53 protein-coding genes and 1 tRNA gene (1 of these 54 running past the window's edge) are annotated in these 57,407 nt (G+C 68.4%); 24 read left to right on the top strand and 30 right to left on the bottom strand.

Annotated features, from left to right (window positions below; all coding sequences use genetic code 11):
- Both IPV09_RS04710 and IPV09_RS04715 read left to right on the top strand, forming a co-directional pair.
- The coding region (locus IPV09_RS04710; protein ID WP_207474042.1) for a helicase-associated domain-containing protein at positions 1–1,363 on the top strand (1,363 nt) is incomplete at its 5' end.
- Between the two features lie 73 nt (positions 1,364–1,436).
- On the top strand, positions 1,437–2,279 hold the full coding sequence (locus IPV09_RS04715) for a hypothetical protein (RefSeq protein ID WP_207474043.1): 843 nt from the start codon (positions 1,437–1,439) through the stop codon (positions 2,277–2,279).
- A gap of 20 nt (positions 2,280–2,299) precedes the next feature.
- On the opposite strand, the gene dhaK is transcribed toward IPV09_RS04715, so the two are convergent.
- Positions 2,300–3,295 (bottom strand): dihydroxyacetone kinase subunit DhaK, encoded by a 996-nt coding sequence (dhaK, locus tag IPV09_RS04720; protein ID WP_207474045.1) that lies wholly within the window; start codon positions 3,293–3,295, stop codon positions 2,300–2,302.
- A 41-nt stretch (positions 3,296–3,336) separates the two neighbouring features.
- Positions 3,337–3,972, bottom strand: a complete 636-nt coding sequence (dhaL, locus tag IPV09_RS04725) for a dihydroxyacetone kinase subunit DhaL (protein WP_207474046.1) — start codon at positions 3,970–3,972, stop codon at positions 3,337–3,339.
- Positions 3,973–4,183: 211 nt separating this feature from the next.
- Between dhaL and IPV09_RS04730 the strand changes: the two genes are divergently transcribed.
- A complete protein-coding gene (locus IPV09_RS04730) occupies positions 4,184–5,830 on the top strand; it encodes a DNA repair helicase XPB (RefSeq protein WP_207474047.1) in 1,647 nt (548 codons plus the stop codon).
- Positions 5,831–5,846: 16 nt separating this feature from the next.
- Here the strand turns inward: IPV09_RS04730 and IPV09_RS04735 are convergent, their stop codons facing one another.
- The 9 genes from IPV09_RS04735 to IPV09_RS04775 all read right to left on the bottom strand — a co-directional run bounded on the left by IPV09_RS04735 (position 5,847) and on the right by IPV09_RS04775 (position 15,082).
- Positions 5,847–6,350, bottom strand: coding sequence for a ferritin-like domain-containing protein (locus IPV09_RS04735; RefSeq protein ID WP_207474049.1), 504 nt, complete (start codon positions 6,348–6,350; stop codon positions 5,847–5,849).
- Between the two features lie 98 nt (positions 6,351–6,448).
- Positions 6,449–6,991, bottom strand: a complete 543-nt coding sequence (locus IPV09_RS04740) for an NUDIX hydrolase (protein ID WP_207474050.1) — start codon at positions 6,989–6,991, stop codon at positions 6,449–6,451.
- A gap of 14 nt (positions 6,992–7,005) precedes the next feature.
- Positions 7,006–8,289 (bottom strand): MFS transporter, encoded by a 1,284-nt coding sequence (locus IPV09_RS04745; protein ID WP_207474051.1) that lies wholly within the window; start codon positions 8,287–8,289, stop codon positions 7,006–7,008.
- On the bottom strand, positions 8,286–9,335 hold the full coding sequence (locus IPV09_RS04750) for an ABC transporter ATP-binding protein (protein WP_207474053.1): 1,050 nt from the start codon (positions 9,333–9,335) through the stop codon (positions 8,286–8,288). The genes IPV09_RS04745 and IPV09_RS04750 overlap by 4 nt, the downstream gene beginning before the upstream one ends.
- Positions 9,332–10,348: an ABC transporter ATP-binding protein gene (locus IPV09_RS04755; protein ID WP_207474054.1), complete on the bottom strand. Its 1,017-nt coding sequence runs from the start codon at positions 10,346–10,348 to the stop codon at positions 9,332–9,334. Before IPV09_RS04755 ends, IPV09_RS04750 begins: the two co-directional genes overlap by 4 nt.
- Position 10,349: 1 nt before the next feature.
- A complete protein-coding gene (locus IPV09_RS04760; protein WP_207474055.1) occupies positions 10,350–11,273 on the bottom strand; it encodes an ABC transporter permease in 924 nt (307 codons plus the stop codon).
- Positions 11,270–12,529: an amidohydrolase family protein gene (locus IPV09_RS04765; protein ID WP_207474056.1), complete on the bottom strand. Its 1,260-nt coding sequence runs from the start codon at positions 12,527–12,529 to the stop codon at positions 11,270–11,272. The genes IPV09_RS04760 and IPV09_RS04765 overlap by 4 nt, the downstream gene beginning before the upstream one ends.
- Positions 12,530–12,539: 10 nt before the next feature.
- On the bottom strand, positions 12,540–13,469 hold the full coding sequence (locus IPV09_RS04770; protein WP_207474057.1) for an ABC transporter permease: 930 nt from the start codon (positions 13,467–13,469) through the stop codon (positions 12,540–12,542).
- Between the two features lie 5 nt (positions 13,470–13,474).
- A complete protein-coding gene (locus IPV09_RS04775; protein WP_207474058.1) occupies positions 13,475–15,082 on the bottom strand; it encodes an ABC transporter substrate-binding protein in 1,608 nt (535 codons plus the stop codon).
- A gap of 226 nt (positions 15,083–15,308) precedes the next feature.
- Here IPV09_RS04775 and IPV09_RS04780 point away from each other — a divergent pair, with 226 nt between their 5' ends.
- Together IPV09_RS04780 and IPV09_RS04785 are read left to right on the top strand one after the other, a co-directional pair.
- Positions 15,309–16,139, top strand: a complete 831-nt coding sequence (locus IPV09_RS04780; protein ID WP_370590221.1) for a transcriptional regulator — start codon at positions 15,309–15,311, stop codon at positions 16,137–16,139.
- Positions 16,129–17,274: a MalY/PatB family protein gene (locus tag IPV09_RS04785; protein WP_207474059.1), complete on the top strand. Its 1,146-nt coding sequence runs from the start codon at positions 16,129–16,131 to the stop codon at positions 17,272–17,274. The genes IPV09_RS04780 and IPV09_RS04785 overlap by 11 nt, the downstream gene beginning before the upstream one ends.
- A 79-nt stretch (positions 17,275–17,353) precedes the next feature.
- Here IPV09_RS04785 and IPV09_RS04790 read toward each other — a convergent pair whose 3' ends face one another.
- The 5 genes from IPV09_RS04790 to groL all read right to left on the bottom strand — a co-directional run bounded on the left by IPV09_RS04790 (position 17,354) and on the right by groL (position 22,476).
- Positions 17,354–18,220, bottom strand: a complete 867-nt coding sequence (locus tag IPV09_RS04790) for an ABC transporter permease (protein WP_207474061.1) — start codon at positions 18,218–18,220, stop codon at positions 17,354–17,356.
- On the bottom strand, positions 18,217–19,077 hold the full coding sequence (locus IPV09_RS04795; protein ID WP_242681242.1) for an ABC transporter permease: 861 nt from the start codon (positions 19,075–19,077) through the stop codon (positions 18,217–18,219). Before IPV09_RS04795 ends, IPV09_RS04790 begins: the two co-directional genes overlap by 4 nt.
- The gene (locus tag IPV09_RS04800) at positions 19,070–19,999 is read right to left on the bottom strand and encodes an ATP-binding cassette domain-containing protein (RefSeq protein ID WP_207474063.1); all 930 of its coding nucleotides are present in this window, start codon (positions 19,997–19,999) and stop codon (positions 19,070–19,072) included. Before IPV09_RS04800 ends, IPV09_RS04795 begins: the two co-directional genes overlap by 8 nt.
- A gap of 50 nt (positions 20,000–20,049) precedes the next feature.
- Positions 20,050–20,751: a copper homeostasis protein CutC gene (locus tag IPV09_RS04805; protein ID WP_207474064.1), complete on the bottom strand. Its 702-nt coding sequence runs from the start codon at positions 20,749–20,751 to the stop codon at positions 20,050–20,052.
- 102 nt (positions 20,752–20,853) lie between these two features.
- Positions 20,854–22,476 carry a chaperonin GroEL gene (gene groL, locus IPV09_RS04810; protein ID WP_207474065.1) on the bottom strand — a complete coding sequence of 541 codons (1,623 nt, stop codon included), beginning with the start codon at positions 22,474–22,476 and terminating at the stop codon, positions 20,854–20,856.
- A 219-nt stretch (positions 22,477–22,695) separates the two neighbouring features.
- Here groL and IPV09_RS04815 point away from each other — a divergent pair, with 219 nt between their 5' ends.
- Entirely contained in the window at positions 22,696–23,226 is a 531-nt protein-coding gene (locus IPV09_RS04815; RefSeq protein WP_207474066.1) for a hypothetical protein, read from the top strand.
- On the opposite strand, the gene IPV09_RS04820 is transcribed toward IPV09_RS04815, so the two are convergent.
- The gene (locus IPV09_RS04820; protein WP_207474067.1) at positions 23,153–23,455 is read right to left on the bottom strand and encodes a DUF3263 domain-containing protein; all 303 of its coding nucleotides are present in this window, start codon (positions 23,453–23,455) and stop codon (positions 23,153–23,155) included. The genes IPV09_RS04815 and IPV09_RS04820 overlap by 74 nt on opposite strands.
- A gap of 136 nt (positions 23,456–23,591) precedes the next feature.
- On the opposite strand from IPV09_RS04820, the gene manA reads away from it, so the two are divergent.
- Positions 23,592–24,788, top strand: coding sequence for a mannose-6-phosphate isomerase, class I (manA, locus tag IPV09_RS04825; protein WP_207474068.1), 1,197 nt, complete (start codon positions 23,592–23,594; stop codon positions 24,786–24,788).
- Here manA and IPV09_RS04830 read toward each other — a convergent pair.
- Positions 24,788–24,860, bottom strand: a tRNA-Thr gene (locus IPV09_RS04830). The genes manA and IPV09_RS04830 overlap by 1 nt on opposite strands.
- Positions 24,861–24,940: 80 nt before the next feature.
- Here IPV09_RS04830 and IPV09_RS04835 point away from each other — a divergent pair.
- On the top strand, positions 24,941–25,564 hold the full coding sequence (locus IPV09_RS04835) for a class I SAM-dependent methyltransferase (RefSeq protein WP_370590222.1): 624 nt from the start codon (positions 24,941–24,943) through the stop codon (positions 25,562–25,564).
- Here IPV09_RS04835 and IPV09_RS04840 read toward each other — a convergent pair.
- Both IPV09_RS04840 and IPV09_RS04845 read right to left on the bottom strand, forming a co-directional pair.
- Positions 25,516–26,043 (bottom strand): MarR family winged helix-turn-helix transcriptional regulator, encoded by a 528-nt coding sequence (locus IPV09_RS04840; protein WP_207474069.1) that lies wholly within the window; start codon positions 26,041–26,043, stop codon positions 25,516–25,518. The genes IPV09_RS04835 and IPV09_RS04840 overlap by 49 nt on opposite strands.
- 75 nt (positions 26,044–26,118) lie before the next feature.
- Complete coding sequence (locus IPV09_RS04845; protein WP_207474071.1) at positions 26,119–27,516, bottom strand: serine/threonine-protein kinase; 1,398 nt, start codon at positions 27,514–27,516, stop codon at positions 26,119–26,121.
- Positions 27,517–27,694: 178 nt separating this feature from the next.
- Here IPV09_RS04845 and IPV09_RS04850 point away from each other — a divergent pair, with 178 nt between their 5' ends.
- Positions 27,695–28,528 carry a DUF4352 domain-containing protein gene (locus IPV09_RS04850; protein WP_207474072.1) on the top strand — a complete coding sequence of 278 codons (834 nt, stop codon included), beginning with the start codon at positions 27,695–27,697 and terminating at the stop codon, positions 28,526–28,528.
- Between the two features lie 43 nt (positions 28,529–28,571).
- On the opposite strand, the gene IPV09_RS04855 is transcribed toward IPV09_RS04850, so the two are convergent.
- Positions 28,572–29,384: a DedA family protein gene (locus IPV09_RS04855; protein ID WP_207474073.1), complete on the bottom strand. Its 813-nt coding sequence runs from the start codon at positions 29,382–29,384 to the stop codon at positions 28,572–28,574.
- A 421-nt stretch (positions 29,385–29,805) separates the two neighbouring features.
- Between IPV09_RS04855 and IPV09_RS04860 the strand changes: the two genes are divergently transcribed.
- The 4 genes from IPV09_RS04860 (at position 29,806) to IPV09_RS04875 (ending at position 35,860) form a co-directional block, all read left to right on the top strand.
- Positions 29,806–31,440 carry a glycoside hydrolase family 3 protein gene (locus IPV09_RS04860; protein ID WP_242681243.1) on the top strand — a complete coding sequence of 545 codons (1,635 nt, stop codon included), beginning with the start codon at positions 29,806–29,808 and terminating at the stop codon, positions 31,438–31,440.
- 25 nt (positions 31,441–31,465) lie between these two features.
- Positions 31,466–32,773 carry an exo-beta-N-acetylmuramidase NamZ domain-containing protein gene (locus IPV09_RS04865; RefSeq protein ID WP_207474075.1) on the top strand — a complete coding sequence of 436 codons (1,308 nt, stop codon included), beginning with the start codon at positions 31,466–31,468 and terminating at the stop codon, positions 32,771–32,773.
- Positions 32,774–32,781: 8 nt separating this feature from the next.
- Positions 32,782–34,491 (top strand): serine hydrolase domain-containing protein, encoded by a 1,710-nt coding sequence (locus IPV09_RS04870; protein ID WP_207474076.1) that lies wholly within the window; start codon positions 32,782–32,784, stop codon positions 34,489–34,491.
- Positions 34,492–34,762: 271 nt separating this feature from the next.
- Entirely contained in the window at positions 34,763–35,860 is a 1,098-nt protein-coding gene (locus IPV09_RS04875; RefSeq protein ID WP_207474077.1) for an ABC transporter ATP-binding protein, read from the top strand.
- Between the two features lie 80 nt (positions 35,861–35,940).
- On the opposite strand, the gene IPV09_RS04880 is transcribed toward IPV09_RS04875, so the two are convergent.
- Positions 35,941–36,531, bottom strand: coding sequence for a MarC family protein (locus IPV09_RS04880; protein WP_370590223.1), 591 nt, complete (start codon positions 36,529–36,531; stop codon positions 35,941–35,943).
- A 36-nt stretch (positions 36,532–36,567) separates the two neighbouring features.
- Between IPV09_RS04880 and IPV09_RS04885 the strand changes: the two genes are divergently transcribed.
- From IPV09_RS04885 to rlmB, 8 genes are all read left to right on the top strand, one after another.
- Positions 36,568–37,455: a rhodanese-related sulfurtransferase gene (locus IPV09_RS04885; protein ID WP_207474078.1), complete on the top strand. Its 888-nt coding sequence runs from the start codon at positions 36,568–36,570 to the stop codon at positions 37,453–37,455.
- A 10-nt stretch (positions 37,456–37,465) separates the two neighbouring features.
- The gene (locus IPV09_RS04890) at positions 37,466–38,641 is read left to right on the top strand and encodes a PLP-dependent aspartate aminotransferase family protein (RefSeq protein ID WP_207474080.1); all 1,176 of its coding nucleotides are present in this window, start codon (positions 37,466–37,468) and stop codon (positions 38,639–38,641) included.
- Positions 38,642–38,667: 26 nt separating this feature from the next.
- Complete coding sequence (locus tag IPV09_RS04895) at positions 38,668–40,056, top strand: DUF4032 domain-containing protein (RefSeq protein ID WP_207474081.1); 1,389 nt, start codon at positions 38,668–38,670, stop codon at positions 40,054–40,056.
- A gap of 171 nt (positions 40,057–40,227) precedes the next feature.
- Complete coding sequence (locus IPV09_RS04900) at positions 40,228–41,112, top strand: MetQ/NlpA family ABC transporter substrate-binding protein (RefSeq protein WP_207474083.1); 885 nt, start codon at positions 40,228–40,230, stop codon at positions 41,110–41,112.
- A 25-nt stretch (positions 41,113–41,137) separates the two neighbouring features.
- Positions 41,138–42,229 carry a methionine ABC transporter ATP-binding protein gene (locus IPV09_RS04905; RefSeq protein WP_207474085.1) on the top strand — a complete coding sequence of 364 codons (1,092 nt, stop codon included), beginning with the start codon at positions 41,138–41,140 and terminating at the stop codon, positions 42,227–42,229.
- The gene (locus IPV09_RS04910; RefSeq protein ID WP_207474086.1) at positions 42,226–42,888 is read left to right on the top strand and encodes a methionine ABC transporter permease; all 663 of its coding nucleotides are present in this window, start codon (positions 42,226–42,228) and stop codon (positions 42,886–42,888) included. Before IPV09_RS04905 ends, IPV09_RS04910 begins: the two co-directional genes overlap by 4 nt.
- A gap of 74 nt (positions 42,889–42,962) precedes the next feature.
- Complete coding sequence (cysS, locus tag IPV09_RS04915; RefSeq protein ID WP_207474087.1) at positions 42,963–44,405, top strand: cysteine--tRNA ligase; 1,443 nt, start codon at positions 42,963–42,965, stop codon at positions 44,403–44,405.
- 1 nt (position 44,406) lies between these two features.
- Complete coding sequence (gene rlmB / locus IPV09_RS04920) at positions 44,407–45,366, top strand: 23S rRNA (guanosine(2251)-2'-O)-methyltransferase RlmB (RefSeq protein ID WP_207474089.1); 960 nt, start codon at positions 44,407–44,409, stop codon at positions 45,364–45,366.
- A 70-nt stretch (positions 45,367–45,436) separates the two neighbouring features.
- Here rlmB and IPV09_RS04925 read toward each other — a convergent pair whose 3' ends face one another.
- Positions 45,437–46,273, bottom strand: coding sequence for a DUF559 domain-containing protein (locus IPV09_RS04925; protein ID WP_207474090.1), 837 nt, complete (start codon positions 46,271–46,273; stop codon positions 45,437–45,439).
- A gap of 258 nt (positions 46,274–46,531) precedes the next feature.
- Between IPV09_RS04925 and IPV09_RS04930 the strand changes: the two genes are divergently transcribed.
- Complete coding sequence (locus IPV09_RS04930; protein ID WP_370590224.1) at positions 46,532–47,971, top strand: glycine hydroxymethyltransferase; 1,440 nt, start codon at positions 46,532–46,534, stop codon at positions 47,969–47,971.
- Positions 47,972–48,057: 86 nt separating this feature from the next.
- Here the strand turns inward: IPV09_RS04930 and IPV09_RS04935 are convergent, their stop codons facing one another.
- A complete protein-coding gene (locus tag IPV09_RS04935) occupies positions 48,058–49,788 on the bottom strand; it encodes a DUF2207 domain-containing protein (protein ID WP_207474094.1) in 1,731 nt (576 codons plus the stop codon).
- A 189-nt stretch (positions 49,789–49,977) separates the two neighbouring features.
- Between IPV09_RS04935 and IPV09_RS04940 the strand changes: the two genes are divergently transcribed.
- Complete coding sequence (locus tag IPV09_RS04940; RefSeq protein WP_207474096.1) at positions 49,978–51,045, top strand: neutral zinc metallopeptidase; 1,068 nt, start codon at positions 49,978–49,980, stop codon at positions 51,043–51,045.
- A 62-nt stretch (positions 51,046–51,107) separates the two neighbouring features.
- Complete coding sequence (locus IPV09_RS14585) at positions 51,108–52,250, top strand: neutral zinc metallopeptidase (protein WP_207474097.1); 1,143 nt, start codon at positions 51,108–51,110, stop codon at positions 52,248–52,250.
- On the opposite strand, the gene ispF is transcribed toward IPV09_RS14585, so the two are convergent.
- The 6 genes from ispF to IPV09_RS04975 all read right to left on the bottom strand — a co-directional run.
- The gene (gene ispF, locus IPV09_RS04950) at positions 52,243–52,731 is read right to left on the bottom strand and encodes a 2-C-methyl-D-erythritol 2,4-cyclodiphosphate synthase (protein WP_207474164.1); all 489 of its coding nucleotides are present in this window, start codon (positions 52,729–52,731) and stop codon (positions 52,243–52,245) included. The genes IPV09_RS14585 and ispF overlap by 8 nt on opposite strands.
- Positions 52,731–53,486, bottom strand: a complete 756-nt coding sequence (gene ispD, locus IPV09_RS04955; RefSeq protein ID WP_207474165.1) for a 2-C-methyl-D-erythritol 4-phosphate cytidylyltransferase — start codon at positions 53,484–53,486, stop codon at positions 52,731–52,733. Before ispD ends, ispF begins: the two co-directional genes overlap by 1 nt.
- Before the next feature lie 99 nt (positions 53,487–53,585).
- Complete coding sequence (ptsP, locus tag IPV09_RS04960; protein WP_207474098.1) at positions 53,586–55,283, bottom strand: phosphoenolpyruvate--protein phosphotransferase; 1,698 nt, start codon at positions 55,281–55,283, stop codon at positions 53,586–53,588.
- 1 nt (position 55,284) lies between these two features.
- Positions 55,285–55,551, bottom strand: coding sequence for an HPr family phosphocarrier protein (locus IPV09_RS04965; protein WP_207474099.1), 267 nt, complete (start codon positions 55,549–55,551; stop codon positions 55,285–55,287).
- A 72-nt stretch (positions 55,552–55,623) separates the two neighbouring features.
- Positions 55,624–56,604 (bottom strand): sugar-binding domain-containing protein, encoded by a 981-nt coding sequence (locus IPV09_RS04970; RefSeq protein WP_207474100.1) that lies wholly within the window; start codon positions 56,602–56,604, stop codon positions 55,624–55,626.
- Positions 56,605–56,636: 32 nt separating this feature from the next.
- Positions 56,637–57,407: the 3' portion of an NAD(P)H-dependent oxidoreductase gene (locus IPV09_RS04975; protein WP_207474101.1), read on the bottom strand. It continues 522 nt past the right edge of the window; 771 of the gene's 1,293 nt are visible here — the last part of the coding sequence; the start codon falls outside the window, past its right edge — the gene reads right to left on this strand; the stop codon is at positions 56,637–56,639.

The raw sequence follows: 57,407 nt of genomic DNA on the forward strand, positions 1-57,407 counted from the left end.
CGCCGTCGAGGCGCTGGAGGCCTTCACCACGGTCGTCGAAGGTGTCATCTCGCTCAGCCCCAAGGTGCTCAGCACCGGCGGGATCGGCCGACGCGACCTGAAGACCTTGTCGGCCCGCGGCGACGAGTCGACCACGGCCCTGATGCTGGCCCTGGCCCGCCAGACCGGCATGATCGCCACCCACGGACCGGCCTGGCTGGCCACCAACGCCTTTGACCGGTGGGCCGGTCAGGACCCCTGGACCCAGTGGCGTGAACTGGTGGCGGGATGGTCCCGCCTTGACCGCTGGCCCGATCCCGCCGACGACCCGGTGTCCCCCACCGGCCAGCGCAGCATCATCGGCCTGCGGCGGGCGTTGCTCGCCGAGTTGCGGCGTGCGCCCGCCGGCACCCCGCTGGGCGCCGACCTGCTGGCTGCCCGGGTGGCCTGGCGCTTCCCCGCGTGGCCGTCCGAGCAGACCACCGCCGGGGCCCAGCACCTGGCGGCCGAGGCGACCGCACTCGGCATCATCGCGTTGGGCCGCACCTCGCACCTGCTGGAGGCGACCGATGACCCGGGCTTCCCGGCCCCCACCCACCAGTTCGTGGTGCAGGCAGACCTGACGGCGATGCCGGTCGGACCGCTGCAGGCCTCGGTGCGTCGTCGGCTGGACCTGCTCACCGAACGCGACCACACGGGGCGCCACTTCACCGCCGCGTCCATCCGACGCGGGCTCGACCAGGGGCTGAGCTCGGAACAGATCATTGACTGGCTGGCCAGCCACTCGTTGACCCCGCTGCCGCAACCGTTGACCTACCTGATCGGGGACGTCGCCCGCCAGCACGGCCAGATCAAGGTGATGCCGGCGGCGGCCGTGATCACCATTGAGGACCCCGCGATCCTGGAGGCGCTGCTGCGCTCCCCGCAGGCCCAGGGTCTGGGGCTCGCGAAGGTGGGACCCCAGGCAGTGGCCACCCAGGGTGATGTCATCGAGGTGGTGGAGGTACTGCGGGGGCTGGGCCATGCCCCGGTGGCGCAGTCGTCCGACGGGGAACTGTTGGCGGCCCCGCGACCACGGCGCGCGGGCCAGGGCCACCCGCCGGGCGGGGAACCTGACCCACCCACCCGGGACCAGGTGGCGCTGCTGGCCCGCCAACTGCTGCAGCCGGACCCGTCGGCGCTGGCCGACGACCTGGTCGCGACCCTGCAGTCGGCGCAGATGTCGGGTGAGTGGGTGCAGGTCACCCACGTCGATGGGCAGGGCCGACCCCGCACCGACACGGCGCGCATCCTGGGTGTCGCCGGCGGGCACGTGCGGATGGTCCGCCGGGCCTCACCGCCGCAAACCCTGCCGTTGGCCCGCGTGGTCGGCGTCGTCTCTTGAAGAGAGTCTGAAGAGTCACCGAGAGTGGGTGCGTCAGGAGGCTTCGGCGGCACGCACCTCGTAGGGTGAGGACGTGCGGAAGATCATGGTGCGTCGGATCGTCGCCCTGGCCGTCTGTGCCGTGGGCGGTGCCGCGCTGTACCTGGCACCCTTCCAGTTGGGTGATTCCCGCTCCCACCTTGACCAGTCCCGGCCCACCGTCGCCGCCTCCCAGGACACCTCCGGCACGGTGGCGACCACCCCGGCCGGGGCCACCACCCCACCAGCATCGCTGCCGAGCCCCAGCCTGCACAGCGACCGGACCCTGCCCACCCCGGTGCGCAACCTGCGGTTGAGCAGCAACACGGCCCGCACCTACACCGTCTCGTGGGGGCCCAGCAGGGACGCCGCCGGCATCCGTCACTACGTGGTGCTGGCCAACGGTTTCCTGGTCGGTCGGACCCGCATTCCGACCATCACCCTGGTCTGGCAGACCACCACCAGCAACATCTTGTTGCAGGTGGCGCCGGTCGACGGCAACGGCCTCCAGGGTGAGTGGCGGGCCTTGATGATCGTGCCCCCGCCCCTGTACGGACCGAACACGACCGCGGCGACCACCTCGGCGATGCCGAAACCGTCGTTGACCAGCCAGCCCCAGACCCCGCCCAGCCTGACCCCGTCGCCCAGCGTCGCCTCGGCCAGCGCGTCCCCGTCGATCCCCCCGACCACACTGGACCCGTGCTCGACCCAGGACGCGACCCGGACGGCCACGGCCACCGCCTCGCAGGAGCCGTCGGCGACCCCCAGCGTGTCGGCGCCGCAGACGACCCTGTCGCCCAGTGCCACCCCCAGCGCCACCACCGATCCGACCTCGTCGCTGTCGTCGGAGCCGGGGATGTCCCCGACCGGTGGGCCGACGGACATCCCCTCCTGCTAGGACCTCAGCGGACCAGGGCCTCAGAAGATGCGGTTGACGACCTCGGCCGGTGCCGCCAGCAGACGTTCGATCTCGTCGTCCAGCTTCACCAGCGTGATCGACGCGCCGGCCATCTCCAGCGACGTGCAGTACTCCCCCACGTAGCTTCGGGCGATGGTGATGCCCTGGGCCTGCAGCTTCTCGGCGGCGATGCCGAACAGCAGGTACAACTCGCTGATCGGGGTGCCACCCAGACCGTTGACCATCAACGCCACCCGGTCACCCGAGGCGAACGGCAGGTCACTGACGACCGGGTCGAGCACCATGTCGACGATCTCGTTGGCCGAGGCCAGCTTCGCCCGCCGCCGCCCCGGCTCGCCGTGGATGCCGACGCCGAGTTCGATCTCGTCGTCGCCCAGGTCGAACAGCGGCGATCCCTTGGCCGGCGGGGTGCAGGCGCTCAGCGCCACGCCCATGGTCCGGGTGACCGAGTTGACCCGCTCGCCGATGGCCTTGACCTCGGCCAGGCTGGCCCCTTCCTCGGCGAGTGCGCCCACCGCCTTGATCACGAAGAAGTTGCCGGCCACCCCGCGGCGACCCACGGTCCAAGTGGAGTCCTGCACCGCGACGTCGTCGTCGATGAACAGGGTGTCGCACTCGATGTCGTCGGCCGCGGCCATCTCCTGGGCCATCTCAAAGGCCATCTTGTCGCCGGTGTAGTTGTTGACCAGCAGCAGCACACCCTTGTCGGAGTTGACCCGCTTGGCGGTCTCGTAGACGTAGTCCGCGGGCGGGGCGGCGAACACGTCGCCGGGGCAGGCGGCGTCCAGCATGCCCTTGCCGACGACCATCACGTGTGCCGGCTCGTGGCCCGACCCCGAGCCCTGGACGATGCTGACCTTGTTGTTGTTGGGTGCGTCGGAGCGCATGATCAGGTTGTACTCGGGGACGTAGGTGATCGTGTCGGGGTTGGCCGCGGCGATGCCCTTGAGCATCTCGGGGACGAACTGCTGGGGGTCGTTGACGAACTTCTTCATGGTTGCTCTCCTGTGAATTGGGTGCGGCGGTGGTGGATGGGCTACTGGTCGGGCCAGGTCTCGGCCAGGCTTTCGGCGAGCACGGCGATGGCCATGGCGCCCGCATCGACCGAGCCGATGCTGCGCTCGCCGGTGTAGGACGCCCGGCCGCGGCGGGCCTGCAGCTGCGCGGTCGCCTCGGCGCTTTGCCGGGCGGTGGCGGCGACGGCGCGGATGGCCTCCGCCCCGGTGCTGCCCCTGGCGATCTCGGCCTCGAGGGTGTCGATGGCAGGGACCAGCGCATCCAGCAGCGTCTTGTCGCCGAGTTCGGCGTTGCCGCGCTGCTGGATTCCGCCGACCGCTGCCCGCAGTCCGGCGACCACGTCGCTGGCGCTGAACTCGGCGGCACCCTTGAGCTTCGCGCCGAACCGCAGGAAGGCGGTGCCCCAGATGGGTCCCGAGGTGCCGCCGATCCGGGCCGAGAAGGCCATGGCGATCTTGGTGATGAACACCCCCGGGTCGGTGCGGTCGAACTCGTCCCACTTCTGGGCGACGATCTCGAAGCCGCGGGCCAGGGAGTAGCCGAAGTCGCCGTCACCGACGACGGCGTCGAGGTCGCCGAAGTACTTCTCGTTGGCGAGGATGGTCTGGGTCATGGTCGAGATCACGCGCTCGACGTCGGCTTGCGTGCCGGGCATGGACGGCTCCTTGGTTCCCACGCGCGGCACCCGTGGACTCGGCCGTGAGCGGGGTGGTAGGGACATCAGGCGCACTCCCCGAACGGCTTCGTCGCTGCCCGGTGACCTGCGTTGTTCGCAGCCTAGGCCATGGCCACGACAAGGGTAAGGGGCAACTTTGGCCGACCACTGCGCGTTCGACGACTTGTCCGCTGGGGGATACTCAATGGTGATGAATCCCACCGCGCCCCTGATCGTGCAGTCCGACCGAACCCTGCTGCTGGAGGTCGACCATCCCGATGCCGAGACCGTGCGGATGGCGATCGCTCCGTTCGCCGAGTTGGAGCGGGCCCCCGAACACATCCACACCTACCGGATCACCCCGCTGGGCCTGTGGAATGCGCGGGCCGCGGGCCACGACGCCGAACAGGTGGTGGACGCCCTGCTGACCTGGTCGCGTTACCCCGTGGCCAGTTCCCTGCTGATCGACATCACCGAGACGATGGGACGCTACGGCCGGCTGCGGATCGAGAAGCACCCAGTACACGGGTTGGTGATGGTCAGCCAGGACAAGGCGGTCCTCACCGAGGTGCTGCGCGCCAAGAAGGTCAAGGGTCTGGTCGGTGAGCGGATCGATGACGAGACGGTGGTGGTGCACCCCAGCGAGCGGGGCCACCTCAAGCAGGTGCTGCTGGGGCTGGGGTGGCCCGCCGAGGACCTGGCCGGGTTCGTCAACGGCGAGGCCCATCCGATCAGCCTGGCCGAGGATGGCTGGCAGGTGCGGCCCTACCAGAGGGTCGCGGCCGAGTCGTTCTGGCACGGCGGTTCCGGTGTCGTGGTGCTGCCCTGCGGTGCCGGCAAGACCATCGTGGGGGCGGCCTCCATGGCCCTGGCCGGGGCCACCACCCTGATCCTGGTGACCAATACGGTCGCGGCCCGGCAGTGGCGCGACGAACTGGTGCGTCGCACCAGTCTGACCCCCGACGAGATCGGTGAGTACTCCGGCGCCCGCAAGGAGATTCGCCCGGTGACCATCGCGACCTACCAGGTGGTGACCACCAAGCGTGGCGGGGTGCATCCGCACCTGGAACTGTTCAGCGCCCGGGACTGGGGGCTGGTGATCTACGACGAGGTGCACCTGCTGCCGGCGCCGGTCTTCCGGATGACGGCCGACCTGCAGGCCCGGCGACGCCTGGGTCTGACCGCGACCCTGGTGCGGGAGGACGGCCGCGAGGGTGACGTGTTCAGCCTGATCGGTCCCAAGCGCTATGACGCCCCCTGGAAGGACCTCGAGTCGCAGGGCTGGATCGCGCCGGCTGACTGCGTCGAGGTGCGGGTCACCCTGGCCGATGACGAGCGGATGGCCCAGGCCATGGCCGAACCCGAGGTGCGGTACCGGTTGGCGTCGACCACTGCCTCCAAGCAGCGGGTCGTGGTCGACCTGGCCGAGCGCCACAAGGACCAGCCGACCCTGGTCATCGGGCAGTACGTCGACCAATTGGTGGAACTGGCCGAGGTGCTGGACGCCCCACTGATCACCGGCGCCACCAGCACCAAGCAGCGTGAAGTGCTCTACCAGCAGTTCCGTGACGGCGAGATCAAGCGACTGGTGGTCTCCAAGGTGGCGAACTTCTCCATCGACCTGCCGAGCGCCGAGGTCGCCATCCAGGTCTCGGGGGCCTTCGGTTCACGGCAGGAGGAGGCCCAGCGGCTGGGTCGGCTGCTGCGTCCCAAGGACGGGCTGGTGGCCCGCTTCTATGCGGTGGTCGCCCGCGACACCGTCGACGCGGACTTCGCCCAGCACCGCCAGCGCTTCCTGGCCGAGCAGGGCTACTCCTACCGGATCATCGACGCCGAGGACCTGGACGACCTGGACTGACGCAGCAGCCGTCGGTTCAGCCCTTGGCGACCTCGGCGGCCTTGGCGTTGGCCTCCGTCTCGGCGATCTTGGTGAGGAGTTCGTCGGTGCGGCTCTCCTCCTCCAGGCTCTCGGTGAGCAGATCGTAGGCGTTGCCGAGGGTGAGCATCTTCGCCCAGCGGCGCAGTGTCCCGTAGCGGGTGATCTCGTAGTGCTCGACGGCCTGCGCGGCTGAAATCAGTCCCGCGTCCAGGGCGGTGGTGTCCTTGTAGTCCTCCAGGACGCTGCTGCCCTCGGCGAGGATGCCGTCGATGGCCTCGCACCGCTTCGACGTCGGCGGCCGGTCGATTAGCGCGAAGACCTGCTCCAGCCGCTTGATCTGGCCCTCGGTCTCCAGGGTGTGCGCCTCGAAAGCCTGCTTCAATTCATCGGAGCTGGCATTGGCCTGCAGTGTCGGCAGATTCTTGTGGATGTGTCGCTCGGCGTAGTAGATGTCACGCAGCGTGTCGAAGAACAGGTCTTCCAGGCCCTTGTCCGCCATCGGTGTCTCCTTTGGTCACGGGCGCTTGAGTGCGCCGGGTAGGTGTGACACTAGGCCGATGCCCGGGGGCATTGTCGCCGAATGCGACATGTGCCACCCTAGGGGGTGGCGTCGACGTCAGGGGCCGGCACCGTGGACTCGTGCATCACGCCCCAGTCCAATGGCTCCTGACCGGCCCAGTGCACCACCTCGGCCAGGTGCACCGGCCAGACCTCCCGGTCGCCCAAGTCGTCGGCGCCGAACCATCCGTGGTCCAGCAGGGTCACCTTCTCGGCCTCGGTGAAACCCGAGGTGTCGACCTCGAAGGGATCGACGTCGACCAGGAAGAAGGCCTCCTGCTGCACGAGCACCTGGTCGGAGTAGCCGTGCACCACCACGCGGCGGGCGACCGGTCCCTGCAGCAGGTCCTCGGTGACCACCAGTCCGGTCTCCTCGAACAGTTCCCGCACGGCGGCCTGGGCGTCGGTCTCGCCGGGGTCAATGCCTCCGCCGGGGGTCACCCACCAGCCGCTGCCGGGGATCCCCGGGTCCCGGTCGGCGAACAGCAGCACCCGGGGACGTCCGCGGGCTGCGCCGCTGCGCACGATCACGCGCGCCGCGCGGCGCCGGCGCAGTGGCCGCCCGTCGGGACGCCGATCCATCCTCGTCCTCCTCCTCAGCGCTCCGGGTGTTCCTGCACGCTGCGCACCACGGCCGGTGACAGGTTGGCCCGGACGGCGCTGAGCAACAGCACCACCAGCACCAGGGTGGCCATCAGGTTGATGCCCACGAAGCCCTGCCAGGCCAGGACCGCGCCCGCGAAGGCGGTGATCCCGGCGGCACCGAAGTTCATGAACGTGTCCACGGTACCCTGCATCGGCACCCGGATCTCGGGGTCGACGGTCGAGGTCACCAGCGCCGACCCGGCGAGCATGGTGCACGACCAGGCGACACCCAGCAGGGTCAGGGCGGGGATCAGGCGGACCAGGTGGGACTGCCCGATGGCGTCCATGATGCCGACGGCAAAAGCGGCCAGGAAGATGGCCATGCCAATGTAGATCACCTTCTGCGGGCCGATCTTGTCGACCGCCCAACCGACCACCGGTGACAGTCCGTACATGCCCAGAATGTGGCTCGAAATGACGATGCCCACCAATTCGAGGCCCATTTCGTGGTGGTACATGTGCAGCGGGGTCATCACCATGACCGAGGTCATCATCATCTGCCCGGTGATCACGGCGACCATCCCGAAAAGGGTCATCGGATGGTTCCATGCCACCCGAAGGCATTCTGCGATTGACACATTGCGGCGCGGGGTGCCGGTGTCGTGCAGGGGCCGCTGCGGCTTCTTCATGCTGAGCGTGATCAGCGTCGCCAGCACGAAGGACGCCACCGAGAACAGGTAGGGGCCGACCAGGTGGTTCAGCCCCAGGGAACGACCCAGGGCGGCTCCGGGGGCCGACAACTGGGGGCCAGCCACCGACCCGACGGTGGTGGCCCAGACCACGATGGACATGGCCCGCGCCCGCATCTCGGGTGGGGCCAGGTCGGTGGCCGCGTAGCGGGACTGCAGCCCCGAGGCTGTGGCCGAGCCGAACAGCGCCAGTCCCAGGAACAGCACCGCCAGTTGGCGGCTCTGCACACCCAGCAGGATGAACACCGCACCGAGCCCGCCCAGGGCGAAGCCCAGGCCCAGCGCCGTGCGGCGTCCCCGGGAATGGGCCAGCCGTGACAGCGGGAAGGCCAGCAGGCCGGCGCCCAGCACGGTGGCCGTCTGGGCGAACCCCGCGACGCTGGTGCTGCCCGAGACCTCTTCGACCAGGACGGCGCCGACGGCCACCCCCGAGGCGATGCCCACGCCGGACAGCAGTTGGGCCACCGCCAGCCGCCACTGGTTCGGACGGTAGGCAGGGTCGACTGCTGCTGGGACCGCGGTGTCAAGGGCCATCTGGTTGGTCACGCCACTTCCTCCTGGGCGAGGTGCTGCGTGCCCAATTGTTCCTGTTCGGCCTGGTGTTGGGCCAGCGTCTTGCCGGGGTAGTGGCATTCGACGCGGTGGTCACCGTTGACGTGCATCGGCGGTGCCTCGGCGGCGCACAGGTCGGTGGCCAGCGGGCATCGGGTGCGGAACCGGCAGCCGCTGGGCGGGTTCATGGGCGAAGGGATCTCGCCCTTGAGGATGAATCGCTTGCCCTTCTGGCTGGGGTCGGGCACCGGTGAGGCCTGCATCAGCGCCTTGGTGTAGGGGTGCTCGGGATTGTTGAACACCACGTCGACCGGTCCTTGCTCCACGATGCGTCCCAGGTACATGACGCCGACCCGGTCGGCCATCTGGCGCACGATCGGCAGGCCGTGGGCGATGAACAGGTAGGAGATGCCCATCTCGCGTTGCAGTTTGACCATCAGGTTGGCGATCTGCGCCTGCACCGACACGTCCAGGGCCGAGAGTGCCTCGTCGGCCAGGATCAGCTTCGGCTTCAGGGCGATCGCCCGGGCGATGCCGACGCGCTGGCGCTGGCCACCGGACAGGGCCCTCGGCCGCGCCTTGCGCCGCTCGGGGTTGAGGCCCACCGACTCCATCAGCCGGACCACCTCGTCGTCCAGGGCCTTGCCCTTCATGCCCTTGAACACCTTCAGCGGCTCCCCAATGATGTCGCCGATGCGCATCCGGGGGTTCAGCGAGCCGTAGGGGTCCTGGAAGACCACCTGCACGTCGGGGCGCAGCTTGCGCATTTCGCCGTGGCTGGCGTGGGAGATGTCCTGGCCCTCGAAGACCACCGTGCCCTCGGTGGGATGGTCCAGCCGGACCGCCACCCGCCCGAGGGTGGACTTGCCCGACCCGGACTCCCCCACCAGCGCGTAGGTCTCCCCCGGCATGATCCGCAGGGTGGCACCGTCGACGGCACGCAACTTGTCGGGCGGGTTGAAAGGATTGGCGTGCTTGATGTCGAAGACCTTGACGACGTCGGTCAGTTCGAGGACCGGTTCAGCGGTATTGCTCGTCATGCCTGTGCACCTTCCAGCAGGGGGAGCCGATCAACGGCAACATTTCGTGGGTTCCAGCAGGCGGCCTGACCCTCGCCGATGGTCATCAGTGGCGGGTCCTGGGTGAAGCACCTGTCGGTGGCCGATCCGCAGCGCGGGTTGAAGGCGCAGCCGCCCGGCAGCTTCGACGGGTCGGGCACCGACCCCGGGATGGCGGGCAGCCACTCCTGGCGCTGCCCGCTGATCGGCGGGATGCAGGCCAGCAGCCCCTCGGTGTAGGGGTGGTGGGGCTGGATGAAGATGTCGGTCGGTGAGGCATCCTCGACCACCCGGCCGGCGTACATGACCACCACCCGGTCGGCCAGGTCAGCCGCGACCCCCATGTCATGGGTGACCAGCAGCACCGACATGTCGTTCTGCTGGCGCAGCTTGTCGATGAGTTCCAGGATCTGCGCCTGGATGGTCACGTCCAGGGCCGTGGTCGGCTCGTCGGCGATCAACAGTCGGGGGGACGAGGACAGCGCCGAGGCGATCATCACCCGCTGGCACATGCCACCCGAGAGCTGGTGTGGGAACGAGTTGAGCACCCGGGCGGTGTCACGAATGCCGACCTCGGTGAGCAGTTCGGCCATCCTGGCCTGCTCGGCCTGCTTGGAGCTCCTGCCGTGGGCCCGTCGCAGACCCTCACGCATCTGGTCCTCGATGGGGAAAACCGGGTCGAGTGAGCTCAACGGCTCCTGGAACACCATGGCCAACTCGGTGCCCCGCAATCGGGCGCTGGCCTGGGGGTGACCGACCAACTCCTGGCCGTTGTAGACGATCGAGCCGGTGGCCGAGATGTTGCGGTCCATCTGGATCAGACCCATGATCGCCCGCGAGGTGACCGACTTGCCGGAGCCGGACTCCCCCACCAGGGTGACGATCTCACCGGCGCGGACCTCGAAACCGACCTCCCGGATCAGGTCGACGTCGCGGTCGCCCCGGTCCAGGGTGACGGTCAGGTCATTGACGGACAGTACGGTTGATGCGGCCATGTCAGCCCTCCTCGAACTTGTCGCTCAGAGAGTCGCCCAGGACGCTCAAGCAGATGACGGTCAGGGTGATGGCCAGACCGGGGAAGGTGCTCATCCACCACGCCGACTCCAGGTAGGGCTGTCCCTGGGCCAGCAGCTGGCCCCAGTCCGGCAGGTCCTTGTGCGGGCCCAGGCCCAGGAAGGACAACGAGGCGGCCAGCACGATGGCGACGCCGATGGTCAGGGTGGCCAGCACCACGATCGGCGCGATGGCATTGGGCAGGATGTGGCGCAGGATGATGCGGGCCTGGCTGTAGCCGCTGGCCCGGGCAGCCTCCACGTAGAGGCGGTCGCGCACCGTCATGGTCTGCGATCGCATCACGCGGGCGAACTGCGGAATGGCGGCGATGCCGACGGCGATGACCAGGTTGGTGGTGGTGGGTCCCAGTGCCGCGGCGATCACCAGTGCCAGCAGCACACCGGGGAACGCCATCAGGATGTCGACCAGGCGACCGATCAGCATGTCCACCCACCCGCCGGCGTAGCCGGCCATCAGGCCCAGGGTGGTGCCCACCACCAGCGCCAGGACGGTGGCGCCCAGCCCGATCAGCACCGCGCTGCGGGCGCCGTGCACCAGCAGCCCCAGCACGCTGCGGCCGTACTGGTCGGCTCCCAGCAGGGTCTGCCCGGGTTCCTGCAGCACCCGCTCGACGTCGGGGGCGGCCGGGTCACCCTGCACCAGCAGGGTGGGGATCAGTGCGGCCACCACCACCACCAGGATCCACACGGCGGCCAGGGAGGTGATCACCGAGTTGACCGAGGTCTTGCGTCGGCGACGCTTCGGGGCGTCCGCCGCGGCAACGACCGGAACCGTGCCGGCGACTGCCTGCACCGGGGCCTCGGCCGTCTGCACCGCGGTCACCACGGCGGTTGTCTGGTCGCTCATGCCGTCACCGCCTCGTGGTTCAGGGTCGGGGCAGCGTGCGTCTTGTTCATGGGCACGAAGCCCTCGGGCAGCTTCGGCAACATGGGCAGCGCGTCGGGGACGAAACGCTGCCCGCGGGCCACGACCAGCTCGAGGTCCGACACCGCCGCGATGTCGGTCAGCGGGTTGCCGCGCACCGCGATCAGGTCAGCGTCCAGGCCGGGGGTGAGGCTTCCGGTCACGCCGCTGAGACCCAGCGCCTCGGCGGCGATCACCGTGGTCGAGCGCAGCACCTCGGCGGTGGTCAGCCCGTACTCGACGTAGAGCGGCAACGACAGCGGGAAGGCGTAGTGGGGCACGTTGTCGATGCCGGAGTCGGTGCTGGTGATGATCCTAGCGCCGGCGTCCCGCAACCCCTTGATGCGGGTGGCGAAACGGGCCGGGTCGAATTCCCGCGCCCGTACGTTGATGGTCGGTGAGACGTAGGAACCGCTGGCCGCGATCTTGTCGCCGAGTTCGGGTTCGTAGACGGTGTCACCGCCGGCGACCACGAACGAGCAGTGCTCCAGGGTGTCGACCCCTGCCTCCACCGCCCGACGGATGCCCTCGGTGCCGTGGCAGTGGGCCGCGACCCGCTTGCCGACGCGGTGGGCCTCCTCCACGATGATGCGCAGCGCCGCCGTCTCGAACTGCGGGAACCAGGGTGCCGAACCGGGGGTCATGAACCCGCCGGTGCTCATCACCTTGATGTGGTCGACACCGAACTTGTGGTGCAGCCGCACCAGCTTGCGGACGTCCTCGAAGGAGTCGGCCTCACCGCCCATGAACCAGCAGTGGCCGCCGGTGCTGGTGATGGGTGACCCCGCCGTCAGCAGTCGGGGGCCCTGCAGGGTGCCGTTGGCGATGGCGTCGCGCACGGCGACGTCGGTGTAGCCACGCGCACCCAGGTCGCGGGCGGTGGTGACCCCCACGCTGAGCAACTCCCGGGCGCTGCGCACCATCAGGGTCACCTGCTCGGCGTCGGTCTCCTCCTTCATCCGGGCGACCGGGGTCGGTCCCCCGTCAAAGGCAAGATGCACGTGGGCGTCGGTCATGCCGGGCATCAGCGTCACGTCGCCGAGTTCGACGATCTGGGCGTGCCGTGCGGCCTCGAGGTGTTCCAGGTCGCTCTGCCGACCCACCCACTCAATGCGGGAACCGTTGACGAGGACGGCCGCCATGTCGAGGATCTCGACCGGATCAGTGTTCAGTACGCGGTTGGCCTTGTAGACGATCATCGAAGGGTCCTCACTTGTTCAGGGATCGGCGGATGCGGGGGTCGATGTAGGCGTAGGAGACGTCCACGACGATGTTGATCAGGATGTAGATCATGGCGATGACCAGGACGACGCCCTGGACGACCGGGAAGTCGTTGGCGCCGATGCCCTGGACGAGCATCTGGCCCAGTCCTTGGCGCGAGAACACCGCCTCGACGATGACCGCACCGGCGACCAGGGCACCCAGCTGCAGGCCCACGATGGTGACCGTGGGGATGATGGCGTTGCGCAGCACGTGCTTGAGCACGATCACCTGCTGCTTGAGGCCCTTGGCGTGCAGCGCCGCCACGAAGTTCTCGCCCAGCACGTCGATGACCGAGTTGCGCACCAGGCGTGCCACCGTGCCGCCGGCGGACAGGCCGAGCGCGACGGCTGGCAGCACCAGGGTGGACAGGTCGCCCGACCCGGAGGCGGGGAACCAGTTCAGGGTGAACGAGAACAGCATGATCAGCAGCAGGCCCACCCAGAACGAGGGGGTGGAGGTGTTGATCAGGCTCAGCACCCGGATCATGATGTCGGGCCAGCGTCCGCGGTACATCGCGGCGAGCGAGCCGAAGATGATTCCCGAGACCGCGCTGACCGCTGCAGCGGCCAGGGCCAGCTGCAGGGTCGGCACGATCTGCTCGGAAATCATGTTCGTGACCGAGTCACGGGTGCTGTAGCTCTGCCCGAAGTCGAAGGTCAGGGCGTTACCGAGGTAGTCCAGGTACTGCTGCCAGATCGGCTTGTTCAGGCCGAACTGCTCGCGCAGCGCTGCCTCCACCTCCGGGGTGGCCGGGGCGCTGCCCAGGATCACCGCCACCGGGTCGCCCGGCAGCATCCGCAGGGCAATGAACAGGACGATGGTGACACCCAGGAGAGTCGGTATCGCCGCTGCGATTCGCTTCAGGATGAAGAACATTCAGCTCACGCCTTTCCCTTGACGTCGTAGAAGACGGGGTACCCTTCGGCGTCGAAGCGCAGACCCTCGATGCCACGAGTGGCCATCGTGTAGGTGGGCACGTAGACCGGCAGCGAGATCGCCTGGGCATTGATCTCCTTCTGCAGGTCGGCGTACATCTGCAGCCGCTTGGTCTCGTCCATCTCGGTCTGGGCAGCCGTCAGCTTGGCGTCCAGGTTGGTGACGTGGGCGAAGTTGAAGCCGTTCTTGTTGGGGGCCGGCTGGAAGGGCGAGCCGAGGATCGACCAGATGACGTTCGGGTCGACGTTGACCAGGCTGAGCCCCATGATGTCGTAGCTGCCGTTCTGGGTGCTGGCGGTCAGGGCGGCGACCTGCATGAGTTCGATCTTGACCTCGAAGCCGGCCTTCTCGGCGTAGGTCTTCACGAACTGGGCGATGTCCTGGCGCTTCTCGCGGTTGGGGCTCGACTCGTTGTAGACGACGGTCAGACGCTTGCCGTCCTTGACCCGGACGCCGTCAGCGCCGGCCTTCCAGCCGGCTGCCTCCAGCAGCGACTTGGACTTCTCGAGGTCGTAGGGCAGCAGGTCCTTGAGCGTCTCGTCGTAGCCGGGGGTGGTGGTCGACAGGTTGCCGGAGGCCTGCTGGTAGACCCCGAAGTAGAGCGACTTCACGATGGTGGCCACGTCGACCGACTGGGCGAAGGCCTGCCGGACGGCCTGGTCGGTGAAGACGCCCTTCTGCTGGTTGAAGTACAGCTGGAAGGGTGAGCCCGACTGGGGCTGGGCGACGAAGTCCAGGGACTTGTCGTTCTTGGTGTTCTCGGCCTCGGTCTCGGGGACGTTGCTCATCGCCTGGATGCGTCCGGTCTTCAGCGAGCCGAGCCGCACCGTGGGGTCGGGCACGATCTGGAAGGTGAGCTTCTTGAGATGGGCGGGGCCCTCGTGCTTGGCGCTGGCCGGGGCCCAGTTGTAGTCCTCGTTGCGCTCCAGCACGATCTGGGCCATCGGGGTGTACTCGACCATCTTGAAGGGGCCGGTGCCACTGGGCTTCAGGTTGTACTGCTCGGCGCCCATGGACGCGACGGCGGCCGGGGACACCATGCCGAGGAAGGGCGAGGTGAGTACCGCCAGGAAGGGAGCGTACTTGGCGCTCAGGGTGATCTCCGCGGTGGTGGCGTCGGGTGCCGCGCACGACTTGTAGGGACCGATCAACGAGATGGCGTACCGGGAACCGGTCTCGGGCTTCTTGATCCGGTCGAAGTTGAAGCAGACCGCCTTGGCGTCGAAGGCGCTGCCGTCGTGGTACTTCACGCCCTCCTTCAGGGTGAAGGTGTACTTCAACCCGTCCTCGGAGACCTTCCACTCCTTCGCCAGGCCGGCGACGATCTTGCCGTTCTCGTCCTTGGACACCAGTCCATCAAAAACTTGCCGCATGATCCGGGCGTCCTGGGCGGCGGGCGTGACGTTCGGGTCGAAGCCCACCGTGGGCGAGTCGATCGCGAAGATCATCTCCTCCAGGGTTGCCCCTGAACCCTTGCTGTCGGTGCCGCATGCCGAGGCGCCCAGGGCCACCGCCAGCGCCACGGCGACGCCCTTCCACACTTTTGCAACCATGTTTGTCTCCTTCAACGGGATGTAGGCGTCATCTTGCAGGACCGTGATAGTGATTACAAGAGTTGTTGCAGGACTGGCACACGATTGTCTTTTTTCCTAGGGAACGTGACGTAGATCACGCAGGACTTCAACGACGCGTTGTAGAGTCACGGCTCTTGCTTCGCGGAGACGCGTGGGCGTACTCTGAACCGACAGACGCCATCAACAGTTAGTGGAAGGAGCAGCCGTGGTCCTGGCCGACGATTCGCCACCGCCGCTGGCAGGCGGCAACGACCTGCGCATTCGCCGCAGCCTTGATGGTGAGCGGCTGCTCGCGGTCTTCTCGCGCCTGGTCGACCCGCTGGGCCGGTCCATGCCCGCCACCAGCGAGGTGGTGCTGCACGACCTCAGCCTGTTGCCGAACTCGATCGTGGCCATCCACGGCAACGTGACCGGTCGGGTGGTCGGCGACCCCGCCACCGACCTGCTGCTCGAACGCATCGCCAACCGGGACAACACCGATGAGCACCTCAACTACGAGACGGTGCTGCCCGACGGTCGCCGACTGCGGTCCTCCACGATGATCATCCGCGACGTGGCCGGCAACGCGGTGGCAGCGCTGTGCATCAACACCGACACCTCCGCCTGGGAGACGGTTGGGCTGGTCGCCCAGGCCATGCTGGGGCGGCTGGACGACACGGCCCGCGCGGCGCTGCTGCGTCCGGCCGGCCTGGACGCGGTGACCCCGCACCAGGTGCCGACGCTGATGGACGGGGACGGATCGACGGCTCCGCACGCCCTGGGCGAGACCTTCGTCCGAGACATCGACGAACTGGCCCAGGTGATCCTGAACCGCGCCATCGACGAGTCCGGGGTGCCGGTGGAGTTGATGCACAAGCGCCACAAGGTGGAGGTGGTGCGCCAGCTCGAGGCCCGCGGACTGTTCCTGCTGAAGGACGCGGTCGAACTGGCCGCGCATGCCTTGCAGGTCACCCGCTTCACGATCTACAACTACCTCAACGAAGTCCATGACCAGTCCGAGGAACACGATGACCGAAAGGCAACACATGAGGTTTGACGACATCACCGCCGAAGAGCTGTTCCGGGTCGGTGGCAGCAAGTGGAGCCGTTACGGTGACGCCCTGGGGGCCTTCGTGGCCGAGATGGACTTCGGTCTGGCCGACCCCATCAAGCAGGTGCTCCACCAGGCCGTGGACGCGGGCCTGTCCGGTTACGTCTCCCCCGTCTGGGACGAGCAGCTCAAGCAGGCGACGGCCGACTTCGTCGCCCGCCGCTACGGCTGGAACGTCGACGTCAAGAACGTGCTCACCGCCCCGGACGTGCTCACGGGGATGATGATCACGATGAAGCACCACCTCAAGCCCGAGGCACGGGTGATCCTTCCGACGCCCGCCTACATGCCGTTCATGTTCCTGCCGCAGATGACCGGACATGACCTGGTCCAGGTGCCGATGATCCGCACCGAGACCACCTGGGAGCTCGACTTCGACGCGATCGAGGAGGTCTTCGCCGACGGGGACATGTTCGTGCTGTGCAACCCGCACAACCCGATCGGCAAGGTCTACACCCGCGACGAGATGGTCCGCCTGTCCGAGATCGTCGAGCGGCACCACGGCCGCGTCTTCAACGACGAGATCCACGCGCCGCTGATGCTGGACGGCAACACCCACGTGCCCTACCCGAGCATCAGCGAGGTCGCCGACGGGCACACGCTGACGGCCATGTCGGCCTCCAAGGCGTGGAACCTGGCCGGCTACAAGTGCGCACAGCTGGTCCTGAACGACCAGGACCTCACAACGGCCAAGGACTTCGCATTCGAACTGCACGGCACCGCCACCCCGGGTGTGCTGGCCAACATCGCCGCCTTCACCGAGGGCGAGGAATGGCTGGACGAGGTCACCGGCTACCTCGAGGGCAATCAGCGTCGCCTGCTGGAACTGGTGGCCGAGGAACTGCCCGGTGCGGTCATGGTCCCCAACCAGGGCACCTACCTGGCCTGGATCGACCTCGAGGCGCTGGGTCTGGAGGGCAAGCCCAGCGACTTCTTCCTTGAGAAGGCCCGGGTCGCGCTCACCGACGGCGGCGCGTGCGGGGACGTCGGCAAGCACAGCGTCCGGCTGAACTTCGCCACCCCGCGGCCCGTGATGGAGCAGATGGTGCGCCGCATGGGTGAGGCCGTGCGCAACCGCTGATCGCCCCCACCACCCACAAGCAGACCCGGAACCCCAGTCACGGAGGGGTTCCGGGTCCTTTTCGTGGGTCGCCGCGTGCTCAGCGCAGGAACAGCTTGCGCAACCGCAGCGTGGTCAGCAGGGTTCCTGCGGCGGACATCACGAGGAAGTAGACGATGTGCCACGCCGTGGCCCAGGTCAGGTGTCCGACGGCCAGGTGGCGCATCATCTCGACCCCGTGCCACAACGGCAGGGCCATGACGAACCACTGGATCACCTCGGGAAAGACCTCGATGGGGTACAGGGTGGCCGAGAACAGGAACATCGGCAGCATGACGAAGATGATCACGTCCAGCTGCTGGAAGGTCTTCATGAAGCTGGTCACCCCCATGCCGATGCTGGCGAACCCAAAGGCGATCAGCAGGGCGGCGGGAATCATGGCCAGCGCCCACCACGAGGTCACCAGACCCAGCCCCGCCATCAGGGACATGAAGGCCACGGCATAGATGAGGCCGCGCAGCAGGGCCAGCACGATCTCGCCCAGGGCGACGTCCATGGGCCCCATCGCCGTCTGCAGCATTGCCTGGTAGAGCTTGGCGTAGTTCAGCTTGAAGAAGACGTTGGTGGTCGAGTCGTACAGGGCCCCGTTCATGGCGGAGGTGGCCAGCAGGGCGGGGGCGATGTAGGCGGCGTAGCTGATCGGGCGACCGCCGGGACCGGCCACCTCACCGACCAGCGCACCGACACCGATGCCCATGGCCAGCAGGTAGAGCACCGGTTCGACGAAGCCGCTGACCAGGATCACCCAGTTCTGCGTCTTGATGGCGATCCAGCCGCGCTCCAGGACGGCCAGCAGGTTGCCCGAGTACAGGCCGGGGAAGGGCCGCGGGGTGTCCAGTCGGCGCTCGATGTGCCCGATCGGGTCCGGCTTGGGAGTGATCAGTTCCTGCGCGGGAATGCTCGTCATGACCACAACCTCCGGCGGTAGGTGCCTGCTGCCAGGCGGGCGCTGACCACGGTCAGCACGACCAGGAAGAGCAGGTGGACCGCGACCAGCCACCACGGTTCGCTCAGCCCGTAGGTGGCCCATCGGGCCAGTTGCGACCCGTGCCAGATCGGTGAGATCCAGCCGATCCACTGCAGGTAGATGGGCATGGAGCCCAGCGCGAAGAAGGTGCCCGCGAACAGGAACATGGGCATGATCACGAACCGCTGGATCGTGGTGAACTGGGCACCCTCGTTCTCGAGGGTGGCCGCGAAGGCCTGCATGGGGGCCGCCAGGGACAACGCCGTCAGCGTCGAGACGGGGATGGCCACCCACGACCAGCCGCTGGGTGCGGCCCCGAAGGCCATCATGATCAGCCAGAAGGCCACCGACTGGGCGGTGAACCGCACCGCGACGCCGAGCAGGTGCCCCCAGGCGATCTGGGCGGGATCCATCGGGGTCGCCGCCGGCCCGAAGTAGGTGCGGTGCCACTTGAAGCCGCCCATGATCGGGTAGGTGGATTCCCCGAAGGCCGACTGCGAGGCGGTGGCGACCATGATGGCCGGGGCCACGAAGACCAGGTAGCTGACCCCGTCCACGGTGGTGCCGTTGCGGTCGAGCAGGCTGCCCAGGCCGACACCCATGGCCAGCATGTAGAGCAACGGGGTGCCGACGGCGTTGAGGACGATCGACAGCAGGTAGGCCCGGGCACCACGCAGGTAGGTCTCGGCGTAGTAGAGGACTCCCCAGCGGGTGGCGTTGGCGGCCATCTGCTCAGGCGCGGGGACGCGTCCGGAGCGCGCCAGGGCCCGGACGTCGAGGTCAGCGGTGTCAGTCAACGAGGGTCCTTCCGGTCAACCGCAGGAACACGTCCTCCAGCGAACTGCGCCGCACCAGGGAGGTGATCGGGTTGAGCCCCGCCTCGGTGACCTGGACCAGGGTGGCCTCGCCGTCCTGGGAGTAGAGCAGTACCCGGTCGGGCAGCACCTCGATCCGCTCGGCCAGACCTCCGAGTTGTGCGACCACGGCCGCATTGCGGTCGGAGCCGAATCGCAGTTCCAGCACCTCCCGCGTCGAGTAGTCGCGGATCAGTTGCGCCGGGGACCCCTCGGCCATGATGGAGCCCTTGTCCACCACGATCAGCCGGTCGCACAACTGCTCGGCCTCGTCCATGAAGTGGGTGGTGACGATCAGGGTGACACCGGCCTCCTTCAGCCGGAACAGCCGGTCCCACAGGGTGTGGCGGGCCTGCGGGTCCAGCCCGGTGGTCGGCTCGTCCAGCAGCAGGATCCGCGGCTCATTGACCAGTCCGCGGGCGATGGTCAGGCGACGCTTCATGCCACCCGACAGCTCCCGGACGCGGACCTCGGCCTTGTCGGTGAGCTGGGCGAAGGCCAGCAGCTCGTCCGACTTCGGCCGCAGGTAGTCACGGCGCAACCCGAAGTAGCGTCCGTACATGATCAGGTTCTCGCGGACCCGCAGGTCTTCGTCGAGGTTGTCCTGCTGCGGGACGACGCCCAGGTGGGCCCGCACCTGGGGGCCATGCGTCTCCGGGTCGAGACCATTGATGGACAAGGTGCCACCGCTGCGGCTGAGGGTGCCGCCGATCATCCGCATGGTGGTGGACTTGCCGGCCCCGTTGGGCCCGAGCAGGCCGAAGGACTCCCCGGGGGCCACGTCGAAGTCAATGCCGTCGACGGCGGTGAAGTCGCCATAGTTCTTGCGGAGGCCTCTGGCCTGGATCACGGGGGTGCTGGACACAATGGTCGAGCCTACGACCAACCGGTGACAGAACCCAACCGAATTGCTGGTCAGCTGACGTGGGCCACCTCGGTGTCGATGAGATGTCGCCACGAGGTGACCAGTCCGGCATCGACCCACGCCTTGTAGGTGCCCTGGGGCCTTGCCCTGCGGCCAATGTGGAAGCTGCGCACCCCGGCGCGGACCAGCCACGGCACGTGTTCTGGTTCGAGTTGGCCGCCGGCCATGATCAGCGACGCGGCTTGCGGCACCTCGGTGATCGTTTGCAGCAGGTCGTCCAGTCCGTGCTCGACGCCCCGAGGGGAGCCGGCGGTCAGCACCTGGTCGAGGCGCGGCAGCGTCGGCAGCACCTGCCAGGCCCGGCGGGCGTCCAACACATGGTCGATGGCGCGGTGGAAGGTCCAGGGCCAGTCCCCCTCACCGACCAGCGCCTGGATGACCTCGGTGTCGACGTCACCGTGACCGTTGAGGAAGCCCAGGACGACCCCGTCGGCTCCCGCGTCCAGGTAGGACCAGATCAGGCCCCGCAGCCGGGTTGCCTCTCCCCCGTCGGTGCCGAAACCGGGGCGCAGTCGCACCATGGGGCGCAGTGGGATGTCGATGCTGTTCCGGACCTTCTCGACCAGTGCCGGTTCGGGTGACAGGCCGTCCTCGTCCATGGTGCCGAGCAGTTCGATGCGGTCGGCGCCGCCCTCCTCGGCCCGGCGGGCGTCGTGCTCGTGGAGTGCGATCACCTCCAGCAGGCCAGTCATGCCCCCAGTCTGGGGCCGATGGGCCGGTGGGGGTGGGAGCAACGCCGAACGGGCGGCCCCCAGCTGGGGACCGCCCGTTCGGGTGGTGCGGTGGGGATGGACTCAGAAGTCCATGCCGCCCATGCCGCCGTCGGCGCCGCCGGGCATCGGGGAGGCCTTTTCGGGCTTGTCCGCGATCACTGCCTCGGTGGTGAGGAACAGCGCGGCGATCGACGCAGCGTTCTGCAGTGCCGAACGGGTGACCTTGGCCGGGTCGATGATGCCGGCCTCCAGCATGTTGACGTACTCACCGGTGGCCGCGTTCAGGCCGTGGGTGGGCTCCAGGCCGGACACCTTCTCGACGATCACGCCGCCCTCGAGGCCGGCGTTGATGGCGATCTGGCGCAGCGGGGCCGAGGCCGCGCTGAACACGATCTGGGCACCGGTGGCCTCGTCGCCCTGCAGGTCGACCTTGGCTGCCTTGGCAGCCTGCACCAGGGCCACGCCGCCGCCGGCGACCAGACCCTCTTCGACGGCAGCCTTCGCGTTGCGAACGGCGTCCTCGATGCGGTGCTTGCGCTCCTTCAGCTCGACCTCGGTGGCTGCACCGACCTTGACCACGGCCACGCCACCGGCCAGCTTGGCCAGACGTTCCTGCAGCTTCTCGCGGTCGTAGTCGGAGTCGGAGTTCTCGATCTCGTTGCGGATCTGCTGCACGCGACCGGCGATGGCCTCGGCGTCGCCGGCACCCTCGACGATGGTGGTCTCGTCCTTGGTGATGACGACCGAGCGGGCCTGGCCCAGCAGGTCCAGGGTGGCGGTCTCCAGCGAGAGGCCGACCTCCGAGGAGATGACAGTGCCGTTGGTCAGGGTGGCGATGTCCTGCAGCATGGCCTTGCGGCGGTCCCCGAAGCCGGGAGCCTTGACGGCGACCGACTTGAAGGTGCCACGGATCTTGTTGACGATCAGTCCGGCCAGGGCCTCGGAGTCGACGTCCTCGGCGATGACCAGCAGCGGCTTGGACGCCTGCATGACCTTCTCGAGCAGCGGCAGCAGGTCCTTCAGCGAGCTGACCTTGGAGTTCACGATGAGGACGTAGGGGTCCTCCAGCACGGCCTCCATGCGCTCGGTGTCGGTGACGAAGTAGGGCGAGATGTAGCCCTTGTCGAACCGCATGCCCTCGGTGAGCTCGAGCTCGATGCCGAAGGTGTTCGACTCCTCGACGGTGATGACGCCTTCCTTGCCGACCTTGTCCATCGCCTCGGCGATGATCTCGCCGACCGAGGGGTCAGCGGCCGAGATCGAGGCGGTGGCAGCGATCTGCTCACGGGTCTCGACGGGCTTGGCCTGGTTGGCCAGTTCGGCAACGATCGCCTCGACGGCGACCTCGATGCCGCGCTTCAGCTCGATCGGGTTGGCACCGGCGGTCACGTTGCGCAGGCCCTCGCGGACCATTGCCTGGGCCAGCACGGTGGCGGTGGTGGTGCCGTCGCCGGCGACATCGTCGGTCTTCTTGGCGACCTCCTTGACCAGCTCGGCGCCGATCTTCTCGAAGGGGTCGTCCAGCTCAATTTCCTTGGCGATGGACACACCGTCGTTGGTGATCGTGGGTGCGCCCCACTTCTTCTCCAGCACGACGTTGCGGCCCTTCGGGCCAAGGGTGACCTTCACCGCGTCGGCAAGGGTGTTCATGCCCCGCTCGAGGGCGCGGCGGGCCTCGACGTTGAATTCAATCAGCTTTGCCATGGTTGTTGGGGAATCCTCCCGCGTCGGGGGCAGCGTGCCCCATTGGGTGTGAACGCCAAGCCGGTGCCCGCGACGGACGGCCCGTGGGAGCCTCACCAACCTGACGGCGGTAGCACTCTGACGCTGCGAGTGCTAACTCCATTCTTAGCACTCGACCCCCGAGAGTGCAAAGATTCCGCACCCCCACTTCTGCCGGTCGAGCCCGGCAGAATGGACGTCGTGAGCAGCCCCGTGATGTCTCGTGTGCGCAACCTGGCCAACTGGTGCAATGCGTCCACCCCGTTCGGCCTGGCGGTGGCCGCCGTCGGTCGCGCGCGCGTGCGGCGTGGCCCCGACGGGGTGTGGCTGGCCGAGGGCTACCGGCTCGGCTTTCCGATGGCCGGGGCCTTCACCATCGGCTCGGTCATCCTCACCGCGTCCGGGTCGTGGGCTGACCTCGAGGCGCGCCACCCCGGTCTGCTGCAGCACGAGACGAATCACACGTGGCAGTGGGCCTACTCGATGGGGCTGCCCTACCTGCCGGCCTACGGCCTGGCCATGGGCTGGTCCTGGCTGCGGACCGGTGACCGGGCCGCGGCCAACGTGTTCGAGCTCGAGGCCGACCTGGAGCTCGGGGGCTACCGCGTGCTGGCGTTCCGTCCCCTGACCGAGGGCCTGGCGCACCTGCGCAGGGTGGTCAGCCGTGCTGGGCCAGGCGCGAGGCCGAGCGCGACCGCTGGCGCTGCTCGCGCAGCCGACGCAGACGTTTGACCAGCAGGGGCTGGGCGGCCAGGGCCGTCGGGTCGTCCAGGAGCGCGTTGAGGATCTGGTGGTAGGCCGTGGTGGACATGCCGAACCGTTCGCGAATCTCGCTGCCCTTGGAGCCGTCGGCCGACCACCACGACTTCTCGAACTCCAGGATGGCGCAGTCACGCTCGCTGAGGCCCTGCACCTGGACGCTCGCTTCGGGAACAGCGCTGATGTGGCTTCGGGCTGACATGCCGACGAGTCTAGCTGGCGAATCACAGCCATGTCATTCAAGGGCGGTGATTCAGGGGCGGTGATGGGGAGTCGTTACACTCGAGGGGTAACCGTCCCGCCCAGCCGGACGCCGTCACGACAGTAGGAACTGCGCAATGATGCACCTCGAGGGCCGGATCCAGAACTACGCCTGGGGATCGACAGACTCGATCGCCACGATCCTGGGGGTGGACCCCACCGGCGAGCCACAGGCCGAACTGTGGCTGGGCGCCCACGGGCTGGCGCCCAGCGAGGTCCCCGAGCACGGCACCGACCTGCGTACCTGGCTGCTCGACCATCCCGAAGCGCTCGGCGCGGCATCCCTGGACGCCTTCGGTCCCCGGCTGCCCTTCCTGCTGAAGATCCTGTCGGCGGCCCACCCGCTGAGCCTGCAGGCGCACCCCAACCGGGAACAGGCGCGGGCCGGCTTCGCCGCCGAGAACGAGCGCGGCCTGGCGTTGACCGACCCCCAGCGCAGCTTCAAGGACGACTGGCCCAAGCCCGAGATGGCCATCGCCCTGACCGACTTCAGCACGCTCAGCGGATTCCGCCCCGCGGCCCAGACTGCCGCCCTGTTCGCCCAGCTCGGGGTCAGCGACGAACTTGGCTCGGTGATCGGTCCGCTCACCCAGCGCAGCGGCAGCGCCGCCCTCGCCGAGGTCTTCCTCGACGCGCTGAGCCTGTCCGACCAGCGCCGCGGCATGGTGGACGTAGTGGTGGCGGCCGCCCTGCGCCACGCCGACGACGATTCCGCGCTGGGCGCCTTCGCCCGCACCGCCGTGGAACTGGACGAGCACTACCCCGGCGACCGCAGCATCCTGGCCGCACTGCTGCTGAACCGCCTGGACCTGCGGCCCGGCCAGGCCGTCCATCTGCCACCCGGGAACATGCACGCCCACCTGTCGGGCACCTGCCTTGAGATCATGGCCAGCAGCGACAACGTGTTGCGAGGCGGCCTGACCCACAAGCACATCGACGTCGACGCCCTGGTGCAGGTGGTCGACTTCGAAGGCGCCGTGCCGCACCTGGTGGAACCGGTCCTCGTGGCGCCCGGCCTGCGGCACTACCCCACCCCGTCACCGGAGTTCGACCTGTGGATGATGCACCTGGGTCGTGGCGGCCACCCCGAGCCGGTGGTGCTGCCCGCCGTCGGCAGCGCCCGCATCCTGATGGTCCTGGACGGGTACCTGGCCTGCGCCAGCACCGATGAGACGACCGAGCTGGTCAAGGGCCAGGCCGCCTTCATCCCGGCCGGTGAGGTGGTCCGGGTGCACGGCGACGGCGAGGCGGTGCTGGCCGGCGCCGGTGTCTGAGCCCCCTGTGGGAGTCGAACCCACGACCCCCTGTTTACAAGACAGGTGCTCTGGCCGCTGAGCTAAGGGGGCGCACCGCGAAGACGCGGGCCTGCCCAATTGTGCCGACATCCGGGTGCTGGGGGGAAATCGTTGCCCGATAGCATGGCGTGGTGAACCAGTCCCTTCGTGCACCGGAGCCGTCCAAGTGGGCGCGCATCATCGCCGCCGACCCCGACCACACCCAGCGCTACATCCAGCGTTTCAAGGTGATGGCCGAACAAGGTCACGATCTGTACGGCGAGGCGCGCTTCGTCGACGCGATGGTGCCGCGCAATGCGCACATTCTTGATGCGGGCTGCGGGCCGGGTCGACTGACCGGCCGCCTGCACCAACTCGGCCACCGGGTCGTCGGCGTGGACGTCGACCCCGGACTGATCGCGGCCGGCGACATCGACAACCCCGGCCCCACCTACCTCGTGGGTGACCTGGCGGTCCTCGACCTGCCGTCGGCGGGCATCGCCGAGGGCTTCGACGTGATCGTCTGCGCCGGCAACGTGATGGGATTCCTGGCCGAGTCGACCCGCGCCGAGGTGCTGCGCCGCTTCGCCACCCACCTGGTCGACGACGGCCGCGCCGTCATCGGCTTCGGGGCCGGTCGCGGCTACGCCTTCGACGAGTTCCTCGCCGACGCGGCGGAGGCCGGCCTGCGGTTGGAACTGGCCCTGTCCACCTGGGATCTGCGCCCCTATCGCGAGGGCGACGGCTTCCTGGTGGCGGTGTTCGCCAGGGGCTGAGCCCTGATCGGGTCGACCTGCCCCTGCGCGTGCGGAAGCGCGCCCAGCACCGTGGCCGAGATCTCGCTCAGCTGGCGCACCTGTTCGGGGGTGAGCACGTTGAAGATGACTTCGCGGACGTGCTCGACGTGGGCGGGGGCGGCCTCGCGGACCAGCTGCCAGCCCTGCTCGGTGAGGTGGGCATTGGTGGAGCGGCCGTCCTGCTCGCAGGGCTTGCGCTCCACCAGACCGCGCTGCTCGAGGCGCCGCACGGCATGGGAGAGCCGCGGCAGGGTGGAGTTGGCCCTGGTGGCCAGCGCGCTCATCCGCAGGGTCCGGTCCGGCGACTCGGACAGGATGGCCAGGACGTAGTACTCGAAGTAGACGAGGTTGGCGCCTGAGCGCAGCTGGGCATCGAAGGTACTGGGCAGCAACTCGATCAACGCCACCAGCCGGATCCAGGCCTCGCGCTCCTCCGTGGTCAGCCAGTCCGTGGCCATCGGCCCACCCTTCGCTTGTGTGGTCAACGGCCTCCATCGTATCAGTTGTCAGTTCAACCATTTGGCATCCGCGGGTCAGCGGATGTAGACAGCCGCGTTGTTCCCGCCGGTGCACACCGTGACGGGCCCCGCTACGCAGGTCATCGTGTAGGTCTGGTTGGTGACCGGACTGATGGCCCGCACCGTTGTCGTCCCGGTTCTGCTGGTGGACGACCAGGCGGCGGCGACGTTCGCGGCGAATTCACAGGAGGTGTTCCTGTTCACGCCGATCGACTCACTGCACTGGCTCACGCCTGCCGGGAAGGCGGGAAGACTCGTGGTCGGTGCGAGGGTTGATGTCCTGGTCGTCGTCGCAACCGTGGTGCTGGGGGCATCAGTGACCTGGGCCGTGGTGGGTCGGGAAGCACTGGGCGTGACGGTCGGGGCGTCCCGGCTGCCAAGCAGCAGCCAACCCACCACCGCCACCACCACGACCAGCGCCGCGAGGGCCAGCCAGACGCCCCGCCGCGAGTCTTTGGGCCGTGGTGGACGGTGCTGGGCGGTCGGCACGGGGGCCGGGGGCACGACGCGCGACACCTGGGCTGCGGCCGGTCGGAGTGGGGGCGGGGGCGCGGCCAGTCGGCGGGCTGCTGGCAGGCCGGCGACGCGTTCGCGGATGAAGGCCAACCGAGCGGCCACCTGGTTGGCGTCATCGGGTCGCCGCAGGGGATCCTTCGCGAGCAGGACGGAGATCTGGTCCCAGAGCAGGTCGGGCACCCCGGCAGGACGCCCGGGGGCCAGGTTCGCGTGCGCGTGGACCAGGTCGGCGGGCGCCACCCCGTCAAAGGGCCGGACACCAGTGCTCAATTCGTAGAGCATGATGCCCAGGGCGTACAGGTCCGAGCGCGGCGTCGGCACCGCCCCGGCGGCCAGTTCCGGGGCTTGGTAGGGCAGGTTCTGCGGGAGTGACTCGGCGGGCGGTCGGATCAGTCCATAGGCACCGAGCAGGGCGACGGCGAAGTCGCTGACCCGTGCGCTCAGCAGACCGTCGACCTCGTGCAACATCACGGTGCTGGGGCGCACCCCCTGGTGGGTGAGGCCCCTGGCGTGCAAGGCGCCCAGTCCGTAGGCGACCTGGCCGCCGACGGCAGCGACGTCGACCGGCGGCAAGGTCTCCGGGTCCAGCATCGCGGCCAGGTCGCCGCCGCCCGCCAGGTCCGTGACGATCGCGAGGCGGGTTCCGTTCAGCACCAGCAGGTCGCGCACCCGCACGACGTTGGGATGGTTGATGCCGGTCAGTAAGCCGCGTGCGTGGAGGAAGCGTTGCTCGGCGTCGGCCCCCAGCCCGGGCGTCAGGTCGAGCACCCTGACGGCCACGGGCGCGTCCCACTGGTCAACGGCACGCCAGACCTCGCCGACACCAGGGCGGCCGGTCGGGCCGATCCGGTCGATCACCAGGTAACGGCCGTCGAGACGCGATCCGGAAAGGGTCATGGGCCACGATACGTCCAGCGCGCACCCAGATGCGGTGCAGCGTGGTCAGTCGAGTGGCGCCCAACACGTTTTGTCAGAGCCCATTCGTAATGTCATTTCTGTCCTGGCCCAGTGGGTCGAAGCCATTCCTGGCAACGACTGGGCACAGGAATCCTGGCCATGACAGAAGGAAGTCACCATGCCGAACAATGCGTCGTTCGGGGCGTCCCAGCAGGGCGGTCAACAGTTCAACCCGGGCACCGGCCCGCGGGTCCAGCCACCCCAGCAGTTCCCCGGACAGCAGTTCCCGGGACAGCAGTTCCCTGGCCAGCAGATGCCCGGCCAGCAGTGGCCGCAGGCACCGATGCCCCCGAAGAAGAAGGGCAAGGGCCGCGTGGTGCTGGCCGTGGTCGGCGGGGTCGCGGGCCTGATGGTGATTTCCGCTCTGGCGGGGGGCGGCAACGCGCCCCAGGCCACCGCGCCCAGTAGCCAGGCGAGCACGATGCCTGCCGCGGCCGAGGTCAAGCCGACCGCCGCCGCCACGACGGCACCCGCCACGACCGCGGCCCCCACGACCGCCGCGCCTACGACCGCGGCCCCCACGACAGCGCCAGCAACGACCGCCGCCCCCGAGCAGAAACCTGTGGGCGCCCGTCTCGGCGCCCCCGTCGTCAGCGGTGACGTGGAGTTCACGCTGACGAACTTCAAGTGCGGTGTCCAGCCCACCGGGTTGGGGCAGAAGATCGAGCCGCAGGGCAAGTTCTGCGTCCTCGACGTGAGCGTCAAGAACGTGGGCAAACGGGAAGCAATGATCTCCGACTCGGACATCACCCTGGTGGATGGCAATGGCCTGGAGTTCTCCGCGTCGTCTGACACCTTCTTCGTCGAGGGTGTGCTGATGTTCGAGACCGTCAACCCGGGCAACAAGGTCTCGGGCAAGGTCTACTTCGACGTCCCCAAGGACGTGACCCCGACCAGCGCCCAGGTCAAGAGTGGGTGGTTCACCAAGACCCAGACCGTCACGCTGGCCTGAGTTGTCGTCGGCCCGGTCGGTGCTGTACTGGCCGGGCCCCCGCTCAGGCCCGCTTCTTGCGCGGGGCAAACATGGTCGTGGCGATGACGAAGACGACCAGGCCGATGGCGACGTAGTTGGCGTACTTGGCGTACTCCTTGAGCACCTTCACCGCCGGTTCACCGACCACCCACCCCAGCGAGAGGTACAGCAGCAGCCAGGTGGTGCTGGCCAGGAAGTCGAGCAGGATGAAGCGCTTGACGCTCATCCCCGAGGCGCCGAAGAGCACGAAGATCACCTGCATCAGCGGCAGCGGAATCGGGACATAGGCGACGAACATGCCCAACCAGCCCAGCTTCTGCGCCCAGCGTTCGGCCCTGGCGTAGTTCTTGGCGGCGCGCTCGGAGCGTCCGGCCCACACCTCGATCATGCCGCGCCCCCAGAGCTTGCCCGCCCACCAGAACACCCAGTCGAACTTGATCGACATGACGGTGCCGGCCAGCAGGTACCAGACCCAGTTGTCGGCCAGGCCCTGCGAGGCCAGTGCCCCCATGGCGGCCGCACCTGACCGTGAGCCGGTGATGGCCACCAGCAGCGGCGGGTTCAGGCCCAACAACCAGCCGCGAAGCGGCAGCATCGCCAGCCCGAAGACACCCATGAAGGCGATCCAGGCCAGGCACGCGTAGTCCGACCGGGTGGGCTTCTCCCTCCACGGCATGCCGGGTTCCTCCCACCACTCCTTCTCAGGAGCAGGCTCGGTCGGCGACCCCCCGGGGGATGCCCCGGCCGCCCTGGCGGTGGCCTTGGCCAGGGCACGGTCAGCGGCGGCGACCACCGGGTCGGGGCCGGGCTGCTGTCCGGCGGGCTGGGATTCCATACCATCGAGGCTAGCCGGGGCGGTGGCATCCACCGAACTGCTCAGGACTCCCCTTCATTCGCTCACCGGCCCTGATCCCTTGCGTATTTCCCCTCAGGTCCTTTGCATCTCCGTTTTCGTCGTGGCGACTAGGGGATTCAGCATCCTGCGTCTGATGACGGCCCGGGCAATCGGTGACGACTGGCCCACGGTGGGGGGATTCCTGACTAGCCTCGCGCCCAACCACCGGGAACCAACGACGGTTCCCGGGCGTACTCGAAGTGAGGCACTTGTGAACCCCCTCAACTCTTCCCTGTCGCGTCGTGCTGTTCTCGCCACTGGCGCGGGAATCGCGGGCGCTGCTGCCTGCGCTGGACGGGCCAGCGCGTCGACCAGCCCGGACCAGCGCATCACCGGCTGGGTGCGTTCGACACTGGCCAGGATGACCGCCGACGAGAAGCTCGGCCAGTTGTTCATCGCCGAGGTCTACGGCGCGACCGCCGACACCGCCGACGCACGCAACCTGTCCCAGTTCGGACATGCCACCCCCGCCGACGTCGTCGCCAAGCTGCACCTGGGCGGCGTCATCTACTTTGCCTGGACCGACTCCTACAAGAATCCCCGGCAGGTCGCCGAGCTGAGCAATGGCCTGCAGCGAGCGGCCCTCGGATCGGCAGCCAAGGCCGCGGTGCCCCTGCAGATCGCCACCGACCAGGAGATGGGCGTGGTCACCCGACTCGGTCCCCCGGCCACCCAGTTCCCCGGCTCGATGGCGCTGGGCGCCGGACGCAGCACCGATGATGCCCGCACCGCCGCGGACATCACCGGCAAGGAACTGCGCGCGGTCGGCATCAACGTCAACTTCGCCCCCACCTCCGACGTCAACGTGAACCCGCTCAACCCCGTTATCGGGGTGCGGGCGTTCTCCTCGGACCCCACCCTCACCGCCGACATGGTTCGCGCCCAGGTGCGGGGCTACCAGGACGACGGCAACGTCTCGTCCTCGACCAAGCACTTCCCGGGCCATGGAGACACCGCCACCGACAGCCACTACGGCCTGCCGCTCATCGACCACACCCGCGAGGAATGGGAGACCATCGACGCCCCGCCGTTCAAGGCAGCCATCGCGGCGGGAGTGGACATGGTGATGACCGCCCACCTGCTGATGCCCGCCTTTGACGACTCCGGCGACCCGGCGACCCTCTCGAAGCCGATCATGACCGGGCTGTTGCGCGGCCAACTCGGTTACAAGGGCGTCGTGGTGACCGACAGCCTCGCCATGCAGGGGGTCCGGGACAAGTACGGGGACGACGAGGTCGCCGTCCGCGCGCTGGAGGCGGGGGTCGACCAGTTGCTGATGGCACCGAAACCCGTCGAGGCGATCGCCGCCATCAAGGCGGCCCTGGCCAGTGGACGGCTGCTGTGGGCCGACATCGACCGCAAGATTGAGCGCATCCTGACCCTGAAGTACCGCCGCGGCTACGTCCAACAGCCCTACGTCGACGCGGACAGGGTCGACGGCTACCTCGGCAACGACGCCCACATGGCTACCGCCGACCGGATCAGTGACCGCACCGTCACACTGGTCGAGAATGACGGGGTGCTGCCCCTGGCGGCGGGACGCAAGGTGCTGGTCACCGGCTGGGGGGTCTCCACCACCGCGTCGGTCGCCGCGCTGCTCACCGACGCCGGCCATGCCGCCACCGCCCTCGAGACCGGTCTGACGCCCACTTCTGCGCGCATCGGTGCGGCCGCGACGGCCGCAGCCAGCCATGACGTGGTCGTCGTGCTCACCAACAAGGCGTGGACGAACACCGCCCAGCGCACCCTGGTCGCCCGGCTGGGCGCCACCGGCACTCCCGTCGTCGTGGTCGCCGTCCGCGACCCCTACGACCTGAGCTGGGTGCAGGGCAACGCCAAGGTGGCGACCTACTCCTACTCACCGGTCACCCCCGGCTCGCTGGTGCGGGTGCTGACCGGCACGGTCAACCCCCGCGGCAAGCTGCCGGTCGACCTGGTCTCGCCCACCGATGTCACCTCCGTCGTCCACCCCTTTGGCCACGGCCTCAGCTACTGACCACCCCTCACGAAAGAAGACAGACATGGGAATCAACCGACGCATGATGATGGGCGGCGCCGGAATCGCCGCCGGCGCGAGCGCGCTGAGTTTCGGCGGCGTCACCGCCGCCAACGCCACCCCCGGCAAGGGGTCGGGCACCCGGGTGAAGACCGGGGCCGACGTGCAGGCAGCCAAGGGCTGGGCAGACCTGAAGGGACGCAAACTCGGGGTCATCACCAACCCGACCGGCGTGCTGGCTGACGGCACCTCGATCGTCGACTCGATGGCCGCCGCCGGCCTGGACATCAAGGGCATCTTCGGGCCCGAGCACGGCTTCCGCGGCACCGCCCAGGCCGGGGACGCCGAGGGCACCACCATTGACCCGCGCACCGGACTGACCATCTACGACCTCTACGGGGCGACGGTGGCGTCCATGGCCACCATGTTCACCAAGGCCGGCCTCGACACGATCGTCTTCGACATCCAGGACGCCGGCGCCCGGTTCTACACCTACATCTGGACGATGTACAACGCGATGCGCGCTGCGGTGCGTGCCGACGTGGCCTTCCTGGTGCTGGACCGTCCCAACCCCACCGGCGGCGTCGCCAGGGGGCCGCTGATGACGGAGTTCTTCACCACCTTCGTCGGGTCCGAGGCGATCGTCCAGCAGCACGGCATGACCGTCGGTGAACTGGCCGGCCTGTTCAACGGTGAGTTCCTGCCCCAGGACGAGGCGGGCGCGCGCCTGAGGGAACTGGTCGTCATCCAGAACAAGGGCTGGAAGCCGCGCGAGCTCTACCAGGACACGGGTCTGCAGTGGGTTCCGCCGAGCCCCAACATGCCGACCCCGGACACCGCCCTGCTGTACCCCGGCACCTGCATGTTCGAGGGGACGAACCTGTCCGAGGGACGCGGCACCACCCGACCGTTCGAGTGGATCGGCGCTCCCTACATGGACCACCGCTGGTCGGTGGCCCTGAACGATCGCAAACTGTCGGGCGTCCAGTTCCGCGAGGCGTACTTCACGCCCACCTTCAGCAAGCACGCCACCAAGGTGTGCGCCGGGGTCCAGGTGCACATCCTCGACCCGTACGCCCTGGACGCGGTGCGCGTGGGCGTCGAGATGCTGGTCGCCGCCAAGGCGCTCTACCCGGAGTTCGCCTGGCGCAACGACGCCTGGGACACCACCCGCCCCTACTGGATCGACAAGCTGACCGGGTCGTCGCGGTTGCGTGAGCAGATCGACTCCGGCGCCTCGGCCGACGCCGTGGTGGCGGCCTGGCGCAGCGAGCTGGCCGCCTTCGACAGGTTGCGGCAGCAGTACCTGCTCTACCCCGGCAACCGCGGATGAAGCGCCCGATGAGGCGGGTCTGCCTCGCCCTGGCCACGTCGGTGGCGTTGACGGTGGGACTGGTGGGTCCCGCCGTGGCGGCGGACTACACCACGGTGCACCAGGGCTATGCCGCCCCCAACACCGTGCTCACCACCGCCACCCCGCAGCGCCAGGGCCTGAACCCGGAGCCGATCGAGGCGGCCAAGGCCGCCCTGGACGGCTACACCCGTCCCCAACCCAACGGCTACCCCCTCTACCCGGGGTATGCGGCGGTGATGGGGCATGACGGTGCCATCGTGGCCCGGGCGGTGGGTGGGCACGCCCTGCTCTATGCCGACGCCACCACCACACTGCCCGAGTCCGAGCGGATCGCGGTGGTCGAGGACACCATCTTCGACCTGGCCTCGGTCTCGAAGCTGTTCACCTCCCTGGTGGCCGTGCAGCTGATCGAGGAGGGTGCCCTGGAGCTGGACGAACCGGTGGCCACCTACCTGCCCGCATTCGCGGCCAACGGCAAGCAGGACATCACCGTCCGGCACCTGTTGACCCACACCTCGGGTCTGGTGGCGTGGTTGCCGCTGTGGTCGGCACCCGACTACGACAGTCGCATCCGGGCCGTGCTGAACGCCACCCCCACCCACGCCCCCGGCGAGGTCTACCGCTACTCCGACCTCAACCTGATCACCCTGGGACTGATCGTGGAGAAGCTGCGGGGCACGTCCCTGGATGTTGTCGTCCGGGAACGCGTCACCGCTCCGCTGGGCATGGTCGACACCGGCTACAACCCGTCCGACAAGCGGCGGACCGCCGCCACCGAATACCAGGCGACCCCCAACCGGGGCATCGTCTGGGGTGAGGTCCACGACGAGAACGCCTGGTCGCTGAACGGTGTTGCCGGTCACGCCGGGGTGTTCTCCACCGTGAAGGACCTGTCGATCCTGTCGCAGGCGCTGTTGAACGGCGGCATCTACGAAGGTCGACGGATCCTCTCGGAGTCGTCGGTCGACCTGCTCATCACCGACTTCAACGAGAAGTTCCCCGATGACAGTCACGGCCTCGGCTTCGAGCTCGACCAGCGCTGGTACATGGCTGGCCTGGCGAGCCCGAAGACTGCCGGGCACACCGGCTACACCGGCACCAGCCTGGTCATCGACTTCACCTCACGGTCGTTCGCGATCCTGTTGACCAACAGGGTGCACCCGTCGCGGGCCTCAGGGTCGGTCAACCCGCCGCGACGTGACTGGGCCCAGGGGCTCGCCCTGGCGATGCCGGTGCGACCCACCACTGGCGCGACGGCGTGGATGACTGGCACCACCAATGCCACCACCTCCACCCTGGACCTGCCCGTCGAGCGCCTGACGCGGGACGCCAAGCTCAGCTTCGACCTGTTCATCGACGCCGAGGACCAGTGGGACCCGTTCTCACTGGAGCTCTCCACCGATGGCGGGACGACGTGGGCGCCGCTGCCCTACCGGCTCAAGGACCGCGACTTTCGCGCCCAGACCGTCGATGGACCGTTGGCCGTCAGCGGGCTGCGGCGGTGGATGAAGGCCGAGGCGCAGGTGCCGGCCGGGGACAACCTGGTCATCCGGTGGAAGCACACCACCGACAACCTGTACCTGGGCCGGGGTGTGTATGTCGACAACATCAAGCTGCGCGGTGGCGGGGTGCAGGTGAGCCCCGAGAGAAACCCGGAGCTGTTGCTGGCGAAGAACTGGACCCCCTCATCGGTCTAGCCTCATCGGTCCAGTGTGCAGAGCAGCGGCCGGCCCCCTCCTGCAGGGGGCCGGCCGTTGCCATTCGTCCACCTTTTCGGGGGGAAGTTGAGGCGGGAACGGTCTCAACTCCATTACGACGGCCTTCCGCCGTCACCGAGTTGCCGCTAGATTCGTTAATGTTCCCAATCAGTCACGGCTGACGCTGGGGCGTCGAAGCCCGCGAAGCTGCGGGAATCGTTTCCACTACGGATCGTCGGGCACGTACCTGCCCGTGGAAAGGACAATTGGCATGGCCAAGGTCACATTTCGGGACGCCACGCGCGTCTACCCCGGGTCTGAGCGCCCGGCTGTCAACAAACTGAACCTGGACATCGGCGACGGTGAGTTCATGGTTCTGGTCGGCCCCTCCGGTTGCGGCAAGTCAACCAGCCTGCGCATGCTGGCCGGCCTGGAGGAAGTGAACGCCGGCAGCATCCACATCGGTGAGCGTGACGTCACCGACCTGCCGCCGAAGGATCGCGACATCGCGATGGTCTTCCAGAACTACGCCCTGTACCCGCACATGACGGTCGCGGACAACATGGGCTTCGCCCTGAAGATGCAGAACGTGCCCAAGGCGGAGCGCCAGAAGCGCGTCCAGGAGGCCGCGAAGCTGCTGGGCCTGGAGGAATTCCTCACCCGCAAGCCGAAGAACCTGTCCGGTGGCCAGCGCCAGCGCGTGGCCATGGGCCGCGCCATCGTGCGTGACCCCCAGGTCTTCCTGATGGACGAGCCGCTGTCGAACCTGGACGCCAAGCTGCGCGTGCAGACCCGCACCCAGATCGCGGCCCTGCAGTCGCGGCTGGGCGTCACCACCGTCTACGTCACCCACGACCAGGTCGAGGCCATGACCATGGGTGACCGGGTGGCCGTGATGAGCAACGGTGAACTGCAGCAGGTTGACAGCCCGCTGGCCCTCTACGACACCCCCCGCAACCTGTTCGTCGCCGGCTTCATCGGTTCGCCGGCCATGAACCTGATGGTCGGCAAGGTCGTCGAGGGCGGCGTCATGATCGGCGACTACCTGGTGCCGATCTCGCGTGAGGTCCTGGACCGTGCACCGGGTGAGGAGACCCTGACCCTGGGCATCCGTCCCGAGACCTTCGTGCTCTCCGACTCCGGCGAGGGCATCGGCCTGGACGTGGCCGTGGTCGAGGAACTGGGTGCCGACGCCTACCTGTACGGCAGCCTGTCGGGCCTGTCCGACGACGAGAAGATCACCGCGCAGCAGCTGGTGGCCCGCATCTCGTCGCGTCGTCCCCCCTCGCGTGGCGCGCAGGTGCGTCTGGGTGTCGACAAGGACCACGTGCACGTGTTCAGCAATGTCAGCCAGGACCGGATCAGCTGAGGCTGGCCTGCGACAACGATCGATATCCCCGGAAGGGCTCGGCTTCGGCCGGGCCCTTCCTGCGTTCCCGCACGACCAGGTCAGGCCATGAAGAAGTCCCTCAACCCGTCCAGCATCATCTGCACCGCGATCATCACCAGCACCATGCCCATCAGCCGTTCGATCGCCACCAACGTCCTGTCCCCGACGAAGCGCTGCAACCAGCCGGCGCTCAACAACACCCCCGCCGAGATGGCCCAGGCCAGCACCAATGCCAACAGCCACCACGGCCACATGCCGGGCGCGCCGGAACTCACCACCAGGATTTCGGTGGCCAGCAGCGACGGCCCGGCCAGGTAGGGCACGGCCAGCGGCACGATGAACGGCTCCCCGCTGACGGGCTCGTGCAGGTTGCGCATCTCGGTCGGGAACACCATCCGGACCGCGATCAACAGCAGGATGACTCCGCCTGCGACGGTCAGCGCCTCCTGCGAGACGTGCAACAGGTCCAGCAGGAACCGGCCGAGTCCCAGGAACACCAGCATGATGACCAACGCGATCAGCACTTCCCGCAGGATCACCCGTGCCCGGCGCTCCGGGGCGGTGTGGCGCAGCGCCGCCAGGAACAACGGCACGTTGCCCAAGGGGTCCATCACCAGCAGAAAGGTCAGCGCGGCAGAGGTCCAGGTCACGGGGCGAATCTAGCCACATCCGGGCATACTCGCACTGTGCGCGTTCCCAAGATCCTGCTCTTCTACCACTTCACCCCCCTGGCCGACCCGGAGGCGATCCGGCTGTGGCAGTGGGAACTGTGCCATTCGTTGAAGTTGCGGGGCCGCATCATCGTCAGCCGGCACGGCATCAATGCCACCGTCGGCGGCTCGGTCGAGAACTGCAAGGCCTACCTCCGGAGGACACGTGCCCACCCCGGACTGCGCGCGCTGGAGGTGAAATGGTCGGCCGGCACCGCGTTGGACGCCGAGGGCTTCAGCACCGACTTCCCGAAGCTGCGGGTGCGCGTCCGCGAGGAGTTGGTCAGCTTCGGTGTCCCCCACGAACTGGTCGTGGACCAGACCGGCGTCGTCGGCGGTGGCACCCGGCTGAGTCCCCAGCAGGTCAACGACCTGGTCGCCGAGCGTCCCGAGGCCGTCTTCTTCGACGGTAGGAATGCCGTCGAAGCCGCCGTGGGCCGGTTCCGTGACGCGGTCGTGCCCGACACCTCGACCACGCACGACTTCGTGGCCGAACTCGACTCCGGCAAGTACGACCACCTGAAGGATCGGCCCGTGATCACCTACTGCACCGGCGGCATCCGGTGTGAGGTGCTGACGGTGCTGATGCGCAACCGCGGCTTCGCCGACGTCTACCAGGTCGACGGCGGTGTGGTCAGCTACGGCGAGCAGTTCGGCAACCAGGGACTGTGGCAGGGCAGCCTGACCGTCTTCGACGGTCGCTCGGTCATCGACCTCGGCCCCGACCCCGAGGTGATCGGCCGCTGCCACCGCTGCGCCGCACCGACCTCGCGCCTGCAGAACTGCTCCGACCTGGCCTGCCAGGAGCGTCTGGTCACCTGCGGGGGCTGCGCCGACGACCAGAATTGGTGCGCGGCGCACTAACCTTCGTGTCATGGACCAGCCCGAGACCTCCCGCCTCACCCGAGCCCTGCGCCACGGCATCGGCCAGGACACCCAGTACCGTGCGGTGGTGCCGGCCTGGTACGCGTCGACGAACTACACCTTCCCGACCATCGCCGAGGAACCCGACTACGCCTACAGCCGGTCGGGCAACCCGACCCGGGACCTGTTCGGCGAGGCCCTGGCGATCCTCGAGGGTGGCGCCGGGACGGTCATCACCTCCTCGGGCATGTCGGCGGCGACCCTGGCGCTGCTGGCGTGCGTGCCCGTCGGTGGACGCGTCGTCGCCGCCCACGACCTGTACGGCGGCACCTGGCGGCTGCTGAGTCGTTTCGCCAACGACGCCAGGCTGCAGGTCGACTGGGTCGACCTGACCGACCTCGACTCCGCCCGGGCAGCATTGGACTCCCCCGCCGACCTGGTCTGGATCGAGACCCCGTCCAACCCCTTGCTGCGGATCACCGACATCGCGGCGGTCGCCGACCTGGGCCATGCGGCCGGGGCCGTGGTGCTGGCCGACAACACGTTCTGCTCCCCGGCGCTGCAGCAGCCCCTGTCCCTGGGGGTCGACGTCGTGCTGCACTCCACCACCAAGTTCATCAACGGCCATTCCGACGTGGTCGGGGGTGCGCTGGTCAGCGCCACCCGGGCGCAGCACGACGACCTGGACTGGTGGGCCAACACCACCGGGGTGTCCGGGTCGAGCTTCGACGCCTGGCTGCAGTTGCGCGGCCTGCGCACCCTGGACGCGCGGGTCCGCGTCCACGACCAGAACGCCCGGGCGGTCGTCGACCTGCTGGTCGGTCATCCGGCCGTCGCCAAGGTCCACTACCCCGGCCTGAGCGACCACCCAGGCCACGCCCTGGCAGCGTCCCAGCAGTCGGGCTTCGGATCGCTGATCAGCTTCGAACTGGCGGGTGGGCGTCCGGCGGCCGACGCGCTGGTGGCGAGCCTGCGCACCTTCTGCCTGGCCGAGTCCCTCGGTGGGGTCGAGTCGCTGGTGGTCCATCCGGGAGCGATGACCCACGCGGCCATGAGCGACGAGGCTCAGGGCATGGCCGGTATCACGGAGGGACTCCTTCGGCTCTCGGTCGGCATTGAGCAGGCCCCGGACCTGGTCGCCGACCTCACCGTCGCCCTGGATCGGGCCCAACGCGCCACCCGCTGACGGTCCCGGGCTGGCAGACTGGGCCCGTGCCCCGTTTTCTGTCCGCCCAACCCGACTCGCGACTGCTCGCGCTGCCGTGGAGCACCCCGCTCGAGGAGTGGCCGACCGACCTGCTCGTCGCGCTGCCCCGCGGCATCTCGCGTCACGTCGTCCGGTTCATTCGGGTCGGCGACGACGTCTACGCCGCCAAGGAGGTCATCGAGCACCTCGCCATCCACGAGTACCGACTGCTGCACGACCTGCGCAGGATCGGTGCCCACGGCGTGGAGGCGCTGGCGGTGGTCAGCGGACGCACCACCCGCACCGGTGAGCAACTGGACCCGATCCTGGTCACCAAGCATCTGTCGTTCTCACTGCCGTACCGCTCACTGTTCCACTCCGGCGTGCGCCAGGACACCGTGATGCGCCTGCTCGACGCCCTGGTCGTGCTGCTGGCGCAGTTGCACCTGCTCGGCTTCCTGTGGGGCGACGTGTCACTGTCCAATGTCCTGTTCCGTCGCGACGCCGAGTCCTTCGCCGCTCACCTGGTCGACGCCGAGACTGGGGAACTGCACGAGAAACTGACCAACGGGCAGCGTCTGCACGACCTGACCATTGCCCGCACCAACCTGTTCGGGGAGTTCCTCGACCTGGAGGCAGGCGGCCTGCTCGACGCGTCCCTTGACCCGCTGGTGCTGGTCGACATCATCGAGAACCGCTACCAGGAGCTGTGGACCGAGCTCACCGGCGTGGAGGAGTTCGCGGGGTCGGAGTTGCACCGCATCGAACGACGCGTCCGCCGCCTGAACGCGCTCGGATTCGACGTGGCCGAACTGGACATCTCGACCTCGGCGTCGGGTGACCGGGTGCGCCTGCAGCCCAAGGTGGTCGACCCCGGCCACCACTCCCGACGCCTGCTGCGCCTGACCGGCCTGGACGCCGAGGAGAACCAGGCCCGACGGATGCTGAACGACCTGGACACCTTCCGCGCCCGCTCAGGTCTGGGCCACGTGGACGAGGCGGTGGTGGCCCACCGCTGGATGACCCAGTGCTACGAGCCCATCATCGCGGCCATCCCCGCCGACCTGCGCGGCAAGCGCGAGAACGCCCAGTTCTTCCACGAGGTGCTCGACCACCGGTGGTACCAGTCCCAGGAGTTCAACCGCGAGGTGCCGCTGGCCGAGGCCGCCCACAGCTACGTCCACGAGTACCTGGCAGAACTGCCTGACGAGGCCATCTCGTCGGAGTCGATGCTCCAGATCACCCAGAGCGGCAACACCCCGAACAACCCGTACGACCCGTCCAAGGGCTTCGCCGAACCAACCGACGAGATCCCCATCTTCGATCCGTGGGAGCAGGCGGCCGACGAGATCGACCCGTCGAACGCCAACGTGCTGGACATCGCCGCGTTGCGGGCCAAGGCTCGCGGCGGGTAGCCATATGACGGGACGCGCTGTGGGGAATTGTTTGGCCAGCGGCACACTTGACACCATGGGGTGATGGATCGCTTGTCGTGATCCCTGCCGCACCCGCGGCCACCCTGCCACCACGGCACGCCGCTCTTCGCGGCGTCGGGGCTTGTTGCCCCACAGTTGAAAGGAACACTCATGTTCAAGCGTTGGGCCACCCCGCTGGCTGCCCTCACCACCGCTGTTGCCCTGCTGCTGACCGGCTGCGGCTCCGGCGCCGACCAGGGCGTCGGCGACGGCCAGGACGCGCCGATCTCGATCGGCGTGGTCGGAGCCTCCGAGGAGCAGTGGACGATCTACAAGCAGAAGGCTGAAGCAGCCGGCATCAAGGTCGACATCAAGGACTTCACCGACTACACCACCCCGAACCCGGCCGTGACCGACGGTTCGCTCGACTCCAACCAGTTCCAGCACATCCTGTACCTGGCCGGTTACAACAAGGACAACAACGCCGACCTGGTGCCGATCGCCTCGACAGCGATCTACCCGCTGGCGTTGTACTCGAAGAAGCACACCTCGTTGGATGCCATCCCCCAGGGCGGGCAGATCGCCGTCCCGAACGACGAGACCAACAAGTCCCGCGCCCTGCACGTGCTGGCCGAGGCCGGCCTGCTGAAGCTCAAGGACGGCACCGGTGTCGTGGCCGGCGAGGAGGACATCGACCAGGCCGGCTCCAAGGTGACCGTCTCGCCCATGGACGCCCAGCAGACGGTGACCGCACTGTCCTCCATCGACGGGGCCGTGGTCAACAATGACTTCGTCAACGACGCGGGCCTCGACCCGAACAGCGCCCTGTTCAGCGACGACGCCTCGTCCAAGGCTGCCGAGCCCTACATCAATGTCTTCGTCGTCCGCAAGGCCGACGCTGACAACGAGCAGTTGAAGAAGCTCGCGGCCATCTTCCAGGACAAGGACTTCCAGGCTGCACTGCAGAAGAGCTCCAAGGACTCTGCCGTGCTGGTCAACAAGTCCCCCGAGGAACTGCAGAAGATCCTGACCGACGTCACCGAATCGCTGAAGTGACCACGGTGCCCACCGGACGACACCGATGAGTGAACCCATCATCACGCTGGACGGCGTGCACAAGCGCTTCGACGCCTCGTCGGGCACCGTGCACGCCGTCAACGGCGTCTCCCTGGACATCTACCCGGGCGAGATCTATGGCGTCATCGGATTCTCCGGTGCCGGCAAGTCGACCCTGGTGCGGCTGATCAACGGGCTCGAACCCACCACCTCGGGACGGCTGCTGGTGGCCGGGCACGAAGTCTCGGCCATGACCGAGAAGCAGTTGCTGCCGGTGCGTCACCACATCGGCATGATCTTCCAGCAGTTCAACCTGTTCGCCTCGAAGACGGTCAGCGAGAACATTGCCTACCCGCTCCAGATCGTGAACTCCGAGACCAAGCAGTGGGGCAAGGCCGAGCGGGACGCGCGGGTGGCCGAACTGCTCGACTTCGTGGGGCTGTCCGACAAGGCCCGCGCCTACCCCCACCAGTTGTCCGGCGGCCAGAAGCAGCGCGTCGGGATCGCCCGCGCCCTGGCCTCCAACCCCAAGATCCTGCTCGCCGACGAATGCACGTCGGCGCTTGACCCGCAGACCACCGACGAGGTGCTGGCGTTGCTACGCAAGGCCAACCAGGAACTGGGCATCACCATCGTCATCATCACCCACGAGATGGACGTGGTCCGCAACCTGTGCCACCGGGTCGCGGTGATGGAACAGGGGCAGGTGATCGAGTCCGGTGAGGTCTACGACATCTTCAGCAACCCGGCCCACCCGACCACCCGGCGTTTCGTGAACACCTCCCTGAAGGACCGTCCGAGCGAGGCGACGCTGGCCCGTTTGGCCCAGCACTACCCGGGACGGATGATCACCGTCACCATTCGGGACAAGGACACCGGCGGTCGCACCGTGGTCAAGACCCTGGACGAGGTCAACGTGCGCGCCGACCTGGTCTACGGCTCCATCGTCGAGATCAGCGACCGTCCCTACGGCTCGCTCACCTTCGCCCTCAGCGGCGACGAGGAGCACATCGACCATGCCCTGGGCCTGCTGCGCGACTTCACTGACGTCGACGAGTACGACGTGGCGCACCTGCGCGCCGACGCCGTCGAACCCGCAGCAGGGGGGCCGCGATGAAGTTCGACTTCTCCGTGAACGGCGACGTCTTCGTCGAGGCCATCTTCACCACGCTCTACCTGGTCTCGGCGGCGCTGCTCGTCGGCGGCCTGGTGGGGTTGACCCTGGGCCTGCTGCTGACCCTGACCCGCCGCGGCGGGCTGCTGGCCAACGGCCCGGTCTTCAACGTGCTGAACGTGATCATCAACTTCTTCCGACCCATCCCGTTCATCATCTTCGTGGCCGCCATGGGTCCGCTGACCCTGGCCGTCGTCGGCACCAGCATCGGCACCAATGCCTTCCTGTTCCCGATGATCATCATGGTCTCGATGGGCACCTCACGCATCGTGGAACAGTCGCTGGTGGCCATCGACCCCGGCGTCATCGAGGCGGCCCGGTCGATGGGTGCCTCGACCTGGCGGATCATCCGCACCGTGCTGATCCCCGAGGCGCAGGCACCGCTGATCCTGGGCTACACCTACCTGTTCGTCGCCGTCGTCGACATGTCGGCGCTGGCGGGCATCGTCGCCGGTGGCGGACTGGGTGCCTTCGCCCTGTCCTACGGCTACCAACGCTTCGACTGGGCCATCACCTGGATCACCGTGCTGGTGATCGTCGCCTTCGTCCAGGTCATCCAGTTCCTGGGCAACTGGTTGGCCCGCAAGTCGCAGCACCGCTGACCTGTTCCCGGGGACCACCCCTGCGCCCCACCCGCGGGGACGACCCCGGTCGTCCCACCCCCTAGACTGTGCGGGTGAGCTTCCGCCTGTACGACTCGGCCACCAGCCAGGTCCACGACTTCCGACCCCTCGTCGAGGGACGGGTCTCGATCTACCACTGTGGTCTGACCGTGCAGTCCTCACCCCACCTGGGCCACATCCGCAAGGAGGTGGTCTTCGACGTGCTGCGTCGCTGGCTCACCCACTCGGGCTACCAGGTCAGCGTCGTCGCCAACGTCACCGACATCGACGACAAGATCCTGGCGAAGTCGGCCGAGCGCGACGTCGAGTGGTTCGCCCACGCCTACGAGTTCGAGCGCGAACTGCACGTCGCCTACGCGGCGCTGGGCTGCCTGCCGCCCACCTACGAGCCCCGCGCCACCGGCCACATCCCCGAGATGGTCGAACTGATCCAGACCCTGGTCGAGCGCGGCCACGCCTACCCCGCCGCCGACCAGTCCGGTGACGTCTACTTCGACGTGCGCTCCTGGCCCGAGTACGGCGCCCTGTCCCACCAGCGGATCCAGGACATGGAGGCCGCCGCCGACGCCGACCCGCGCGGCAAGCGTGACCCCCGCGACTTCGCGCTGTGGAAGGGCCACAAGGACGGCGAGCCGTACTCGGCGTCGTGGCCCAGCCCCTGGGGACGCGGTCGTCCGGGGTGGCACATCGAGTGCTCCGCCATGGCCGGCAAGTACCTCGGCGACTCCTTTGACATCCACGGCGGCGGCATCGACCTGCGCTTCCCGCACCACGAGAACGAGCTGGCGCAGTCACGGGCCGCCGGCCGAGGGTTCGCCACGTACTGGATGCACAACGCCTGGGTGACCATGTCGGGCGAGAAGATGAGCAAGTCACTGGGCAACACCGCCCAGGTCACCGAGGTCACCCGGACCCACGACCCGCGCGCCGTCCGCTACTTCCTGCTGGCCCCGCACTACCGCTCGACCATCGAGTTCTCGCCGACCGAGGAGGCCACCCGCGGTTCGCTGGACGAGGCCACCAAGGCCATCGAACGCATCGACACGTTCATGACTCGCGCAGGCGAACTGGTCGGTGAACCGGCACCCGACGCGATGCCGTCGCAGCACTGGGACGACTTCGCGCGGTCCATGGACGACGACCTCGGCACCCCGGGCGCCGTGGCGGCCCTGTTCGCCGCCGTCAAGGACGGCAACACCGCACTCACCGGCGCGGACGCCGGGCAGGTGGCGTCGGTGCTGGCCGGGGTCGACCAGATGATGCGGGTGCTGGGCCTGCACCGCGGACTGCCCGAGTGGGCGCACCTGGCCTCCTCCGGCGACGCTGCCCTGGAACCGGTCGTCGACGGCCTCGTCAAGGCCATGCTCGACCAGCGCGGCGAGGCCCGCGCACGCAAGGACTATGCAGCCGCAGACGCCATCCGGGACACCCTGGGCGGGCTTGGGCTGAAGATCACGGACACCCCGCAGGGTGCCCGCTGGACACTGGAGAACTGACATGGCAGGCAACAGCCAGCGCCGCGGCGCCACCACCAAGGGCAAGGGACGCACCGCTGGTTCGGGTGGACGCGTCCGCCGCGGACTCGAGGGCAAGGGGCCGACCCCCAAGGCCGAGGACCGCCCCTACCACAAGGCGCACAAGATGAAGCAGGTCGCGGCCAGGCGTGCGGTCGGCCGCCAGACGCGTCCGGGCCCCGGCGGCAAGGGTCGTCCCGGTTCGGGCCCCGAATGGGTCGCAGGACGCAACCCGGTGCTGGAGGCGCTGAACGCCGGACTTCCGGTCAGGACGGCCTACATCGCCGAGGGGGCCGAGCGCGACGACCGCCTGCGCGACATCCTGAAGTTCGCCGCCGAGCACACCATCCCGATGATGCAGGTGCACCGGGTCGAACTCGACCGGCTCACCGGTGGTGCCCTGCACCAGGGCGTTGCCCTGCAGCTGCCCGCCTTCGAGTACGCCCACCCCGACGACGTGCTCGCCGATGCCATCAATGATGAGGACTCCGAGGCCCTGGTGGTCTTCCTCGACCAGATCACCGACCCCCGAAACCTGGGCGCGGTGATTCGTTCGGCCGCCGCTTTCGGCGCCCACGGGGTGGTCATCCCCGAGCGCCGCTCCGCGGGCATGACCGCCGCCGCCTGGAAGACCTCGGCCGGAGCCGCCGCCCGTATTCCGGTGGCGCTTGCCACCAACCTGAACCGCGCCCTGGAGAGCTACTCCAAGGCGGGCTTCACCATCATCGGGCTGGCCGGTGAGGGTGACGTCGAGGTGTCCGGCATCCCCGGGGTCGACGGCCCGTTGGTCGTGGTGATCGGCTCGGAGGGTGAGGGACTCTCACGCCTGGTCCGCGAGCACTGCGACCACCTGGTCTCGATTCCGATCACCAGCGACGTCGAGAGCCTGAACGCCTCGGTGGCCGCCTCCATCGCGCTGTACGAGATCAACCGCTGCCGCTGAACGCGACGGTTCCCAGCAGAATGCCGCAGGATGGCGATGACGGTGGTTTCTTGCTGGTTTGGGCCCATTCTCAGGCATCCTGCTGGGGCATCCGGTCGCGTTGGAAGCGTCGTACCCACTCGACCAGCTCATCGAGGGTGGCAGCGGTGAAGCGCAGCACCCTCCAGCCGTCGTACTGCAGCCAGTTGTGGCGGTTGGCGTCGTACTCCAGGTCCTGCCGGGTGCGGTGATAGGACCAGCCGTCCAACTCGACCGCCAGCTTCAGGCCGGGGAAAGCGATGTCGATGTAGAACACCCGGCCGCGGATGTTGACGCGATGGTTGCCTTTCCACCCTGTGATGCGGTGGTGCCGCAGGATCTGGTGGGCAGAGCGCTCAAGGGCTGACCACGGCTGCTCGCGGGACTCGTGCAGGAGCCTGCGGCGCAGAGCGTTGCCCCTGCGCCAGGTCATCTCCTCCATTGTCCTCGCCAGCAGTTCCAAGGTCACCACCCGTCGCCGGAGCCCTTCGTCAATCGCCGTGCCGCCGAGATCATCGACCATGTCCAGGACGGTCAAGGGCGCGGCGGTGATGCGCAGCTCTCCGCGACGGGTGACCAACGCATCGGGGATGGCCCTTCGTGAAACATGGAGCCACGGCGGTGGAGCGATGAACCTGGCCTGGTCGAGGTGAACCGTCTCATCGAGGCGTTCGGGCCAGAAGTCGAGCCGGGCTGCTGTCTGTCTCGACAGCACGGAACCAGGCCGCAGCTCATGGGCAGCCCAGACGCGGTGCCACCAACCCGGCTGCGGATCTGCACTGTAGGCGCCGGGCAGCACAGGTGTGAGTCGCCCGGCGCGGACCTGCTCGTCGAGCCGGCTTCGTTCGGTGGGACTGAGGTGCTTGCGAATGATCAACGGGTTCTCCATGACCCCGATTCCACGCACCGGCGCAGCCAGATCCGCGTTGTCCACAGCGTCCAGCGGCGTTGACAGAAGCTGTCCACAGTTCGGCCATTTCCCAGCAGGATGCCCGAGGATGTGTCCTGAACGGTCATGAGGGCCTCTGACACCGATCCTCAGGCATTTTGCTGGTTCACGTTGACGTTCACGGACGCCGGTGCCCGAGGACAACCGCCGCTCGCGCGGTAGATTGGCACCCACACCGAACTCCCGAGGAGCATGCTCGTGTCGAACGCGAACGCAGAACTGGCCAGCGCCTACAAGACCATCCTTGACGTCGTCGGCCGCACCGAGCCACGCATCGCCGAGGCCACCCGTCAGGAACTGGCCGACCAGCGCGGTTCCCTGAAGCTCATCGCGTCGGAGAACTACGCCTCGCTGCCGGTGCTCGCCACCATGGGCACCTGGTTCAGCGACAAGTACGCCGAGGGCACCGTCGGCCACCGCTTCTACGCCGGATGCCAGAACGTCGACACCGTCGAGTCACTGGCCGCCGAGCACGCCCGCGAACTGTTCGGGGCCGAGTACGCCTATGTGCAGCCCCACTCCGGCATCGATGCCAACCTGGTGGCCTACTGGGCGATCCTGTCCCACAGGGTCGAGTCCCCAGCCCTCGAGCAGGTGGGCGCGAAGACCGTCAACGACCTCACCGAGGCCGACTGGGAGAGCCTGCGCCGCGCGTTCGGCGAGCAGAAGATCATGGGCATGTCCCTGGACGCCGGCGGCCACCTGACCCACGGCTTCCGTCACAACATCTCGGGCAAGATGTTCCACCAGCGCGCCTACGGCACCGACCCCGAGACCCAATTGCTCGACTACGACGCCCTGGCCGCCTCGGTGAAGGAGTTCAAGCCGCTGATCCTGGTGGCGGGCTACTCCGCCTACCCGCGCCGGGTGGACTTCGCCAAGATGCGCGAGATCGCTGACTCGGTGGGTGCCACCCTGATGGTGGACATGGCCCACTTCGCAGGTCTGGTGGCGGGCAAGGTGTTCACCGGCAACGAGAACCCCGTGCCCCACGCCCACGTCGTCACCACCACCACCCACAAGTCCCTGCGCGGTCCCCGCGGCGGCATGGTGCTGGCCACCAAGGAGTTCGCCCCCGACGTCGATCGCGGCTGCCCGATGGTACTCGGCGGTCCCCTGTCCCACATGATGGCTGCCAAGGCGGTGGCGCTGGCAGAGGCCCGCACCGCCGAGTTCCAGACCTACGCCCAGGACGTCGCCGACAACGCGAAGTCGCTGGCCGAGGGTTTCCTGACCCGGGGCGCGAAGCTGGTCACCGGCGGCACCGACAACCACCTGGTGCTCCTGGACGTCACCAACTACGGGCTCACCGGTCGCCAGGCCGAGTCGGCCCTCATTGACGCCGGCGTGGTGTCCAACCGCAACTCGGTGCCGCAGGACCCCAATGGTGCCTGGTACACCAGCGGCGTCCGGCTGGGCACCCCGGCGCTGACCACCCGTGGTTTCACCGCCGACGACTTCGACCGGGTCGCCGAGCTGATCGTTGACGTGCTGGCGAACACCACCCCGGCCACCACCTCGGCCGGAACCCCCGGCAAGGCCAAGTACGTGATCGCCGATGGTGTGGCCGAGCGGACCATGTCCGCCGCCCAGGAACTGCTGGACGCCCACCCCTTGTACCCCGGCCTCGAGCTCTGAGACGTCCACCTGCCCCACACCACAACAGCTGCCCCCGCCTCGAGGCGGGGGCAGCTGCATGTGTGGGGTGCAGGTGGCGTCGTGGCTCAGCGCGAGAACAACCGACCCTGCACGGCCGTGATGAACGCGTCCAGGGATGCCGGCAGGTGGTGCAGGTGCCAGTCCGGGGGCGCGTGGTACCAGTCCAGCTTGGTGGAGTCGGCGTGCTCGTCACCGTCGGCGGCAACCATGGCCTCGATCCATCGGTCCTTGCCACCCAGGACGACCGCGTAGGGCAACAGTTCGGAGATCTCGTGCAGTTCACGGCCGTGGGGCATCTGGTCGGTGCGCTGGTGCTGCAGCAGGGACGCGAATCCGTGCAGACCGGCCAGGAGTTCCGAACCACGCGCCGAACGACGAGGCATCTGCTGCGAGACCCACAGCAGACCGACGGCGACGGCCACCAGGGCCAGACCGACCAGACCGAACCGGGTGAAGGCCACCAGCAGCCCCAACGCCACCAGGGCGACGACCAGGCTCACCCAGCCAGCGACCGCGAAGGTGTTGCGGGCCGCATCGGGGCGGTTCTCGAACCAGCCCTGCTCGACGACGTCGTCGTACAGTGCGTCCTGCACCTGGGGGACGACGGGCCCGACAGCCTCACCGATCCGTGAGACCAGCACCGGCTCACCGCCGACCGGGGCCACGGCGTCCAGCAGCAGCATCTCGTACTGGTGCAACTCGCCGCGGCCGGACTGCCGGCGGGTGAAGGACCAGTCCATCGGGCTGTGCCCATCGTTGGGCAGCTGTTCGATGCGCAGGTGGCCGCGCACGGCGAGGTCGAGCAGGGTGCCCGTGACGTCGACGGGGTCGACGCGCTCGTCGGCGACGGTGCCGATCTGCCCGGGGCGGACGTCGCTGACCATCGCGAACTGCGACTGTCCCTCAGCGATCGGCGCGAACTCGGCCACCAGGGTCGGGTGCGACATGGCCTGCACGTCACGCCCGGAGCGTCGGTGCAACGACCACAGCGCCAGTCCCCCCACCAGCAGCGCGCCAAGGGTCGCCAGGGCGGTGGGCCAGTTGACAGTGAAGGCACGGTCCAGGGTCCAGTGGTGGTCGATCTGCTCATTGGCCGCCAGAGCGCTGGTGGGCGAGATGAAACTGACCAGGACGACCTCGTTGGGGCCGCGCGGGCCGTCCTCAAAGGTCGGGACGGGGGCCTCGTGGGTGCCCGCCTGCCAGTTGGAGCAGGCACCGGGGGCGACCGGGTTGCCGGAGCGGCAGTCGATCCAGCTGACGGGCGCGGCGGTATTGATGGTGCCGCTCACCTGCGTCACAGCCACATTCAGGCCCTGCAGGAAGTGCCACGCAAAGGTCGAGGTGGCCTCGTGCTGGTCCGGCTTCGGGTTGGCCGAGACGGCGCCGATGACTCGGTAGCTGATCACGATCGGCTGGTTGTTCGCCTTGGCGGTGTCGATCTCGATGACCTTGTCGTCCCCGTCGTCGCTGACGGCCGCACCCAGGTCGGCACCACCAGCGGTGGCCTTCAGGTCGGTGATGGTGAACACGTAGTCACTGGTCGATGTCGCCGGACGCTTCGTCCGGAATGCCTGGCGCACGGTCTGCGGCTTCGTGTCGCCCAGGGTGAGGGTCGCGGTGACGCCCAGCGCCCCATCGGAGGCCAGTTGTGCCTCGATCACGTAGGACTGCGCCGTCTCGTCGGCGCGAGCGCTCAGGGCCAGCGGTCCCCCCACCATGACCGCGCCCAGCATGAGGGCGACCAGCAGTTGGATCGAGCGCGTCAACAGCGCACCCGGGGCGGCGTGGTGGGACATGACTGGCCTTTCCATCCGTGCAGGGGGCCGGCACGGCTCGCTGACGGATACTATTCCACACGGGAAGGGTCATTGCCGAGACCCTTGTGGCGGGTATTGTGACACCGTGATGAAGCCCCGGCGCACGTCCACCTGATTCGTCTGCCACCAGCCTCGTTGTCGTTCCCGCACCGCGCCGATGGAGTCGCCATGACCAACAATCCCCCGTACCCGCCTTTCCCACCGCCGCGCGGACAGCACCGGGTTGTCAGTGGGCAGGGATACGGGCATCCGGGTTTCAACAGCCAGCAATTCGGCAACCCATGGCGCGGCGTCCAACAGTTCCCCACCCCCCTGCCAGCTCCGGCACCGAGGAAGGCCTCGATCCTGCCGGCCGTGCTGATCGTCGCCGTGGCGCTGGTGGCGGTCATTGGGATGGTGAAGCTCGCCAGCGACGGGGGCGGCGGGGAGCGGCCGAGCACCCGCTACCAGCACGAGGACTACCAGATTCCCCCCGCCGCCCAGGAGCATCCCGCCCTGCCCTGGCCATCGACTGACGCCGACATCAAGAACTGGCTCGAGAACAACGCGCTCTACTCCCAACAGGTGGCGGTCCCGGTGCGCTGCGAACTGGGTGCCTTCGACCACACCACCGCTACCAGCGACCAGAAGAAGGCTCAACTGGAGAAGACGTTGGTCTGCCTGGTGCGGGTGTGGGGTCCGACCCTGGAAGCCGCCGGGTTCACCATCACCCATCCGACGGTGACCATGTACGACGCCCCCATCCAGAACGCCTGCGGCAAGGCCGAGACGCACAATGCCTTCTACTGCGGCGTCGACCAGAACCTGTACTTCGCCACTGACGTCCACGAGATCCTGGGTGAGAAGGCCGGCGATCCGTGGGCCTACGAGGCGGTGATGGCCCACGAGTTCGGCCACTCCGTGCAGGGACGGGCCGGCATCATCCCCGCCAAGGCGCTCAAGGCGCAGCAGGCCACCAACGAGGCCGGTCAACTCGAACCGACCCGCCGCAATGAGGCGCAGGCCGACTGCCTGGCCGGGCTCTTCTTCAACTCCGTCCAGGAGTCTATGGGTCTGGATGACGACCAGGTCAGCGGCATCGGGGGCTTCTTCGGCCAGATCGGCAACGACGACCCGTCCCGGTTGAGCTCCCATCCCCAGCCGCCGACCCGCGCCAGGTGGTTCGGACGAGGTGCGGGCAACACCGCCATCGGCGTCTGCAACAGCTACGTCGCCCCCCTGGACGACGTGAAGTAGCACGGCCGGCGGGGTTGACTGCAGCCAGTGCCGGCGACCCGGCCAGCGGCTAATCTGACGACGTGAGCAGCCACCAGCAGCCAGGATGGGACGACTTCGCCACGCGGCGACGCGAACCCGGTGCGGTCGGGGGCGGGTTCGGCACCCAGTCCCAGTGGCGCGCACCGGCACCGTTCCCGGGCCAGCAGCAGTACCCGGCCCCCCAGTACCCGCCTGCCCAGTACCCGCCGCCGCAGTTCCCCGGACAGTTCGGTCAGGGCGGCTACCCCCCGTACCCGGCACCGCCCCCGCATCCGCCGCGCAACCGCTCCGTGGTGCCGGTCATCCTGCTGTGCATCGTGGCCGTGGTCGCCGTGCTGGGGGTGGTGGCGCTGGCCACCGGTGACAACCGGCCCGGCGGGCAGACCAATCGCTACCAGAACGACGACTACCAGGTGCCACCGGCCGTCGGCAACCACCCGTCACTGCCCCGACCCACCTCGGATTCCCAGGTCAAGACCTGGCTCGAGGACAACGCGATCTACCAGCAGGACGTGGCCAAGCCGGTGCGCTGCGAACTGGCTGCCTTCGACCACACCACGGCGACCAGTGACCAGAAGAAGGTCCAACTCGAGAAGGCCCTCGAATGCCTGGTCAGGGTGTGGGGTCCGACCCTGGAGACCGCCGGTTTCACCATCACCCATCCGACGGTGACGATGTACAGCAGCCCCATCCAGGGTGCCTGCGGCAAGACCGCGATGCGCAACGCCTTCTACTGCAGCCTCGACCAGAACCTGTACTTCGCCACCGACCTGCACACCATCTTCGGCGCCAAGTCGGACGACCAGTGGGCCTACGAGGCGGTGATGGCCCACGAGTTCGGCCATTCGATCCAGGGCCGGACGGGAATCATCCCCGCGAGGAACCTGCTGCTCAAGGACGAGACCAGCAAGGCGGTCGCCTACCTCAGCGTCCGCCGCACCGAGGCCCAGGCCGACTGCCTGGCCGGGCTGTTCTTCAACTCCACCCAGGAGTCACTGGGGCTGGCCCCCGAGGACATCACCAGCATCCAGAACTTCTACGGCTCCATCGGCAACAAGGACCCGAACAAGATCAGCACCCACCCCCAGCCCCAGTCGCGCTACCGCTGGTTCCAGGCCGGCATCACCAATGTCTCGGTCGGCACCTGCAACACGTTCACGGTGCCCGCGGACGAGGTCAAGTAGGCCCGGGCCCCACCACCAGCGCGGTGGCGACGGCAGCCACACCCTCGCCACGTCCGGTCAGGCCCAGCCCGTCGGTGGTGGTGGCAGACACGCTGACCGGACACCCCAATGCTTCGGACATCAGCTGTTCGGCCTCGACGCGGCGCCCACCGATGCGTGGACGGTTGCCAATCACCTGCACCGACACGTTGCCCAGTTCGAAGCCGGCAGCGCGCACCCGACGCGCGGTCTCAGCCAGGAAGGCGACCCCGCTGGCCCCCGACCACGCCGGGTCGGACGTGCCGTAGTTGCTGCCCAGGTCACCGAGCCCGGCCGCCGCCAGCAGGGCGTCGCAGGCAGCGTGGCAGGCGACGTCACCGTCGGAGTGGCCAGCCGGCCCGGCCGTCTCGTCCGGGAAGTGCAGACCGGCGACGTGCATGGGGACGCCGTTCTCGAGGCGGTGGACGTCGACGCCGATGCCGGTGCGGGGCAGTCCGTCGATCACCCGTTGTGCCTCCAGTGGCGCCACACCCGGCGACCAGAGTGATGGCCGAGGGTCTCGCGCACCTTCCACAATGCCCGGGCGATCGTCAGGTCAGCCGGTTCGGTGATCTTCATGCCCATCCGCGAACCGTGCACCAACTCGGCCCGATGCCCCATGGCCTCACAGATCGAGGCGTCGTCGGTGAACCGGCGTTCGTTTCCGGCAACTGCCTCGTGGCACTCCCAGATGACCTTCAACGCGAACCCCTGCGGCGTCTGCACCGCACGCAGGCTGTCACGATTGATCAGGACGGTGTTGTTGTCCTCGTCCACCATGCGAATGGTGTCGGTCACCGGTACGGCGGGGATCACCGCGACAGCGCCCTCATGCACCTTGGCGATCACGTCCTTCACCACGTGCGCCGGCACCATGGGGCGGACGGCGTCATGGATGAGCACGATCTCGGCCTCGCGCAGGACGGGGTCGGCCATGATGGCCTGCAGTCCGCGGTGGACGGACTCCTGCCGGCTCGCTCCGCCGGTGGTCATCACGACCGGGATCGGGGAACCCGTCAGGTGCTTGATGAACCGGTCGGCAGTTTTCGGGTTGACGACGACCACGGCGTGGGTGCAGCCGCCGGCCGACATCGCCTCGATGGACATGCCCACGACGGCGCGACCGGTCAGTTTCAGGATCGCCTTCGGCGTGGGGCCGCCGTAGCGACTACCAATTCCGGCGGCGACAACGATGGCAACAACGGGTTTAGACACCAGTCGAGTATCGCATCCCGCATCCACCGGCTCGTCCACCGGCTGGTCACAGCATCTCCAGATGGTGCCCCTGGCCGCCCTTCACGGCTGGTGACCCGACCCTCAGCCGCCCACCAGGAAACGCAGTTCGTCACCCGCCAGGGCCAGGACCGCACTGCGCGCCGCCGCCGGGTCACGGGCGGTGACGGCCGCCTGGGCCATGGCGCGACAGGTGGCCAGGTCGGTGTGGCGCAGCGCGAACCGGACCGCACTCAGTGAGGCGCTCGACATGGACAGGCTGGTCACCCCGAGTCCGATCAGCACCAGCGCCATCAGCGGGTTGGACGCGGACTCGCCGCACACACCCACGCGTTTGCCCTGCGCCTGGCCGGCTCGAACCGTGCTGCTGATCAGGGTGAGCACGGCGGGCTGCCACGGGTCGATCAGGTCAGCCAGCGCCCCCAGGAGGCGATCGGTGCCCATCGTGTACTGGGCCAGGTCATTGGTCCCGATCGAGACGAAGTCCAGTTCGGCCAGCACCTGGTCTGCCTGGATGGCCGCCGAGGGAACCTCCACCATGGCGCCCACCGTGGTGTTGCCGGCGGCACGAGCCATCCGGGCGAAGTCGCGTGCCTCGTCCGGCGTGGCGATCATCGGGGCCATCACCCAGGCCTCGGCCTCGGGCACGTCTGCGGAGGCCTCCGCGATGGCCTCGAGCTGGGTCGCCAACAGTTCGGGCATGGTGCGGACCAGGCGGTACCCGCGGACGCCGAGCGCCGGGTTGTCCTCGTGGTCGACGTTCGCGAAGGCCAGCGGCTTGTCGGCGCCGGAGTCCAGGGTCCGGAAGACGACCCGGCGCCCGGCTTGGGCGCGCAGCACCCGCCGGTACACGTCGGCCTGTTCCTGCTTGGTCGGTGCCGTCCGGGCCGAGAGGAACAGCACTTCGGTACGGAACAACCCGACACCGTCGCAGGCATGTCCGGACGCCTCCTGGGCATCGGCCAGCCCACCAATGTTGGCCAACAACGTCACGGGGGTGCCATCAGCGGTGGCGGCCGGATCAGTGTCGGCGTCCAGACTGTCGAGCAGGTCGTTGCGCCGTCGGATGCGCTCCGCGTCCTGTTCCGAGGGATGGGTCATCACGATGCCGGCGCGCCCGTCCACCAGCGCCGGCGCGCCTTCGGGGAGCCGAGTGGCACCCTCGGCCTGGACCACGCAGGCCAGACCCCACTGGCGCGCGATGATCGCAGTGTGGGCGGTGGGCCCGCCCAGTTCGGTGACCAGGGCCCGGACCTTGCGCACGTCGAGGACGGCCGTGTCGGCCGGGGTGAGGTCCTCGGCGACGATGATGGAGTCCTCCACCAGTTCGGCACCGGCCATGCCCACGCCCAGCAGCTGAGCCAGTACCCGGTCACGCACCCCGTTCAGGTCGCTGACCCGTTCGGCCATGTAGCCGCCGAGTGCCTGGAACTGCTCTGCCACCTCGGCGAAGGCCACCCGCACGGCGACGGTGACCGATTCCCCCTGCTCGATGTGCGCCTGGGCCGCCTCGATGACGCTGGGGTCGTCGGCGATCTCCGCGGTGGCGACCAGGACGTCCTTCAGTTCGCCGTCCTGCTGCTGCTCGGCCAGCTCCGCGTACTGACCCGCGACGGCGGCCATGGCCGCCAGCAGGGTCTGCGTCGCCGCGGCCCGGTCGTCCTGGTCGACGGGACGGGGCAGGTCGGCGTCGAGGTCACCGCCGTGGCGCCACACGACGATCCGGCCCAGGGCACCGCGGACCCCCGCGCTGACGCCGCGGAGCTCGATCGATTCCGGCATCTCAGTGCGCCCCCTGCGACTCGACCAGGTCGCCGAGTTGCTGCAGCGCCTGGTCGGCACCCTCGCCCTCGGCCTGCAGGATGATGACCGTGCCGTGGTCGGCGCCCAGGCCCATCACCTTCAGGATCGAGGCCGCGTCGACGAAGTCCCCGGATTCGGTGCGCACCCGCACCTTCACCGGCTGCTTCTTGGCGAGGGCGACGAATTCTGCTGCAGGACGTGCGTGCAGGCCCTCCGGTGCGGCCACCGTGACGGTGCGTTCAGCCATGATTTCATTCCTCTCTTGCGGGCCTGCGCCCGTTTCGGGGTCTCTCCCCTGATTGCTGCGCGTGGTGATGAGCTACTGGCCGGGGTTCGGGGAGTCGGCGGCGCGCAGGACGGCCGTGGCCAGTTCCTCGTCGCCGATGAACTGGGTCAGCACGCCGGTGCGCAGGGCTCCCAGCGCGCCGAGCGCCTTCTCCATCCCCGCGGCGATGCCGACCACGGAGGGAATCGTGTCGAGCTGTTCAAGGGTGAGCCCGACGACCCTGTTGCTGGAGGGCAGCCCCAGCGGGCGGCCCTCGATGTCGAAGAAATGACCGCAGAGGTCACCCACCGGATTCTGGGCCATGAAGGTCTGCTCCTCCTCCGGGGACAGGCGCATCGCCCGGATGACCCTGGACGAGGAGTGCACGCCCAGTCGCCCGATACCGACCAGGGCGACCTCGCACCGCTGGGCCCGTTCCAGCGCCTGGATCACCCCCGACTCCTGGTTGAGTGCCTTCCAGGTCACCTCGGACTCGACGACGGCAGGTGAGTCGAATCGGTAGGCCAGCGCGCCGCAGCGCCGGGCCAGCGTGTCGAGCGCCACGTGTCCCGACGCCCCCGTGGGCTGCATGGTCGGGGCCCCGCCGGCCAACGGGCACAGTTCGAGTCGCGGGTACACCGGCTCGACCTGGACGTGGTCGGTGAAGGAGGCGATCGTCTCACCCCAGCTGAGCCCGAACCGGCTCAGCCCCGGCACGACCTTCTCGAAGATCCGGGCGGCCATCTCACCCACGATGTCGACCGCGGTCCGACCCGGGGGACGCACCACCACCTGGGCTGACTGCAGCGAGAATCGCTCCATCAGCGCCGCCTCCAGCTCCGCGTCCCTGGTCAGGGAGCGGTCCTGGTGGATGCGGATCTCGACGATGCCGCGCTCCCGCGCCGACAGCAGGGTGCGCGAGACGCTGGAGCGCGACACCCCCAGGGCCTTGGCGATCTCGCCCTGGGACTTGCCGTCGAGGTAGTACATCCGCGCAGCACGAATCAGCACGTCTTGGGAGCGGGGAGCGGGCACGTCTTGAACCTCCGATACTCGAGCCTGAACGGTCAGAGCATGCCCTGACCCAGGAGCGAGTCTTGCAGGCGTCGCATGGCAACCAAAGGTCGGGACTCGTCGAGCACCACGTCGTCCCACCCGATCACCTCGTCCTTGGCGATGTCACGCACGAGCTCGGCGCCGGCCAGCAGGCCCATCGGAAGGGCGTTGCGCTCGCGTGCCTCCTGAACCGGCACCGTCCAGCCGCGGGCGTGGTAGCCGCCCATGCCGTCCAGGACGGTTCCGGCCGGCAGGTCGATCTTGGCGCGCGCGACCACCTCACTCGTCCAGGTGGCTGCCTGGAAGCTGGCGGTGCCCTCCAGGACGGCCTGGCCGATCGAGAGGTGAGCCTCGATGGAGGCCAGGTGGTAGGGGCGGTAGAGGACGTAGTAGGGGCCCTTGCCGAGCTTCAGGTAGTCCAGTTCGTGGGTCACCACGTCGGACTCCGACTTCACCACCACGAAGACTCCGGGGGCAACATTGCCGGTGACGAACTCGACGACCGGGCTCTGGCCCAGGATTCCCCCGTCACCCTCGGGCACCAGCATGGTGGCCAGCTCGTCCAGGTCGCAGGCGGGCCCGTGCATGCCCGAGACGTCCACGGGGTAGCCGGTGGCGTTCGACAGGGCGCACATCTCGAGTTGGGTCTTGGTCCCGTCGGTGAACTCGCACAGCATCTTGGGGTTCATCCCCTTGCCCTCGGCCTCCGCCCGGACGTCGTCGGGGGTGTCGTAGGGACGGTTGGGATTGTTCTTGCCCTTGCCGGCCGCGACCACCGTCAG

The organism is Tessaracoccus sp. SD287 (genome assembly GCF_017355265.1).
Classification (GTDB): domain Bacteria; phylum Actinomycetota; class Actinomycetes; order Propionibacteriales; family Propionibacteriaceae; genus Aestuariimicrobium.

Excerpts from the sequence above, each read along its gene's own strand:
- dhaK (WP_207474045.1), bottom strand. The coding sequence starts at position 3,295 with ATGAAGAAGTTCGTCAACGACCCCCAGCAGTTCGTCCCCGAGATGCTC.
- dhaL (WP_207474046.1), bottom strand. The coding sequence starts at position 3,972 with ATGCCCGGCACGCAAGCCGACGTCGAGCGCGTGATCTCGACCATGACC.
- IPV09_RS04730 (WP_207474047.1), top strand. The coding sequence starts at position 4,184 with ATGAATCCCACCGCGCCCCTGATCGTGCAGTCCGACCGAACCCTGCTG.
- IPV09_RS04735 (WP_207474049.1), bottom strand. The coding sequence starts at position 6,350 with ATGGCGGACAAGGGCCTGGAAGACCTGTTCTTCGACACGCTGCGTGAC.
- IPV09_RS04740 (WP_207474050.1), bottom strand. The coding sequence starts at position 6,991 with ATGGATCGGCGTCCCGACGGGCGGCCACTGCGCCGGCGCCGCGCGGCG.
- IPV09_RS04750 (WP_207474053.1), bottom strand. The coding sequence starts at position 9,335 with ATGACGAGCAATACCGCTGAACCGGTCCTCGAACTGACCGACGTCGTC.
- IPV09_RS04755 (WP_207474054.1), bottom strand. The coding sequence starts at position 10,348 with ATGGCCGCATCAACCGTACTGTCCGTCAATGACCTGACCGTCACCCTG.
- IPV09_RS04760 (WP_207474055.1), bottom strand. The coding sequence starts at position 11,273 with ATGAGCGACCAGACAACCGCCGTGGTGACCGCGGTGCAGACGGCCGAG.
- IPV09_RS04765 (WP_207474056.1), bottom strand. The coding sequence starts at position 12,529 with ATGATCGTCTACAAGGCCAACCGCGTACTGAACACTGATCCGGTCGAG.
- IPV09_RS04770 (WP_207474057.1), bottom strand. The coding sequence starts at position 13,469 with ATGTTCTTCATCCTGAAGCGAATCGCAGCGGCGATACCGACTCTCCTG.
- IPV09_RS04775 (WP_207474058.1), bottom strand. The coding sequence starts at position 15,082 with ATGGTTGCAAAAGTGTGGAAGGGCGTCGCCGTGGCGCTGGCGGTGGCC.
- IPV09_RS04785 (WP_207474059.1), top strand. The coding sequence starts at position 16,129 with ATGAGGTTTGACGACATCACCGCCGAAGAGCTGTTCCGGGTCGGTGGC.
- IPV09_RS04790 (WP_207474061.1), bottom strand. The coding sequence starts at position 18,220 with ATGACGAGCATTCCCGCGCAGGAACTGATCACTCCCAAGCCGGACCCG.
- IPV09_RS04805 (WP_207474064.1), bottom strand. The coding sequence starts at position 20,751 with ATGACTGGCCTGCTGGAGGTGATCGCACTCCACGAGCACGACGCCCGC.
- groL (WP_207474065.1), bottom strand. The coding sequence starts at position 22,476 with ATGGCAAAGCTGATTGAATTCAACGTCGAGGCCCGCCGCGCCCTCGAG.
- IPV09_RS04820 (WP_207474067.1), bottom strand. The coding sequence starts at position 23,455 with ATGTCAGCCCGAAGCCACATCAGCGCTGTTCCCGAAGCGAGCGTCCAG.
- manA (WP_207474068.1), top strand. The coding sequence starts at position 23,592 with ATGATGCACCTCGAGGGCCGGATCCAGAACTACGCCTGGGGATCGACA.
- IPV09_RS04840 (WP_207474069.1), bottom strand. The coding sequence starts at position 26,043 with ATGGCCACGGACTGGCTGACCACGGAGGAGCGCGAGGCCTGGATCCGG.
- IPV09_RS04845 (WP_207474071.1), bottom strand. The coding sequence starts at position 27,516 with ATGACCCTTTCCGGATCGCGTCTCGACGGCCGTTACCTGGTGATCGAC.
- IPV09_RS04850 (WP_207474072.1), top strand. The coding sequence starts at position 27,695 with ATGCCGAACAATGCGTCGTTCGGGGCGTCCCAGCAGGGCGGTCAACAG.
- IPV09_RS04855 (WP_207474073.1), bottom strand. The coding sequence starts at position 29,384 with ATGGAATCCCAGCCCGCCGGACAGCAGCCCGGCCCCGACCCGGTGGTC.
- IPV09_RS04860 (WP_242681243.1), top strand. The coding sequence starts at position 29,806 with ATGACCGCCGACGAGAAGCTCGGCCAGTTGTTCATCGCCGAGGTCTAC.
- IPV09_RS04865 (WP_207474075.1), top strand. The coding sequence starts at position 31,466 with ATGGGAATCAACCGACGCATGATGATGGGCGGCGCCGGAATCGCCGCC.
- IPV09_RS04870 (WP_207474076.1), top strand. The coding sequence starts at position 32,782 with ATGAGGCGGGTCTGCCTCGCCCTGGCCACGTCGGTGGCGTTGACGGTG.
- IPV09_RS04875 (WP_207474077.1), top strand. The coding sequence starts at position 34,763 with ATGGCCAAGGTCACATTTCGGGACGCCACGCGCGTCTACCCCGGGTCT.
- IPV09_RS04890 (WP_207474080.1), top strand. The coding sequence starts at position 37,466 with ATGGACCAGCCCGAGACCTCCCGCCTCACCCGAGCCCTGCGCCACGGC.
- IPV09_RS04900 (WP_207474083.1), top strand. The coding sequence starts at position 40,228 with ATGTTCAAGCGTTGGGCCACCCCGCTGGCTGCCCTCACCACCGCTGTT.
- IPV09_RS04905 (WP_207474085.1), top strand. The coding sequence starts at position 41,138 with ATGAGTGAACCCATCATCACGCTGGACGGCGTGCACAAGCGCTTCGAC.
- IPV09_RS04910 (WP_207474086.1), top strand. The coding sequence starts at position 42,226 with ATGAAGTTCGACTTCTCCGTGAACGGCGACGTCTTCGTCGAGGCCATC.
- rlmB (WP_207474089.1), top strand. The coding sequence starts at position 44,407 with ATGGCAGGCAACAGCCAGCGCCGCGGCGCCACCACCAAGGGCAAGGGA.
- IPV09_RS04925 (WP_207474090.1), bottom strand. The coding sequence starts at position 46,273 with ATGGAGAACCCGTTGATCATTCGCAAGCACCTCAGTCCCACCGAACGA.
- IPV09_RS04935 (WP_207474094.1), bottom strand. The coding sequence starts at position 49,788 with ATGTCCCACCACGCCGCCCCGGGTGCGCTGTTGACGCGCTCGATCCAA.
- IPV09_RS04940 (WP_207474096.1), top strand. The coding sequence starts at position 49,978 with ATGACCAACAATCCCCCGTACCCGCCTTTCCCACCGCCGCGCGGACAG.
- ptsP (WP_207474098.1), bottom strand. The coding sequence starts at position 55,283 with ATGCCGGAATCGATCGAGCTCCGCGGCGTCAGCGCGGGGGTCCGCGGT.
- IPV09_RS04965 (WP_207474099.1), bottom strand. The coding sequence starts at position 55,551 with ATGGCTGAACGCACCGTCACGGTGGCCGCACCGGAGGGCCTGCACGCA.